Genomic DNA, 57671 nt, shown 5'->3' with positions numbered 1-57671 from the left:
AGATTAGATAAGAAAGAAAAGCAAGAATTAGATGATAATGCCAAGCAAATCGGCTTGACGGCTGCTACGGCAGTTAAAATGCTTATCTCTCAGTTTAACCATGATAAAGGATTTAGTTATCCTGTAAATCGTAAAGAAACTGATACATCAGATACAAATTTACCTTCCGAAGTTGAAAAGGCTATGGTAATAGTTAAAGCTGAAGAGTTAGGATTGATTAAGGATAGTAGTAATAAAGTAGATAATCTAGATGATTGGAAAAAGCGGTGGACAGAAAATTAAAATATGAAGTGTGTTTTGAAAAATCTTTTGTAAAAAGAATGGATAATTTACAAAGTATTTTTAATCAATCTACTGTTGATACAATAGATGCAAGGATGAGAACTAGGTAGGTTTTTGAAATCCTAGCTATTGAAAAAATATACTGTTCATAAAGTTTTGAAAAAACTCTGGAGTGAATACCACGAATTTCATGTTCTTAATGATTTACTAGTAATTTATTATCAGGTGGATGCCAAAAAGCGTTTAAGGATGGTAACTATCACCAATCATAAGGAACTTTCTACTGGTAAGTTATGAAGTAAGATTAAAAATAGCGTCTTTTAAGAAAATAACACCAAATGAACAAAAGCGAAACATTATATTACCTTGAACAATTCGGAATTAAATATGAAATAGTGGAGCATTAAGCTGCCTACAATATGGCAGAAATGGTAAAAATTGCTCTGCCACACCCTGAAGCAGATGCAAAAAATCTGTTTGTGAGGGATGACAAGAAACGTAACTACTATCTTTTGACTATTAAGGGCGATAAAAGAGTCAACTTACAGCAATTTCGTGAGGAAAATGGCACACGCAGACTTAGTTTTGCCTCGCCGCAGATTTAAAAGAAAAATTGGATTTGGCACCAGGCTCCGTCACACCTTTAGGGTTGTTAAATGACTCTCACCACGAAATCCCCTTTTACTTAGATTCATATTTTAGTGACCAGCCTAGAATCGCTATTCATCCCAACGATAATACATCTACTATTTGGCTAGATCCGCAAGATTTGCTTAAAGTCATAAAGGACTTGGGCAATCTAGTCAAAGTAGTGAAAAAGTCGTCCAACCAATAACTGTGAATATTAAGACGCAAATTAGCAATTTGCGTCTTTTTTATATTAAAGACATACGAGTTATTTGTTTGTATATATTTATCAAATAAATACCATTAAATTATTAACAAAAGGTAAATATTTTTATTTGTGAATTTAATTGGTTAAATTATTTACTCTTTCATTGTAAAATCTTTTTCGTTGCCGTTAATCTCTGATCAGGACTATGATATTGCTTTAAATGCACAAAGAATTAAAGACCTGAACGCAGCTAATGATGGTAACAAAACTGATGTTAAAAAAGTAGTTATACGTTTAACTGTGATAATGATTCAAAATATGTAACTTTATCTTGTATTATTTATAGTATCTTTCTTTCTTGTGTATAAACCTAAATTCTCAAAAAACTGTTGTTTAAGTTGGAATATAAAGTATTTATTTAGTCAATGACTTTTAATATAGATTTTAGGTCATTTCTAGATAAATCTGCTAATATCTCATCACCGTTGAAATAAAATAGCGATTGATTATAGCAAAAAGTTGAGGCTATATTTTACCCCCCTTTCAGGAAAAAGGATTGTTAGTCGGTCACTCGGGAAAAAGCTGGTTAGGAACTAATTTTATAAAAAACGCATATGAGTAGGGATAGATTAATTATTAGCATTCTGACTGAACATTTAACGGGGTTATTAATAACTAATTTTAAAATCGTATTTGGAGGTGCGGACAGTAAAGGAGTTATTAATTACTTAGCAATAAACTAAATAAAAGCAATATCATCATGTTAAACGAGACTATGATTTTAAAAGCATCAGTAAAGCATGACTAAAACGAAAAGTCGTTTTAGCGAATAATTTTTACTGCTTTTTAGTAAAGTTATTTATGCTATACCCCCGGAAGAGTACTGCCTAATCTTTATTTTTCTTTTATGGAGTTGACATAATTAAGAAAAAATGATAGATTAAAAGTCAATTAAATAGCAAACATCTTGCAAAGCAGAGTAACTATTTTATTACTAATAAAGAGAGCTGATATTTGGGTGAAAGTCAGCTAGCGATATGTAGTGAACATGGGCTTCTAATTGATGTCTATTGGTGATAATCAGCCAATAGCGGAGTTGCATCCGTTATTTTTGCAAGCTATTGTTTGATAGTTAATGAGGTTTATTACGTGAGTAATAAATGAATAAAAGGTGGTAACGCGAGCACTCGTCCTTAAGTAGAAAAGGATGAGTGCTTTTTTTATACAAAAATATGGAGGTTTTTAGATGACTAAAACTGCTTATACTAACGTTAATTTATTTAACGGAATTGATGATAAAATTCAATCTAATACCACGTTGGTAGTTGATGATGAAAGCGGCAAGATTGCCAAAATAGGTGAGGGTATAGCACCTGAAGTTGATCAGACGGTAGATTTACACAATAAATATGTGATTCCTGGTCTAATCAATTGCCATACACATATTATTATGGATCCTTTGACCCCCGATGGTGGTAGTGAAAGTGATGTAGTTTCTTCAACTGTGCGTGCAGTAAAACATTTGCATGATTTATTAAAATCCGGTGTTACCTATATTCGTGAATGTGGCAGCACGTACAATATTGATATTGCTCTTAATAATTTAATTAAAAAAAATAAGTTAACCAAGGTGCCAGAAATCGTGCCAGCAGGACACCCGTTTTCTATGACTGGAGGACACGGCGATTTGCCTAATTTTGGTGTGCTGGTCGATTCACCAGATGAAATGCGCAAAGCAGTTCGTCAGGGAATTAAAGCCGGCGCCAAAGCAATTAAAGTGATGGCCACAGGTGGCGTCATGACGGAAAACGATTCTCTTGATGATCCTCAATTAAGTGAAGCTGAAATGCACGTTGCAGTCGAAGAAGCTCACCACAAGGGTTTAACTGTGGCCGCACATGCGGAAGGCAATCCGGGAATTTTGAATGCGATTAAGGCCGGCGTTGACAGCATTGAGCACGGCTTCTACGTTAATGATGAAGAAATTAAGCTGATGATTGAAAAAGGAACATACTTAACCCCAACAATAGTTGGAGCTTGGGCATTCATCGAATATGCTCCAGGTAAAATCCCAGACTGGGAAATGAATAAAATTGCGGCTGCTTGGAAAGATTTGCGCGGCAACATTACTAAGGCCAAAAATGCTGGTGTCAAAATTACTTTGGGCACTGATGCCGGTACACCATTTAATGACTTCACGATGACTCCGCAAGAACTGCCTTTACTAGTAGAACAAGGCTTTACTAATTTTGAAGCTTTGGAAACCAGTTATAATTCTGCTAAGCTACTAAAAATAGATAAAGAATATGGTTCTTTAGAAGAGGGCAAATACGCAGACTTTTTGGTACTTGATGAAAACCCACTTGAAAAAATTAGTGCGGTTGTCCAAAAGGATAAGGCAGTTTATAAAAAGGGTAAGAGAGCTTACTAAATATAAGCATATAATTTTGTGATTTCGAACAAACGTTCCATAATAAAAGAAGCTACTAAAAAGCAGCTTCTTTTAATTTTTGGGAGGAGAAAAAATGAATCAAAAATTTTTAGATGTCATGAATGATGAAGGACCTGTTACCATTGTTACTATTAATGCTAATCCTGCCAGTGTAGTGAACACTTGGATGTCCTACGTGAAAGTCGATGAGGAAAAAATACTGGATATATATTCCAGCTTATTTTTAAATAAAAATTATTAATTGCTCTTTTTTAAAATTTATCTTTAATTTTATCCTAATTTTAGATACAATAAGAGATATAATTTTTATCCAAAAGGAGGATTAATAATGAAAGCTTTACTTTACAATATGACCCCGGAGCAGAAGGTCTATGTAGATAAGTGGAACCAAAATCATCCCGAAGATGATTTAGTAACAACTGATGACAAGCTTGATGCTAAGACTGTGGAGATGGCGCAAGGTTATGATGTTGTCAGCGTTTTGCAGGTCTTTGATATAGATGAGGAAGAGGTCTATCGTAAATTGAGCTCTTATGGTATCAAACAGATTGCCTTAAGGTCTGTGGGTTATAATATTATCAATTTTGACTTTGTTCATAAATATCATATGATCGTTACTAATACACCCGCATATTCTCCACGTGCAGTGGCTGAGAACACTCTGACATCTGCAATGTACTTGTTAAGAAAATGGGGTCCTATTTTAAACAATGAAAAGGAACACCTTAACTTTGTTCGTGAAGAGAATTTAATGAGTGACGAGATCTATAATCAGACTGTAGGTATCATTGGTGTTGGTCGTATCGGTTCTTGTGTGGCAGAAATGTTTCATGCTTTAGGAGCTAAAGTGATTGGCTATGACTTGGTTGAAAATCCTGCTAATGAGGCATTTTTGGAATATACCGATTTTGATACTGTGGTTAAAAATGCTGATATCTTGACCCTGCACACGCCTTTAGAACCTTCAATTGCAGATATGATTAGTGCCAAGCAATTTAAGGAAATGAAGGATACTGCATATTTGATTAATGCGGCTAGAGGGCCTTTGGTTAACACACAGGATCTAATTGCAGCACTCAAGAATAAAGAGATTGCTGGAGCTTCATTGGATGTGATGACTGGTGAAGAAGCAATTGTGATGAAGAAATTCAATGATATTTCCGAATTGCCTGCAGATTACCAGGAATTAGCCAAAATGCCTAACGTAGTCTTTACGCCTCACTCCGCATACTACACGAAGACTTCCGTCAAAAACATGATTGAACACAGTATGACAGACGTTAAACGAGTATTAAATGGTCAAAAACCAGTTTACTTGGTTGAAGAATAGCTCATAGTTTATTTTTAGTTTAAAAGTTGACCGACCGTAAAGCCGGTCACTTTTTTATTGTTAAGATTGTAGTTGGCAAGTATAGCAAAAAAATTGCTATAATGTACAGGTGTAGAAAAATTATCGGAGAAAAAGATGAAAAGGTTTCATCATAAGTTTACGTTACCCGCGATTTTAATTTTGCTCATCGTTGCAATCGTCCTTCTTCTCACGGGTATAGCGAATATGCGCAATCAAACTACGCTGCCGCCAAATGGTAATGCGAGTGCAATCGGTGTGGAATTAAATCAGGATTATGGCTATATTGATTTACATGAGTTGCAAGCCAACGGCATTTCATTTGTCTATTTGAGAAGCACACAGGGGCGGTCATACTTTGATGACGATTTTTTATTATATCGGGATCAAGTATTAGGAACAAAATTAGCTTTTGGGACAGTGATTGCCTACAGTAATGAATCTACACCCATGCAACATTACCAATATTTTTTGAAAAAAGTAGGCACTGATACCGGTAGTTTGCCGATCTGGATTGAACCTGCAATTGATGACTATGATATCGCTTATATCAAACAAATGGCGCAATTTACCGGTATGCTTTTAAGATTGAATAAACGGGTCATAGTAGATGTTGCTGTAAAGTACAAAAAGTATTTTCCGCATGATGTGCAATTTATTACTGGTGGCAGAAAAGCACCGGATAAGATGCAGTATGCTTTTTGGCGCTATACCAATGACGGACGGGTAAAATCAGTTAAGAACTTAGAAGATGGGGTAGTTATGTTAACATACAATGGTACGGTTACTCAATATAAAGAAAAATACGGACAGTTAACACAATAATGAAAAAAGAAATTCAAGCAGTTTTAACCAGATTAAAAATGACTGAACCAACTTTGATTCAGCAAGAAACAAGCACCCCTATTTTAAATGGTGCAAGTTGTATAGCTCTTGCTAAGACGGGTACGGGAAAGACCTTGGCTTATGCATTGCCAGCATTAGAAAAGCTGGAAAAAGGCAATCCAAATAGTTTAGTGATTATTGCTCCCACAACAGAGCTGGCTGTGCAAATTCGGCACGCTATTAATCCGTTTATTAACGCCCTTGGCTTAACAGGCATAACGCTTGTAGGGGCTGGTAATCGCAAGCGGCAGGAAGACAACTTGAAGAAAAAACACCCTGAAGTAGTAGTTGCCACACCAGGACGTTTTTTCGATTTCTTTTCTGCTAATCGCATTAAAGTTAATCAAATAAAGACTTTAGTTATCGACGAAGCTGACGATGTTTTAGAGTTTAATAAAATGGAATTATTAAGTTCTTTAGGACAAAACTTGGCCGCAGATGCGCAAATCTTGCTTTTTGGGGCTACAGAATCTGAAATAACCAAGCAAGCAGAAGATATTTTTGCCCGTAAGTTTATTACAATTGATGTCAGACCGGAGCAGAAATCAACTGTAGCAAATTATTTTTTGCAAATAGACAATGCTCATAAAATTGATTTTATTCAGCGTTTAATGCGTCTTGATGGTTTTAAAGGAATTTTGTTTTTTGATTCCAACCAAACTATGATGCGCTTTGCAGGCATTTTAGCACACACTAAAACTAAATTTGGTATCTTGGCTAATGATTTTGGCAAGCAAAACAGAGCAGCAACTCTGAATGATTTTAAAATCGGAAAAATCAAGTTGCTGTTAGCAACGGATTTAGCGGCTCGTGGTTTAGATATTCCTGGTGTTACTTATGTGGTTAATTACGATATTCCTAGTGAATTTAACACTTATATGCACCGGGCCGGTCGAACTGGTCGCATGGGCGCAAAGGGATTCGTTGTAAGCATAGGTGACGACCACGATTTTCGTGATCTGAAGAAGTTACTCGCTCGAAGTGTTAAAATTGAACGGGTATATTTTGCCGGCTTTCATTTGTCTACTAAAATGCCACGTAAAAAGGAAAATAAAAAGCGGGACTTAAATGAAGAAAAGCAAAATGCAGCTCTAAAAGAAAAACATAAAAAGCGTAAAAATAAAAATAAGGGGTATCATCCTCATTATTTAAAAAGAAAGGGGTAAAAATGAGTCGATTAGTTGCTTGGCTGGAAGACTATATTTTGCCTTTAGCAAATAAATTAGGGCAAACTCACTGGCTGGTAGCATTAAGAGATGCTTTTGTTTCCGTGATGCCGATCACTATTGCTGGTTCAGTGGCCGTCCTGATTAAGAGCTTGATTGCTGCTGCCAAAACCGAATTAGGCTGGAAAACTTTTGCGTGGGTAATGCAGCCTCTTTCTTTAGTCTGCAACGTTGTCTGGCGGGGGACATTTGCCTTATTTGCACTCTTTTTGTCGATGTCTTTAGGTTATCACTTAGCAAAAAGCATGGAGGTCGACCCAGTTGCTGGAGCAATTGTTTCATTATCATCCTTAGCAATGAGTATCGCCAATTTAACCAAACTTAAAGTTAACGGCAAAATTATCCCTGTTCACAAAGCTTTTAATATCTCTCAATTTTCAACTACGGGAATTTTTACCGCCATTTTATTTGGAACAATTGGCGTGACAATTTTTGCAATTTGCTTTAGGGCGCGAATTAAGCTTCACCTGTCAGCCAATTTACCTTATGCGGAACAGATGGCTTTTGATTCACTTGTTCCAGCTATCATTGCCATTTTCTGCGTTGGCATGATTAACTTTGTTTTTCAGACAATTACGGGCACTTTCTTTGGCAATTGGCTCCTTAATTCAATTCAAACTCCACTGGTAAAATTGGGCCAAGGCTTTGGCATGGTAATGCTTGTAACCTTATTAGTGCAAATTTTCAGCTTCTTTGGTTTCAATGGCCTAAGCGTTTGGGCACCGATTTTAGACTCAATCTGGCTGACTGCACAGAATGTCAATGTTACCGCTGCTCGCGCGGGAAAAGAAGCGCCTTTTATTTGGGTTCGGGGATCATTTGATGCCTTTGCCTGGTTCGGTGGAGCAGGTGGCACGTTGATGTTGATTGTAGCTATTCTGCTTTTTTCAAAACGCAGTGATTATCGTACGATTGCCAAAGTTGCATTGGCTCCAGGAATTTTTAATATTAACGAACCCATAATTTTTGGTTTACCCGTTGTGCTCAATCCTGTGTACTTTATCCCGTTTGTGCTTGCACCGCTAGTTAACGTAGCGTTTGCCTATGGTGTAAGTATGATGAACTTAGTTAATCCTGTGCAAGTGGCGGTACCGACAGTGGTACCACCAATTATTGGGCCATTTTTAGCATGCAATTATGATTGGCGTGCAATTGTACTATCTATTATTAACATGTTAATAGCTTTGGCAATTTGGACGCCATTTGTTTTTGCGGCTGATAAAATCGCTGATTCTAACACGCCACAACCATATTTTACCCGTCAATATTAATTACTAAAAAAATTGGCTTTTAGCGCTCAAATTTGGTAAAGTTAATTTATTGCGACCCTGTAGTTTATCTGGATAGAACAATGGTCTCCTAAACCGTAGAGGTGAGTTCGAATCTCACCGGGGTCATTAAAAAAGTCCGTAAGTACTAATCTTACGGACTTTTTATTTATTATTCAAATGTCTAGCCTTTTTTATAATTTTAAAACAAGAATAAATCAATGAAGTGAGTTTCTCAATTTAAATTTATTAAGAATTACTATTATGATAAAAGCAGGATCAAATTTAGGTCTATAAAATTTGTAAAATTAAGAAATATCCATTCTGAATTAAGATAACAATATTAGATAAATCAGTTTCCAAATAAATCTGAAATATATTAATAGAGAGACTTAATATTTCAATTTTAAAAATCGTTTCAATAGCACACCTCTTAAGCAATCTATTTATTAATACCGGGTTTATCATAAAACCAATAAAATGCCTTTAATAGTTTATTGTTTATTTAGTAAATTGTTATTAAAGGATTTTTATTTATCTGTATTAATAAAATATTCTGGGAACTTAGCTATAACTGTTTTTTTCTCTTTAAGGGCTAAGTTTAAATGCCGTTTTGTACAGTTTTGGACACGAGAAGTGTCATGATCTAAAACTGCTTTTAATATATCTTGATGATCATCTATTAACCTTATCCAAGAAAACTGTTCAACATTTAAGCTTAAAAATCTATATCTGTCAAATTGAACGTTTATTGTTTGAATCCAATTCCAAATTTCAGAATGATTAGTCAAACTGTAAAAAGTATGGTGAAACTCGTTATCTAAATCTAAGAATAAATTGAAATCTTTTATAACCATTGACTTATATTGATTTTGTAAATTAATTTCGAATAATAATTTTTGTGAATCTGAGATTTTTTTGGTAGCAGCTTCTTTCATAATTTGCTGTTCAATACTGGTTCTAACAAATCTGGCATCTAAAACCGACTTTAAATCAATTTTAGAAATATAAGTTCCAGACTGCGGAATTACTTCTATTAATTGTTCTTGCTTCAAACGTAATAGTGCTTCTCTAATTGGTGTTCTACCAATTTTTAGATCAGATTCAATTGCTTTTTCAGATATTTTGCTCCCAGGTTTATAAATTGTTTTGATTATTTTTTGTGAGATGCGATCATAAGCCTGATCTGTTAAGTTGCTTTGCGATTTTATCATCTGAAAAAATTAATATCCTTTCTTAAATTAATTTTAAAAATATGGTATTGCTTAGAATAATAGTATATCACTATTAAAAAATGGAATATAGCAAACGAAATTAGATGAATGCTTAAAAAAATATATTTATTTCTTCAAGCGCTTGCAATAATCTATATAAAATACTAAGATACTAATATATTAGTTTTGACGAAAGGATAAGACAAATGGTTAAATTATCTGATGATTATCGAGTAGCCGACAACAAATTTGGTCGGTTGGGCATTAAGGTACCTCATTTTGATCAAGAAAAAATGAAATTAGCGACCAGAAAACGGCCAATTTGGGTACATTTTGGCGGAGGAAACTTATTCCGTGCTTTTCATGCAGTGATTGCACAAAAATTACTTAATAAAAATGAAATGGAAAGCGGTATTATTGTTGCAGAAACCTATGATGAAGAAGTTATCCAGAAAGTTTATAAAAGAGATAATGATCGACATTTAAGTGTAGTTATGAAAGCAGATAATACATTTGATAAAGAATTAATTGCGAGTGTAGGAGAGTCGGTTTACTATAATAAAGATAATAAAAATGGTTGGGAAAAGCTAGCTATAATTTTTGAACAACCTTCTTTACAACTAGTTACTTTTTCTTTTACTGAAAAGGGTTATAAGCTCGATGACGGTAAAGGAAACCTTACAAAAGCGGCTAGATTTGATATGGCAAATGATCCAGATAAGGCCACGACAAATATAGGCGCAATCACACGCTTACTTTATAAAAGGTACTTAGCAGGACAATTCCCAATTGCTATGGTTTCAACAGATAACTTTTCTCAAAATGGATTAGAACTTCAAAAAGAAGTTATGAAAATTGCTAACGGTTGGGTGACAAATAATATAGTTGAATCCGGCTTTCTTGATTATCTTTCAAATAAACATAAGGTTTCTTTTCCTTGGACAATGATTGATCGTATCACACCTAATCCGTCATTCACAGTAGCTGGAGAGCTAAAAGAGCAGGGTTTTGAAGATAGCAATATTATTCATACGAAAAAGGGTACGAATATTGCTTCCTTTACTAATACTGAGGAAACGCATTATTTAGTCATTGAAGATGATTTTCCAAACGGACGTCCAAAATTTGAGGATGCTGGTGTAATAATGACTGATCGAGAAACTGTTAATGATACCGATCAAATGAAAGTTACAGCGTGTTTAAATCCTCTGCATACTGCTTTAGCTATCTTGGGCTGCTTATTAGGATATAAATCAATTGCTGCAGAGGTTAAGGATCCAGATCTCAAAAACTTCATTGTGAACTTAGGTTATGGTGAAGACCTTCCAGTAGTTAAAGATCCTAAAATTATTAATCCTCGTCAGTTTATTGATGAATTAATAACTAAACGTTTACCTAATAAAAATATTCCAGATACTCCACAACGTATAGCAAGTGATACTTCACAAAAAATACCGATTAGGTATGGAGTCACAATTCAAAAGTATATAGATTCTGCTAAACTTGATCCTCGAAAGCTGATTTTTATTCCGTTTATTTTGGCATCATGGTGCCGGTATTTAATGGCTATAGATGATAACGGCCAGCCTTTTAATCCTAGTCCCGATCCACTTTATGCCGAACTTCATAAACAAATATCTGCTATTGAATTGGGTCAAGAAAACATGATGAAAGTTCATGAAGTTTTGCAACCAATTTTGAGTAATAAACAAATTTTTGGTAATAATTTATATGATGCAGCAATAGGTTCAATTGTTGAGGAAGAATTTCAAAGGCTAATCAGAGATAAAAAAGCCGTAAGGTCAGAATTGCATAATCTAGTTGAAAATAGGTCTTATGATCTGGGAATTTAAATGGAGGTAGTGTTATGAAAAAAATGGGTTTTCGTTGGTACGGACCTAATGATCCAATTACATTGGATAAAATTCGGCAGATTCCAAATACCAAGCAAGTTGTAGGTGCTTTGTGGGATATTCCTGTTGGACAAGTTTGGCCAGAAACAGAAATTAAAGAAATGAAAGAGCAAATTGAAAATGCAGGATTAAAATTAGAAGTAATTGAGTCGGTCAATGTTCATGATGATATAAAAATAGGCTTACCTTCTCGTGATCTATACATTGAGAATTATATAAAAACAATTCGTAACTTGGCAAAATATGGCATTAAGGTAATTTGTTATAACTTTATGGCAGTATTTGACTGGATGAGGACAGATTTACGTTATCAGTTGCCTGACGGCTCTAAAGCTATGAGATTTCAGCACAAGTATTTTAATGGTAAAACTCCTGAACAAGTTGTTAATGATGTTGAAAGAGCTTCAGATGGCTTTACAATGGCAGGCTGGGAGCCGGAAAGGCTTGCAAAAGTAAAACAGCTGTTTAAAAAATATGAAGGTATTGATGAAAAAAAATTAATTCAAAATCTAAAATATTTTTTAGATGCTATTATTCCAGTTTGTGAAGAATGTGACATTAGGATGGCTATGCATCCTGATGATCCACCATTTTCAATTATGGGCTTACCTCGTATTTATAAAAATGCTGAAGACATGCGAAAGATAATGTCGGTATATGATTCAAAATATAATTCTTTTACTATTTGTGCAGGTAGTCTTGGTGAAGATAGAAATAATGACGTACCAGCAATCATGCGTGAATTTGTGAAGAAAGACCGTGTAGCATTTGTTCATTTGAGAAATATTAAATTCGAAAATGATGAAGGTGATTTCCATGAAACGAATCAAATATCCAGCCAAGGATCATTGGATATGTATGAAATTGTTAAAGCACTTTATGATTGTAATTATGATGGATATGTTCGTCCAGATCATGGCAGGGATATTTGGGGAGAACATGGTGTCCCTGGCTATGGACTCTATGATCGTGCTTTGGGTATTAATTATTTACATGGATTATGGGAAGCAATTGAAAAGGATAATCGCAATTAATTTAAGATATTAATGTTTAAATTTCAAAGAATTTCTAATCTTAATAAAAGAGCTTTGTAACTCATAAAATAAGTAATGATGTAAAATAACTAAAAAAGCTTGAGAAGTAGGCAATCGTTGTTCTTAATAAAAAACATGTAAACCATAATTTTGATATGACCTCTAAATTTAGAACAAATTTGGGGGTGTTTTTATTAATGAGTTTGAGAATGAAGAAAATGACTGGTCGAAATTAATTTTTATAACTGATGATTTTAAAGATGATATTTTTACAGCTCAAGCAGTGAAAGTAGTTCCACTGTATTAAGGACCACTACTTCACTATAATTAACGATATTTAAAAAGTCTGACTATCAAGAAGACAATCAGACTAAAGTTTGAAAAATTTGTTATTTAAGTTAATATAAAAATTTATATTCTTGTTTGAGAAATAAAGATAAATTAAAATGTCAGATATAGATAAAATATGCAAATGATTTAATAAGATAAATGACGATAATAAAATCTAACCTGGAGTGTTGGGATTATCATGACCATAAGAATTTTTTAGATTAATGCGGCCATTTCTTTTTTGACTAATTAGTTCGGTTTTTTCTTTTTTAGCCAAATTTTTAGCATATTCTAAAGCATCAGCCTTGCGCTCAAAGACTTTAGAAACTTTGTCACTCCCGGCAATTTTGACAGCCCATTTATCACCGTGAGTAGTAACCCAAACATTTTTAGTGACTTCTTCTTTACTCATAATTTATTCACCTCTTTTCAAAATAATTATACAGCGAATTAAAGGCAGATGTGAAAGAATACACATTTTAATTTATATTATTTATTAAGTATCATTTTGCTAGTCTAAAATTAGGACATAAAAAGCTGATAAAGTGAAATCATGAATTACATGACTGAACTATCAGCTTTTTTATAACTTTTTTAAAATACCTAAATATTAAATCAACTTAAATTTAAAGCACCTATTTTATCACCATGACTGACATTGGTGTTAGATACTCTGTCTATGCTTTTAAGTTTTTCCATATTGGTAATAACTATTATTATTTCAGTAGACTTTCCAGCTTTAATTATTTGATCAATATCCATTGTTCCTATTTCATCACCGGCAGATATGTGTTCTCCCTCATGCACTAAGATATTGAAAGGAGCACCTTTTAGCTCAACCGTATCAATTCCTAAATGTAAAAGAACCTGAATTCCGTCATCGGTGTTGAATGTGATTGCATGTTTAGTGGGAAAGACAGAAAGTACGGTTCCACTGATAGGGGAATAAAGTTTATTCTCAGTGGGCTTAATAGCAAAACCGTCACCCATTACTTTTGTTGAAAAGACTTCGTCAGGAACAGAAGATAGTGGAATTACCTTACCCGTCACAGGAGCTTGAATATTAATTTTTTTTGTAAATAATTTTTTAAATAAACTTACCATTTTTAAACCTTTACTGATACATTGTTTGCCATACATCAGCCATTCTTGTCATGGCTTCTTCGATAACGGCGTGTGAAGTTCCTAAATTTAATCTCAAAAAGTTGTCTGCATTAGCAACATAATCATCACCAATGCCCACTACAACCCCGGCTTTTTCTGCCATTACTTGCGCAATTGTATGCATATCTATTCCACTTGCGGAAATGTCAACCCAAGGTAAGTACGAAGATTCCATATCCATCATTTTCCAGCCAGGAAAAGAACTGGCAATCGCTTCTTGAGTAATTTTAAGATTTTCCTTGATATAAGCGGTACATTGCTTTAACCACTCATCACACTCTTCATAAGCAGTGACCATAGCCACTTGACCCGGTACATTTGGCGATGTTACTGAATTTCGCGCATATTGTTGCCGAAATTGCTCACGGATCTTAGGATTGGGAATTATGGAATATGACAGTTTTAAACCGCCCAAATGAAATGCTTTATTAGGTGATGTAAACATTACCAAATTATCAAGATACTGCTTGTCTAATTGTAAAGAGCTGGTAAATGGGCCTTTCATTATTTGTTCAGAGTGAACTTCGTCTGAAACTAATAAAACATTATATTTCTGGCAAAGTTGTGCCATATGAGTAATTTCGTCTTTACTCCAGACTCTGCCTGAAGGGTTATGAGGATTACAGAAAAAAGTTAATTTTGGGTGTTTTGCTTTCATTTCATACTCAATTTTTTCCCAATCAAGGTAATATCTGTTATTAATGTTTTTTAAAGGAACACAAATTACCTTTCTATCATTGTGTTCTGCAGCGTAGGCAAAAGGGCCATAGACTGGGGTGTTTAATAAAATGGAATCAGTCGGTTTGAGTAAGGCCTGAACAATAATATGCATATTCGGTACAGTGCCGTAGCCTAAGCTAATCCAATCATGTTCTACATGATTATTATGCTTTTTAAGTTGCCAATTAATTACACTTTGGTACCAGCGTTCTGTAGAGTAGGTATAGCCATAAGCCCCATTATTTGCGACTTTGGCTAAAGATTTTCTTATTTCAGGTGCTGCTTTAAAATCCATGTCTGCAATCCAAAGTGGAATAAAATCATCCCTGACCTTGGGGAACTTGCTATGAACAATTTTATTATCCCATTTTCGTGCATTATCAATAGTTCTGTCTGCTAATGAATCAAAATCATATTTTTCCATTTTTCTCCTCATTAAGCCGTTATACCGTTATTCATTAATTTTTCTACGCCGTCTTTAACACTTTGTACTTGTGCTCCGTAAACTACTTGGACAGATTTTTCTGCCTTCATAACTGCAAGTGCACCAGATTGTTTAAGTTTGTCTTCATCTATTTTAGACGGATCATTTACTTCTAGTCTGAGTCGGGTAACGCAATTATCAAGAGAAACAATATTGCTTTGACCGCCAAGGGCTTCTAAGATGACTTGGGGATCATAAATACCGTTATTTTGTGTCATTACCACGTCACCTTCGCCTTCACGACCTGGAGTTTTAACATTGTATTTTAAAATGTACCAGCGGAAGAAGAAGAAGTATATTGCAAACCAGATTAGTCCAATTGGAATTAAAACCCACCATTTGGAGTTAGGTTGAAGCCAGCCAAACAGAATCCAGTCTAATACACCACCATCAGTGTTACCCATACATGCTCCAGCAATCATCATTACTGAAAGTGATAAGCCTTGTAAAATAGTGTGAAATACATATAGCATTGGTGCTATAAATAGAAACAGGTATTCCGTCGGTTCAGAAATTCCAGAAACAAAGGCTATTAGGGTAGCTGAAAGAAGTAGGCCTTTGATTCTATTGCGATTTTCTGGTTTGGCAGTGACGTAAATTGCCAGACAAATAGCTGGTAAACCAAACATGAATGTTGGCATGAATCCTTGTGAAAGGAAGGCTGTAGCTTTGTGAGAAATTGGTACACCAGCATTTAGTTGTGCATAAAAGATGTTTAATGCCCCTGTTACAACTTTACCTTTAACAATTGCTGTACCGCCGGCATCCGTAAATCTAATCATTGCAAGTAAAATGTGGTGTAAACCCATTAGTTTTAAAATGGAAAGGGCGATACCGTATAGAAATGGACCAAAGACTCCTGCATTTTGAATTAAGTGTCCCAAAGCGACAATTCCACTTTGAAAAGTCGGCCAGATAAAAGGGATGATTAAACCAACGAAAGACTCGACTATTACTGAGATAATTGGTACAAATCTGATTCCGCCGAAGAATGAGAAGGCATCGGGTAATTTGATCTCCTGATATTTTTCAAGTAAGTAATAAGTGATCAAACCAACCAAGATACCACCTAGGACTCCCATTTCCAAACTTTGGATTCCTAAAACGTTAGCTTGGCCCATTGCCTGCATTTTGCTAGCTGGAGCAAGTTTATGTTGCTGCCCCAGCATAAAATTAATTCCCATGTTCATGGAAATGTATCCAGCTAGAGCTGCTATGGCACCGACCCCTTTATTTCTTTTGGCTAAGCCAAAGGGCAAAGCCATAGCAAACATTACTGGAAGATAGGTGAAACCAAAGCTGCCCACAGTATTTATAAAAGTAAAAATGACGTTAACAATATGATTTTGTAAAAACGAAAATCTTGCCATCATTGGCGGAGCCGTAAAGGCACTACCAATTCCCACTAGAATTCCCATTGCAGATAATGTAGCAATTGGGAACATAAACGATTTTCCTAAATCTTGCAAGAAAGCATAAACTCTGGTTTTCATGCTTTCCTTTTTGATAGGTTGTTCCATATAATTTCCTTTCTCAATATTTGATAAAAAAATACCCAACAACTGTACACAAAAATGTACTAGTTATTGGGTATTGCCTATTTAAAGTAACAAGCCCGTATTTAATTAAGAAGTAACATGAATAATATGAATTAGTAAATATAAGCGATCCGAATCAGAAAAGTTGTAATTAAGCTTGTCTTGTAAATAATAAACAACTTCATTTAAACAACTTGCTGCTTTACGATTATGCTGGCAAAGCAATTTCAGTAGATCCGAATCATTCTGGTTTTCATTTTCACTTTTATTATTTTTGCTATTAGTTCTGAGAATCAAGTAGTGTAGATGGTTCATCAAGCGACTAACAGCAATACTATTTTCAGAAAATTTCTGACCAAACTTTGCTTCAATTATATTATTTACCCCATTTGAGATTTCCATAAAATTGGAAAAGTTTTTAATGGAGCTATCTGATTGTTGGATTTTGTATTCAACAAGATGAATAGCAATAAAACCTGCTTCATCATCAGATAAGGAGACACCTGAAACTTGCTCGATTAGACTGACAGCTTGTTTACCAACCTTGTATTCTTGTGAAAAAAACGCTTAATATCGAACAACATGGGATTAGAAAGCTCCAAACCCATATCGTAACGCTTTACTGCAAAGAAGATGTGGTCTGTTAAAGGAATTAAAAGGTGTTCATCAAAATTAGCATCAATTTCTTCCCTAGCAAGCTGAATTATTTTTTCAGTTAGTTCAAAATATTTTCGTGGCACTTCCTCAGAAAGTTTTTTGAAAGAAGCTAACCACTTATCGTCATCAGATATGGCAGAAAAGACTTTATCTTGAGATTTTAATTTGTAATTTTCTCCTGCGTGAGCCTTAAAGCCAATACCGCGACCCCATATTATCTTCTGTTTACCTCCATCTTCCACGAGTATCACATTATTATTCAATACTTGTGAAATTAGCAAAGTAATCTCCTAATTTTAAAATAGCAAATTCGTCAATCCTATATTTTTTTGTAAACGTTTACAAGATGAATTCTAAAAAATAATTATTGGTTTGTCAAGCTCTATTATCATTTTACAATATAATTGTATTTTAAAATTATTTGTTATTTAATATATATTATTTGTTTGTGTGAACTTTGCTTTGATCTCACAAGTAATAAAGCTATTAGCTTGCTACTTACTGATGTTCAAAAAGCATTATAAGATTATTAATTTAATTTCAATCATTGCAAAATATACTTCTTAATCTAGGGGCCAGTTCCAAATTTTGACGACGAGGAATCCGATTATTAAAAAAAGCAGAAGGGATATTCCTAATAGAATTTTTCTGGTTTTAGATTTATTTCTCTTATCAGAACTGAAGACAAAGCAAAAAGTTGCCACAACAATTAGCAGCCCGGTAATTAGTAATAGTTTAAATCCATGTATCATTTTTTCACCAGCCTTAGTTACTTGTTATTTATTAAACCATAATTAACTTGTTTTTATGTAGTTAATATATTAATATAAGATAGAACATGGAGGACTTTATGAAAACAATTAAAGTGATGACTGTTTTTGGTACCAGACCAGAAGCTATAAAGATGGCGCCTTTGGTCCAGAAACTGAAGCAAGATGAGCGATTTGAAGAAGTCACGGTTGTAACGGCGCAGCACCGGGAGATGCTGGATCAGGTGCTTAATATTTTTAAAATTCAGCCCGACTATGACTTTAATATTATGAAGAAAAACCAATCTTTAGAAGGCATAACAGCTAAAGTTTTGGTTGATATGACTAAGGTGTTGAAAGAGGTCAAACCAGATATTGTTTTAGTTCACGGTGATACAACTACTACTTTTGCTGCTAGTTTGGCTAGCTTTTACCTTCAATGTCCTTTGGGCCATGTTGAGGCTGGTCTGAGAACCTGGAATAAGTATTCACCATTTCCAGAAGAAATGAACCGGCAAATGACTGACGATTTGACTGATCTTTATTTTGCCCCAACTAAAGTAAGTAAGCAAAATCTAATTAAAGAGAATCATCATTCAGAAAATATCTTTATTACCGGCAATACTGCCATTGATGCTCTAGCAGAAACAGTGCAGGACGATTATCATCATGAAGTATTGGATTTAATTAAACCGGGTAATAAAATAATTCTGGTAACCATGCACAGACGGGAAAATCAGGGCGAGCCAATGAGACGAGTTTTCAAAGTTATGAAACAAGTTGTTGACAGTCACGATAACGTCGAAATAATCTATCCGGTCCACCTTTCCCCGAGAGTACAAAAAGTGGCCCACGAAATTTTAGGCAATGACCCCAGAATTCATTTAATTGCACCTTTAGACGTGGTTGATTTTCACAATTTAGCTAAATTGAGCTACTTTATTATGACAGACTCCGGTGGGGTGCAAGAAGAAGCACCTGCCTTAAACAAGCCGGTTTTAGTTTTGCGGGATACTACGGAACGGCCCGAAGGTGTCGAGGCGGGAACACTTAAATTAGTAGGAACACAGGTTGACCAGGTCAAAAAAGCAATGCTGGAATTACTTGAAAATAAAGCAGTTTATGAGCAAATGGCCCAGGCAAGAAATCCTTATGGTGATGGTCATGCTTCTGAAAGAATAATGGATGATATTGCTTATTACTTTTCGCAACATAAAGGTGCAAGACCAGCAGACTTTAAATAAGCCAAATAAAAAAGCCAGGAAAATTATTTCTTGGCTTTATTTCTTGCTTTTTTCTTTACGAGCTTTAATTTTCTCTTTAGCTCGCGCAATCATTGTTGTTTCTTGCGCCTGAAAAACCGATCTGGTAGTGAGGTAATTGAAAACACCAACCAAAATTTGGTCAACTATTTTTACTAAGAGGGCATCTAAATGAAGCCAGGACAGTCCTACCAGCATTATTAAGCTGTCTGGAATAAGACTAATGATTCTGTAAGTAAAAAAGACCAGCAATTTTTGCCAGGTTGAATGTTCCACATCAACATTGTTAATAAATACGGCTTTTTGATTAAATACAAATGAAGCCAGGTTTGAAATAATAAAAGCGATCGTATTAGAAACCAAAACTACGCTGTGCCACCACTTATGCAACACCATAAAAACAATAGTATTAATAAGAGCTGCAATAAAGCCGAAAACCATATAAACAAATAAGTTGCGGTGCCTTTTAACCAAGTTTTGTGCTAGATGATGAATTTTGGGGTCAGACATTGAGTCAAATTTTTGCGAATCCATTTTTTTGTTCTTAACCATTTAGTCGATCAGCCATTTCCTTAGCTGCATTATCGATTGCGGCGATAGCATCATCGTCCGGAGCATTTTCAATTGTTACAGGCTTAGTAACTTCTTTAGCACCCACCTGTTTGAATATTTTTTCAAAGTCAAAAACATTTTCACAAAAATGACCAGTATATACTTTGTCGCCGCTTCCCATCACCGCAAAATATTTTCCAGATAAATCTAATTCTTTTAGTTGGTCGTAAAAATCAGCAATTTCGTCGGTCATGGTCCCTTCACCATAAGTATAGGTGATAAAAATACACAAATCAGCCGCCAAATAGTCACTCGCATCGGTAAATTCGGCTTCGCTGGTTTCAACCTCAAAACCATAATCTTGCAGATCTTCTTCCAGTATATCTGCCATATCAGCATCATTACCTGTCATACTTGCATAGACAATTCTAGCCTTCATTTTGCTCAAACCTTTCACACAAAACTGATTTACCAAAACATTATACCTAATTTTGTGCATTTAATGAAATTCTTTAGTAAAGTTTTAAAAAACGCTATAATGTAATCAAATATCATTTTACAGAGGGGAATTTAAATTTGATTACGATTAAATCTGTTAGAGAACTAAAGGGTATGCAAGCTTCAGGTCGACTATTGGCATCAATGTTTGAAGGCTTGCGGGATGTGATTAAACCTGGAATTACTACCTGGGTAATTGAAGAATTTTGTCAGGATTTTGTCAAAAGCCGTGGTGGTCGCTTGTCAGAGCAGGGGTTTGAAGGCTACAAATACGGTACCTGTATTTCCGTTAATGATCAGATTGCCCACGCTACTCCGCGTAAGGACACCATTTTACAAGAGGGCGACCTGGTCAAGGTTGATGTTACCTGCAATTTAAACGGCTTTGAAACAGATTCTTGTACTACTTACCCGGTAGGCAAAATTTATCAAGCAGATCAGGATTTAATGGAAACTACCAAAAAGGCTATGTATTTAGGTATCGACCAAGCAGTCTTAGGAAACAGAATTGGAGATATCGGAGCGGCCATTCAGCATTTTGTAGAAGATGAACATCACTATGGTGACGTTAAAGAATTAGTCGGTCATGGTATTCAACCAAGCATTCACGAGGATCCCGAAGTGCCACATTGGGGTAAGGCCGGTCATGGTTTGCGTCTGCGTGAAGGGATGACTATTACCTGTGAGCCAATGGTCGAAGCCGGTGGAGACTGGCGCATTATTGAAAAAAGTGTCCCAGATCCAAAGGACGATTGGGTATTTTATGCTACTCCTGATGGCTCAAAGTCAGCACAGTTTGAGCATACATTTGCCATTACAAAAGATGGTCCTAAGATTTTGACTTTACAAAAGCCCTATGACGGCTACGAAAAATATTTACCACATTTTGACGAAATGGATGATTAAAGTGCATGGGTAAAAAAGCTGAGGCAATCAGGAAACGCTCTTTTTTATTTTATAAAACTGTCTCTGCTAAATTTTCTCAGGGAGAAGTTTTAACCAGTGCGATAGCGATTGCATACTATATTTTATTTTCCATATTTCCTTTTATAATCATTATCGGAAATATTTTACCTTTATTTCATATTGATACCAATCCCATAGCCAGCTACTTAAAGTTAATTTTTCCGGATAAAATTGCTAAATTTATCATGCCGATAATTAACTCATTGCTAAAAAGCAAATCAACCGGGTACATTTCATTTGGTATTATCTTGGCGTTATGGTCCGTGTCTTCGTTGGTAAACGCTATTAGAATCGGTATGAACCGAATATATGGCGTGCGCGCTGTTGAATTAAGACAAAAATGGCAGATTACCGTCTGGACACGTTCGATTACCATTATGTTAACCAACATAATGATTATTGTTTTTGCGCTACTCAATTTAACGCTTATTTTTGGCCAACAAGTTTTAGAATTTTTACGGCCAATATTTTCTTTTTCTGTTGGTGAAATTGAAAAAATATTCAGTTACCGCTATCCGGTCATCATTATTACCATGATCGGCTCTTTGTATTATCTGAATTCTTTTTTACCCAATATTAGATTGAAGAAAAAGGTTATTTGGCCTGGCGTTTTTACTACCTTATTGGGCTGGATTGTATTGTCTTGGCTTTTTAGCTTTTATCTGCATCATTTTCGTATCAGCTGGGAAAACTACGGTATTATTGGTACTTTTATCATTTTCATGTTGTGGCTGAATATTTCATCAATTCTCTTTTTACTGGGGACTTGTGTGAATGCTGCAATTGCGACCATGAAATACGGAGAGGTGCATTACTCAGTAGGGCACTTAGCAGAATATATTCAAAGAAAGCGCAATCGGTAAAAATTGGCACAATGGGCTTTATTTTGGTATATTAGTTTTATGTTTTATAGAAAGTGTAAAAGGTATGAAAGTTAGAAAAGCAATTATTCCTGCAGCAGGTCTTGGTACGAGGTTTATGCCGGTAACTAAGGCAATGCCTAAGGAAATGTTGCCTATCGTAGACAAACCTACAATCCAATTCATTGTTGAAGAAGCCAAAAAGTCCGGTATTGAGGATATCTTGATTGTCACTGGTAAAAATAAGCGGCCGATTGAAGACCATTTTGATTCAAATCCTGAACTTGAACAGAATTTACAGGAAAAGGGTAAAACGGGCCTGCTCAAAATGTCGCAAGAAATTACTCACCTGGGAATTAACATATACTATACGCGTCAGCCATATCCTGCTGGCTTAGGTGACGCGATTGCTCGTGGCCGCAGTTTTGTGGGTAATGAACCATTTGTGGTAATGCTCGGTGATGACTTGATGATGGATAAAGTGCCCTTAACTAAGCAACTTATTGATCGCTATAATGAAACAAGTGCTTCTACAGTTGCTGTTATGCCAGTGCCTCATAAAGAGGTTTATAAATATGGCATAATAGAGCCTGATACTGAGATCAAGCCTGGCTTGATTAACGTTAAGTCTTTTGTAGAAAAGCCGGCAATTGATCAGGCACCAAGTGATTATGCAATCATTGGCCGCTATCTTTTAACTCCAGAAATTTTTCCGATTCTGGCAGAGCAAAAGCCTGATAAGAGTGGTGAAATACAGTTAACAGATGCTATTAACACAATGAATAAAACTCAGCGAGTTCTTGCCCATGTTTTTAACGGCGATCGCTACGATGTTGGTAATAAGTTAAGTTACCTTGAAACTTCGATTATTTACGGTCTAAAACATCCCGAAACTAAAGACGCTCTGCGTAAATATATTATTAACTTAGGTAAAAAATTGGCAGAACAATCACCAAAATAGCTAATTAACATTTTTAATAATTATAAAAGCCATTAATAAATGGCTTTTTTATATAAAATTTTTCTTAATGTCGGGCTAATCACTGTCTTCGGGTAGAAAATTTTTGTATCATGCTGCTTGGAACTTTTTGCTGGAGGATAGATAAAATGAAAGAGATATATATTGTTGCAGCTAAAAGAACACCTTTTGGTCGTTATCATGGCTTATGGGCGGAAAAAAGTGCTATCGATCTAGGTGAAATTGTATTAAGGAAAACCTTGAAAAGCATTAATTTAAATCCGGAAAATCTTGAAGCACTATTTATGGGCAACGTTTTAGGTGCCAGTTTAGGACAAAACATGGCTCGCCAAGTTGCCTTGAATACTGGTATGAGTCCGCAAAGCAGCAGCGTCACAATTAATGAAGTTTGTGGCTCGAGTTTGAAAGCTCTGCGCTTAGCTCAAGGACAGATGGAAATGGGTGATTTTGGTCTGGTCGCCGTTGGTGGTGCGGAGAGCATGTCTAATGCAATTTACCTGACGGCAAGCAAAGAAAAGCCCAAATTTGAAAGTGAAATGCTGCAGAATGGACTGACAGATGCTTTTTCTGATTCACATATGGGACTTACAGCCGAAAATGTGGCAGAAAAATATGGTGTGACCCGCGCAGAAATGGATGAGTACAGTGTAGCTTCACACCATAAGGCAGCTGAAATTGTCCAACAGGATTTTTTCAAAGATGAAATGATTGACGTTGAAATAAACGGCAAGACTGTTGGCCAAGATGAAAATATTCGTCCCGACACCAACTTAGCAGCGCTTAGTAAACTTAAGCCAGTCTTTAAAAAAGATGGTAATGTTACTGCCGGTAATTCTTCTCCTTTAAGTGACGGTGCCAGCATGGTTATTTTAGCAACAGCAGAAAAAGTAGCAGAGCTGAATTTACAGCCTCTGGCTCGGCTTGGTGCCTTTGCCGAATCAGGAAATGATCCCGCATATATGGGCATAGCACCATACTATGCTGTAGCAAAGCTATTGCAAAAAACCAACAAGACAATTAATGATTATGATGTGGTTGAAGTTAATGAAGCTTTTGCTGCGCCCAGTGTGGTTTTAGCGCAGAAATTACAGATTCCACCAGCAAAGTTAAATATTTTTGGCGGAGCTATTGCCCTAGGTCACCCTCTAGCAGCTACAGGGACTCGCCTGGTCGGCACAGCGATTAATATTATGAATCATATTAATGGCCAAAAAGCGTTGGTTACTCTTTGCATTGGCGGGGGTCAGGCAATTGCATGTGAAATTGAGAGAATCTAAATGAAATTTTATGAATTAACACCTGCAAAAAGAAGGGCCTTATTGCATCAGCGCGGTATTGAATTAGATGAAATTGATGAGCAGGTTTTGCGTGAACTTGATTTATTAAGTGAAAATGTCATAGGGCAATTGCGACTTCCAGTTGGTCTGGTGCAGAATGTGCAGGTTAACGGCCACAAGTATCAAGTGCCACTGGCTACAGAAGAGCCGTCGGTAGTTGCAGCAGCTAATCATGGCGCGAAGATTGTGACGGAAGCTGGCGGTTTTACTGCTGTTAGTCAACGCAATGGCATATGGGGGCAAATCGTTTTACAAGCTGCTGTTGATTTTAAAATAGCTCAATTACAAGCTTTTTTTCCTGAATTAATTAAACGTGCAAATATTGAGTTTGCTAGTTTAGTTAGGCATGACGGTGGAGTAAAAACTATTACCGCAGAACAAGAAAAAGATCTAGTTTTTTTAAAGGTTTTGGTTGATCCAGCCGAGTCAATGGGCGCCAATAGGGTGAATTCTATTTTAGAGTATATGGCTGAGCAGTTAGCTGCTTTTTCGGGTATTAAGCAAAAATTATTTGCTATTTTATCTAACTATCCTAGTCAAATAACTAAGGTAGAAGCAGAAATACCAGTAGAAGTAATTGGCGGAATAGCAACTGCACAAAAAATTGCGTTACTCAGTAGAATTGGTCAAACTGATCCTATGAGGGCTGTCACAAATAACAAAGGTATTATGAACGGCGTTGAGGCAGTATTGCTTGCTAGTGGTAATGATACTCGCGCAGTTGAAGCTGCCTGCAGCGTTTGGGCAGCAAAAAGTGGCTCGTATACCAGTCTTAGTGAATGGTTTGTGCAAGATGAAAAATTGCTGGGAAGGCTGAGTCTTCCTTTACCGCTTGGTGTTGTAGGTGGCTCAATTAAATCCAGAAAAGATGTTACGCAAAACTATCGGATATTAGGAGAAAAAATTACTAGTCAGGAATTAGCGAACATTATTGCTGCGATTGGATTGGCTAACAATCTGGCAGCCTTATTGGCGATTGCTACTTCGGGAATTCAAAAAGGACACATGAAGTTGCAAGCCAGAAATATTGTTGCTAATTTGCAGGCCACTTCTTCTGAAAAGAAAAAAGTATTGCAGATGTTAATTAAAAGCAATCTTTATAGTCAGACAGCGGCACAAGAATTTTTAAAGGAAATTAGAAAGGAAAACAATGCAAGTCGGAATTGATCAAATTGGTTTTTATACGCCTAATAAATATGTTGATATGGTAGATTTAGCCCATGCTCGTAATGAAGATCCGAATAAATTTCTGATTGGAATAGGACAGCAAAAAATGAGTGTAGCTGATCAAACCCAGGATGCGGTGTCAATGGGAATTAACGCGACATTAAGGTATTTAGATCATATTGCAAGGGAAGATGTTGGTTTATTAATAGTGGGAACAGAAAGCGGAGTTGATCAATCCAAATCTGCTTCACTTTTCATCAAAACTGCATTAAACCTACCACCAAATGTGAGAACTTTCGAAGTAAAAGAAGCATGTTTTGGCATGACCGCCGGAATTATGATAGCTCGTGATTATGTGCGCTTGCATCCCAATCACAGCGCAATTGTGATTGGAACTGATATTGCTCGTTATGGTATTAATACCGGTGGGGAAGTAACTCAGGGTGCCGGAAGTATCAGTGTGCTTGTTAAGGCTGACCCGCAAATAATGACTATAAGTGCTGGTCACAGCGCTTATAGCGCAGATATTAATGATTTTTGGCGTCCCAACGATTCTGCAGTTGCCCTGGTAGATGGTAAATATTCTAAAGATGTTTACCTCGACTTTTTCAGGCATACATTTACGGACTATCAGAAGCAAACAGGGTTAAAAGCCAGCGATTTCACTGCTCTTCTTTATCATTTACCATTTGTGAAAATGGGCTTTAAGGTTAACCAATTGGCTATTGAGAAGCAAGATGACGGAACTAAAAAGCGTCTAGCAGATAACTTTGCTGCAAGTGCATGTTATAGTAAAGCAATTGGTAATATTTATACTGCATCTTTATACTTAAGCCTTTTGAGCTTGTTGGAAAATGCTCAGTTGCCCGCGAATGCAAAGGTTGGTTTGTTTTCATATGGTTCAGGAGCTATGGGAGAATTTTATTCTGGTCAAATAGTTAAGAACTACGAAAAAGCGCTAAACCAAACAGCAGATCAAGAACTGATTGCTCGCAGACAAAAGTTAACTATTCCGGAATATGAACATATCTTCAATCAAGCTTTAAAAAACCCACAAGATGGTTTAAAACTTGAAAGTGATGAACAGAGTGGTACTTGGTATTTCGCCGGTACTGAAAATCACATTCGTCAATATCGCAAAAAATAACTAAACAAATAAAAATGCTGATTTTAGCAGCATTTTTTAGGTTAATCTGACTGCATTTAGGTCAGGTAAAATTTGAATACCGTAAACGGCAATTCTTTCTTTTTGATAACTAATATATATTGGAATACTGCGACCATGAATATTTTTTACTAAACTGCTGAATTTGCTTTTGGTTAATGGTTTTTTGCCGGGGAAAAATAGGCAAGCCGTACTGGTAATTTTTACTTTTGCCAATGGAACATTTTTATGAGCAATAGTTAAATAAAAGCTGGTTTGATTGTTTAAGTCATTAGTTAATTGTAAAAAATCTGTCAATCTCATTTTTTTCTTTTTTCCTATACAAATTAAAAATGTTATACTATAAGATATTATTTTTAGTGAAGGTGGCTTAACTAATTGAAAAAATTAAAACATAAAAAGTTGTGGCTTTCATCAATTATTATTATTTTATTAGTATGTTTACTATTTACCGGGGCCGGTTACTATTTCTTTAGAGTGGCTTGTGTTCCTGGCAAAAAGAGTTTTTTAAGTTCTTCAAGTAAGGTTCTCAAAAAGACTGATCCCCTTTACCATGAAAAAAAGTGGTTTAAAGCTGCGGCTAAACAAAAATGGCACATTGAATCAGCTGATGAAAAGTTTAAATTAGAAGCAAACTTTATTCCTTATAAAAATTCGCATAAAACTGCTGTAGTTTTACCAGGATACATGGATACTAAAGAGGACATGGGAGAATATGATGCCTTGTTTCATGAATTAGGCTACAATACTCTGACGCCGGATCCAAGAGCACAGGGACACAGTGAAGGGCATTATATTGGCTATGGCTGGCCGGAAAAAGATGATGTGAAAAAGTGGATTTCATACTTGTTAGAAACCAAAGGTAAGCAGCAGCAGGTGGTAGTTTATGGCTTAAGCATGGGTGCAGCAACTGCCATGATGACTAGTGGGCTGAAATTGCCTCACCAAGTTAAAGCATTTATTGAAGACTGCGGCTATACTAGTGTTAAAGACGAAATCGAGCACGAAGCAGGGGTTTTGTACAACATGCCCGCCTTTCCTCGTTTTCCATTAGTAGAAATTTTGAGTGGCATTAATAAGATCAAAGTTGGTTATTTTATGGGTAGTGCGTCCAGCGTGCAGCAATTACATAAAAATCACAGGCCAATGCTCTTTATTCACGGTAGTCAAGACAATTTTGTTCCAACCAAGATGGTCTACCCTAATTATAAAGCTACCAGAGGGCCAAAAGAAATATGGGTTGCTCCTAAAGCTAAACATGCCCAGTCTTTTTCAAAACATCCCCAAGAATATAAAAGACGGGTGGCAGCATTTTTAGCTAAATATGTCAGGTAGGCCGTGCATTATATTTGCTAGCGCTTACATAAGTCTGATATTATAAAACTGTGGCTAAGGTTGACAAAATTTCTATCTCCATAATATGTTTGTTATTGAATCTTTAAAAACAAGTTTATCGCGAAAAAATTCGATTTTTGTATGTTTATATCTGTGAAATTTTTCATTTAAACTGAAAAGTTTTTAATCTACACCTGACCCACAAAAAATAGTTGTCACAGCAAGTGACAACTATTTTTTACCGTAAAGTTAATTTGACAACGCATTCACATCTTGGCGTTTGCGGTAACATATCTACATTTTCAATTAGTCTGACATTATATGCTTCGCTCAAAAGAACTAAGTCTTGTGCCAGAGTGGAGGGGTTGCAAGAAATGTATACAAAAGTTTTAGGCTTCACGCTTAGGATGGTTTTGATCAAGCTTTTTGCTAGTCCCGTGCGTGGTGGGTCAACAATCAAAGCATCAATTGGCATACCATTTTGAACTAATTCCGGTAAAATTTTTTCTACACTTCCCTGAATGTAATTAGCATTTTTAATATGATTCAGTTCTACGTTATGATTAGCATCTTCGACTGCTTCGGGGATAGTTTCAATGCCAATAACCTGTTTAACCTGATCAGCAGCTAAGATTCCGAGTGTACCCACGCCGCTATATGCATCTATTAGAGTTTCAGTTGGGGTCAAATCTAAAAATTTCAGTGCTTTTGAATATAACGTAATAGTTTGAACTGGGTTTAATTGGAAAAATGCTCGCGGTGACAAGGCAAACTTTTTGCCCAAAATTTCATCAGTTATCTGATTTTTTCCTGCCAATTTAACTGTTTTGTTACCCCATACCTGGGGGTTGCGCCAGTCAGTTTCATTTTGATAGACACTAACTACGTCAGGCAAGCGTAAAACTTGTTCTGCAAGTTGACCTAAATTTTTAATGTTGCGACCAACAGTAATTAAAGTTACTTGTATTTCATGAGTAGCATATGCTTGCCGCACCACAATTGTTTTTAGACCATCAAAATGGCGGTAGGGGTCGGCAATTTTAACGTGCATTTTTTCTACTAAGCTTTTGATTTTGCGTTCAGTATCCTGGGTGGCCTGGCTTTGCGTTGGCATAACTGGTAAATCAAACAATTCATGCGAATTAGGGGCAAAAAGACCCAAACTGATCTGACCATGAGATTGTTCAATTTGGTATTGCGCTTTATTGCGATAATGCCATTCTTCTGGAGCCGGAATGGTTTTCTTAACTTTATACTTACTGTATCCCCGGGGATGAAATTTTTTCAAAGCTTCAAGGACGTTGTCTCGTTTAAATTCAAGTTGCTTAGGGTAAGCTAAATGAGCAAGTTCCAGCCCACCTATTGCCGGATTAACTTTAGCCGGAAATGATACTCTGTTTGGACTTTTTTCTTTAATGCGGACCAGTTCCGCATCAATGTAACGGGGATATTCTTTGATGATCTTGGCAACGACCACTTCTGCGGGCAAGGCACCAGGAATAAAGATTATCTTTTTACGATAATAACCGATTCCTTCGCCATTAATGCCCAGTCTTTTGATTGTAATAATAATATCCTTATCTTTTGGTTTATTTTGATTAAATTTCTTGTACATAGTTTTCTTTCTACAATAAAATAGTAAATGTTAACAATTTATTGTACTCCCTGAAAAAAGTATTTAGCAAGATTAAACAAAATTTGCTAGCATGGAGTTAAGCACTAGAAAGGTGAAAATTGTTATGCCAATTATTACTAAAGTAAGCAGTCAAAAAAGACCTGGACGATTTAATATCTTTTTAGATGGTAAGTATTCTTTTTCTGCTGCTGAGCAAACTGTGGCTGAATTCATGCTTTTAAAAGGGCAAGAACTGACTGAAGAACAAATTACTGAAATTAAGCAATTTGATCAAGACGCCAAGGCTACCAATATTGCATCTAATTATTTAAGTTATGAACCCAGAACTGTTTATGAAGTTTTACAATATCTTAATAAACATGGCATTGATAATGACTCTGCACAAGCCGCTGTCAGTCAACTGACAGAAATGGGCTTTTTGGATGATACTAAGTACGCTCAATTGCTGATTAGACAAAATTTACGGATCGGTACTGATGGACCACTTAGTGTCAGCAATAAGTTGAGACAAAAAGGAATTGATCCTGAAATAATTGCTAATGCGCTAATGGAAATAGCTGATGCTGACTGGCTGAATGCAGGTAAGAGAGTGCTTAAGTCAATGAAAAGTAAAGTGGGCAAATTGGCACGGCGCGAACTGGAACGGAAAATGACCAGTAAATTATTGAGTCATGGCTTTTCCAGCGCGCTTGCCAGTACAATAATTGCTCAAATTGATATACCGCAAAATGATGAAGATCAAATCGCAGCATTAAAAAAGCAAGGGATCAAAGCCTATAAGCGGTTTCGCCGTTTGCCAGAAAATGAAAGACAGCAAAAAATACGCAATTACTTATTTACACACGGATTTGCCAGTAATGAAATTGATGCTTTTCTAGCGGGTGAAATTATTCCTTTAGCTGAATTAGCTGAATATTAGGAGAAATTATGAAAAAACTACAGAAAAAAGTAACTTTTGTTGGTCGTCCTTTTCCCGATCAATTGATGGACGAACAGAAAACCTTTAATGAATCAAACATGGAAATGGAGCAGAATCAGGTTTTTCAGGATTTTATCGCTAAGAATGATTTAACTAATACTCGTAGCAATATGGTTGTTTTTGGACCTGAAAATTTCATGTATTGGTATGGCGTAATTGCACCCAACAAGGTTGAAGTTCCAAAAGGCTTAATGAAATTTGTGCTGCCTGAAGCCCAAGTGGCAATTACAGAAAAAGACAATCAAAATATTTCCTTTTTTAGTCAGCCCTTAAATATAGTAATTTCACAATTTTTAGCTACTGTGGCAGATACAGGAATTAAAATTTATCAAAATCCCGGCGATAGTTTAACTCCTTATATTGTGCAAACTTTAAATTTTGCCACAAAAAAACTGACCCAAGAATTATATCTTGAGGACAGTCATTAAATAATTAATGTTGTTTAGGGTCAATTGATAAGTTGTCGTATTCAACATATGCACCAAGACAAGTTGATAAAAGCATAATCAGCATCACAATTCCAACAGATTTACCCACAATTTGATCAAGGGTTAAAAATTCACGCACCACAAAAGTGGCAGCGAAACAAAGAATAAAATCTAAGATGACATTAGCAATTTGTAAAAAATAGCGTCTTCTAATACTGAAAAAGCGTAATAATTGTTTTAACAAGCCATCGTCTATTTCAACCGCTAATAAATCTACTGGTCTTTGAATTGTAGCTTTGATGGCAGACATAATTAAAGCACCAACTATAGCGCCAATGGTAGTCCGGAAAAGATCAGCTGAATGTAAAACTAATGCATCATAGCCAATACCAATAATGGTCAGACTACACAGATAAGGAATTAACAGTAAGAATGTAAAAACAAGTATGACATGACTTTTTTTCATGGGGTAACCTCATTTCTTACGTGCTATTCTAACATATTGTGTGCGTACATGATATAATGTTGGTATTTAATACGTTATTTTAAGAAAGAGAGCACAAAAATGGCTAGCGACCCCGACAAGGGGAATTTATTTGAGCGTTTCAAAAATAAATTTTCCCCTACAAATGATGAAGAAACAAGAGAGCACTTAATTACAGAAATTGCTAATTTACACGAGCACAAAAAGCTTAGTGACAATGAATTTACAATGTTAAATGCAGTTTTGGATTTTCAGGGACGGATGGTACGTGAGGTAATGGTGCCGCGAATTGATGCTTTCATGGTAGATTGCCAGGAAAGTTTGCAGGACCATCTTAAAGAAATACTGCGTGAACCATATTCCAGAATACCGGTTTATCGACGTGATAAAGACAAAATAGTAGGCATTATTCATATTCGAACTGTCTTGCGTAAGGCGTGGGAAAAGGGCTTTGATAATATTACTTATGATGATGTCATGAATCCGCCACTTTTTGCACCGGAAACAACGGAGCTCAGAGAACTTTTAGTAGAGATGCAACAAACTCAGCAGCAATTGGCTATTTTAACGGATGAATATGGTGGAGTTGTCGGGCTTGCAACCATTGAGGATATAATTGAGGAAATAGTGGGTAATATTGATGATGAGGTGGATCAGACGGAAGTTCTGGTTCACCAAATTGCCCCTAACAAATATGTGATATATGGTAAAATGCCTCTTGATGAATTTAACGAGCAATTCGGCACCGATCTGGAAATGGAAGATGTTGACACTATTGCCGGCTATATGATTACAAAGTTAGGCATAATACCGGCAAAAGGTGAAAAGTTATCTGTCAAACTGGATAATGGCATGGTATTGACTACTAGAAGAATGATGCGTTCCAGATTAATGACGGTTTTGTTGACTGTGCCAGAAGAAAAACCTAAGAAGAAGGAAGAACAAAATACTTAATGAGTAACGAACTGTTGAATAAAGTAAATAAGAGAAGAACATTTGCTATCATATCGCACCCTGATGCCGGGAAAACTACGATTACGGAGCAAATGCTTCTTTTTGGTGGTGTAATTCGCAGCGCGGGGACAGTTAAAGCCCGCAAAAGTGGTCATTATGCTACTAGTGACTGGATGGAAATTGAAAAGCAACGTGGTATCTCGGTTACCAGCTCCGTCATGCAATTTGAATATCAGGGAAAAAGAATAAACATTCTTGATACCCCGGGACACGAAGATTTTTCGGAAGATACCTATCGCACTTTAATGGCGGTTGACTCAGCGGTCATGGTGATCGATTCAGCTAAAGGTATTGAACCGCAAACCAAAAAATTATTTAAGGTCGTAAAGCAAAGAGGCATTCCTATCTTTACCTTTATGAATAAATTGGACCGTGATGGTAGACCGCCACTTGATTTGATTGCTGAACTGGAAGACTTACTTGGCATCGAAGGTGTGGCTATGAATTGGCCAATTGGTTCAGGTCAAACTTTACAGGGATTATATGATATTGCTCATAATCAGGTTGAAATGTATCGCAAGGATGGACCTGACCGCTTTTTGCCTCTAGATAAAGACGGTAAACTGCCGGCTAGTGAACCATTTAGTCAGAATCCCCAATTTCAAGATACATTAGGAGAAATTGACTTAATTAAAGAAGCTGGAAATCAATTTGACTTACAAAAAATTGCTCAAGGCGATCAGACACCAGTATTCTTTGGCTCCGCTTTAACTAATTTTGGGGTTGAAACTTTTTTGCAGAGTTTTGTTAAAATGGCTCCTGCACCAGCTGGTCATAAAGTTAACGACACTGAAGACTTAGCTCCTGATAATGAAGAATTTTCCGGTTTTGTGTTTAAAATTCAAGCTAATATGAATCCACACCACCGTGATCGGATTGCCTTTGTGCGTATTGGCAGCGGCGAGTTTAAAAAGGGACTGGATGTAACTTTGGCTCGCACTGGTAAACCAATTCGTCTCAATAATGCTACTGAATTTATGTCTAGTGAGAGAATGCAGGTTTCAGATGCGGTAGCAGGAGATATTGTTGGTTTGTATGATACTGGCAATTTCCAAATAGGTGACAGTATTTATGCTGGCAAACATAAAGTGGTTTATCCGCCACTGCCAGAATTTACTCCTGAACTCTTTGTGCGAGTTACTGCTAAGAACGTAATGAAACAGAAATCATTTCATAAAGGTATGGTTCAATTAGTTCAAGAAGGTGCAATTCAGTTATACCAGAATTATCAGACTGATGAGTATATCTTGGGTGCTGTTGGGCAACTGCAATTTGAGGTCTTTAAATTCAGAATGAAAAATGAATATAATTCTGATGTTGAAATGACTAATATTGGTCACAGAGTAGCACGCTGGATTGACCCTGAGCAGCTAGATCCGGCTATGGCTAACAGTCGAAATTTACTAGTAAAAGACCGTTACGGCCAACCGCTATTCTTGTTTGAAAATCAATTTGCAGAGCGTTTTTTCAAGGATAAATATCCAGATGTTAAACTGACTGAAAAACTGTAAACAAAAAACTGGCTTTAAGCCAGTTTTTTTATTTGTCAATATGGATTTCAATTACATGCTGACTTTTATCAAATGTCAACATATATGAAGGATTTTTTTCTTTAACAAGTCGCTTAATAACAAAGTCCGTTTCATCTTTACGAACACGACGATTGTGATTTTCCAAGACAATTCCGATTGCTTTATCACTTTCGGTGTAGATAACGGAGGTATTGCCTAGAGAGTAAACTTTGACATAATTTACGTTGGTCGTATTTAGTTGACTGTGAACTAGGTCCTTATAACTATTGGTTACATCTATTAAATGCATGGATTTCACCCGTTTCTTCTAGTAGTTCTTTTTTTAATTTAAGTATACAACTAAACTAAACTTTTTTCTTTAATAAAAAGCATGATTATTATATTTTGCAATAATCATGCTTAAAAATGACGTCTTTAAATATTAGTTGTGTCAGTTGCAGAATTAATAGTGTTCTCATCTTCACTGATAACAATCTTATCTTCAGAAACACTTGCCAGCAAATTCTTTACTGCAGGATGATCAAGTTTATAGTCAGCAACTTTATCTTCAATTTCTTCCTGAATGGTTCTACGCAATGGTCTTGCGCCCATATCTGGACTATATCCTTCATCAACTAATTTCTTTTTAGCATCCTCGGTAACGTTAATTTGCATTCCTTGGTTTTTAACCATGCTGTTTACATCGTCAAGCATTAAATTAACAATTTTTATTAAGTCATCCTTAGTCAGTTCGTTGAATTCAATCACATCATCCAACCGGTTTAAAAACTCTGGCTTAAAGAATTGACTCATTGAACTTCTGGCGGAATCTGGTTGATCTGCAGAATTTTCAGCAGTGAAACCAACACTGGTGTTCTTAATGCCTTGACCAGCATTAGAGGTCATGATGATAATCGTATCCTTGAATGATACAGTTCTACCTTGAGAATCAGTTAAGCGGCCATCATCTAAAATCTGTAAGAAAAGATTCATAACAGCTGGATCAGCTTTTTCAATTTCGTCAAGTAAAATCAAACTGTATGGATGACGTCTTACTCGTTCTGTTAGTTGTCCGGCTTCTTCATAACCGACGTAACCAGGTGCTGAACCAATTAACTTGGAAACAGAATATGATTCCATATATTCTGACATATCGAAGCGAATTAAGGCATTTTCTGAACCAAACATTTGCCGAGCCAATTGCTTAGCTAATTCAGTTTTACCTACACCGGTCGGTCCTACAAAGAGGAAGGAGCCGATAGGTCTGCCGGATTTATTAAAGCCAATACGGTTACGCCGAATTGCACGAGCCAATTTATCGACTGCTTTATCTTGACCAATAACGTGTGCCTTAAGATTTGGTGCCAAGTTTTGCAACTGGTTTTCTTCTTGCTTTTGTAAATCACCAACAGGGATGCCAGTTTTTTCTTCAACAATCTTGTTCATGATCTTGCTGGTAATAATAGGAGATTTGTCCGGATCAACCTTTTGATCCTTCATCTTGTTATATTTTTCGATTTGGTCACGGTAGTATGCAGCTTTTTCATAATCTTCATTCTTGAGGGATTCTTGTTTTAATTTCTGAGCCGCATCAATTCGTTCCTTCATTTTTTCCTTGTCGACGTAAGGAATTGTCAGGTTCATTCTTGAACCTGCTTCATCTAACAAGTCAATGGCTTTATCAGGTAAAAAGCGGTCTTGAATGTAGCGCTCAGATAATTCTGCTGCTGCCTTGATAGCATCATCAGTATAATGAACATGGTGATAATCTTCGTAGCGCTTTTGAATACCCTTTAAAATACGGATTGTTTCTGCAACAGAAGGTTCTTTAACATCAACGGGCTGGAATCTTCTTGCCAGAGCAGAGTCTTTTTCAATTTCCCGGTATTCTTTTAATGTGGTAGCACCAACGAGTTGCAGGTCACCACGAGCAAGAGCGGGTTTAATAATGTTGCCTGCATCCATTCCACCTTCGGCATTGCCTGCACCAACGATTTCGTGAATTTCATCGATAAAGAGGATGATATCATCATGGCCTTGTACTTCTTTAAGTAATTGCTGCATTCGTTGTTCAAATTGACCCCGAATGCCTGTACCTTGAACTAAAGAAACTACGTTTAGTGATATTATTCTTTTATCTTGCAGCTTGGCCGGGACCGAACCGTCGACAATTTGCTGGGCTAAGCCCTCAACTACAGCAGTCTTACCGACACCGGCTTCACCGATTAGGACAGGATTGTTCTTTGTTCTGCGATTCAAGATTTCAATGACACGAGCAATTTCTTTATCGCGTCCAATAACTGGGTCGATTTTACCTTTTCTTGCTAGAGCAGTAAGATCGGTTCCATACTGATCAAGCAGTGAGCGTCCACCCCCGGCACCATTGTTGCCGTTATTGACGTTTCCTGGATTCCCATTGCCCATTCTGGGGTCCCCTGGATTTCCCGCATTGCCGTTGTAATTAAACAGGTCGCTGAAATCACCAAAGAAGTCGTTATTATCATTGTTCATATTAATATTTCCTTGTTGTTTAAGTTGTTGATAACATTGTCCACATAAATTAATTTCACGACTTTGTCCGTTAACCTTCGCAAAAAGATGAATGGAAGCTGGTCGTTTTTGACAGTTTTGACAAAGCAATTGTATTACCGCCTTTCATATCAGTTTACTAAATTATATAATTAGCACTCGCAATAATCAAGTGCTAAAACCTGAATCTTATTATTTGTAAGTAACGCTTATATGATAAAATATGGGTGCAAGATCAGATGATTGCATAAACAAGATTGACTAAAAAGTGGTGATAATTTTGGATTTTCAAAAAATTCTGGTGCAATTAGCGAATGGCGAACTCGATCACTATGAAGTTGAGCCAAAAAATGCTTTTGAATTTCAAGCAGCATTGAGGTCTTTTGAAAAAAGGCAAAATATTACAGGGAAAGCATTGCGAGGTGGTAAAATAATTTACTCAAAATCAAAATCTGAAGTTTAATGATGTAAACTGTTACATTTATGTTGTCTAATTCACAAAAAAATGATAGTCTAAGTAGGCGAATAGGTATTTATTACCGGTTTGATTTTTTGAATTCAAAGGAGATATATATAATGGAAAAACGCGATTTTCATGTTGTTGCAGAAACAGGTATTCATGCTCGTCCAGCTACATTGCTAGTACAAGCTGCTTCTAAATTTGGTTCAGATATCAATTTGGAATACAATGGTAAGTCAGTTAATTTAAAGTCAATTATGGGTGTTATGTCACTTGGTGTTGGCAAAAATGCTGATGTTACTATCAGTGCTAGTGGCGACGACGAAAAAGATGCAATTAACGCTATTTCAGAGACTATGAAAAAAGAGGGCTTAGCTGAATAATGACCAAGACATTAAAAGGAATTGCTGCTAGTGATGGTATTGCTGTAGCACCAGCTTATCTCTTGGTTGAACCTGATCTTTCATTTTCAAAATCTACAGTTAGCGACGTTGAAAGTGAGTTAGCACGCTATAAGAAGGCAATTTCAGTATCAACTGCTGAAGTTGAAAAAATTCGTGATAGTGCAAAGAAGAGTTTAGGTGAAGACGAAGCTCAAGTCTTTGAAGCTCACCTTATGATCTTGAACGATCCTGAATTTACTGGTGCCATTGAAAACGAAATCAAGGAACAAAAAGTTAACAGTGAAGCTGCTCTTGACGAAACTGCACAAAAGTTTATCAGTATTTTTGAAGGAATGACTGATAACACATATATGCAGCAACGTGCAGCCGATGTGCGTGATGTTTCTAAGAGAATTATGGCTCACTTGCTGGGTAAGGAATTACCAAACCCAGCTACCATTGATCACGAAGTTATTGTGGTTGCTCATGATTTAACTCCTAGTGATACTGCCCAACTTAATAAAAAATTTGTTAAGGGCTTTGTTACTGATATTGGCGGAAGAACAGCACACTCTGCTATCATGGCACGTTCACTTGAATTGCCAGCAGTTGTAGGTACTGATTCAATTACCAAGGACGTTGAAAACGGCGACACGATTGCTGTTGACGGTCTAAGCGGTGATGTAGTAGTTAAGCCTACTGACAGTCAAGTTGCTGAATATCAACAAAAGAGTTCTGACTTTTTGCAGCAAAAAGCTGAATGGGAAAAATTAAAGAACGAGCCTTCAGTTACTGCAGACGGTAAAAAGTTTACAATTGCTGCTAATATTGGTACACCAAATGACATGAAGGGTGTAAACGATAATGGTGCTGAAGCTGTTGGTCTTTACAGAACCGAATTCTTATATATGGATTCAAAGGACTTCCCAACTGAGGATGAGCAATTTGAAGCCTATAAGAAAGTCATTGAAGGTATGCATGGTAAGCAGGTAATTATCAGAACCATGGATATTGGTGGTGACAAGCACCTTGATTATTGGGATTTACCAGAAGAAATGAACCCATTCTTAGGTGTGCGTGCCATTAGACTCTCACTGCAAAATGAACAGATTTTCCGGACACAGCTTCGTGCTTTATTGCGTGCATCAGCTTATGGCAAGTTAGGCATTATGTTCCCAATGATTGGTACTCTGAATGAGTTGCGCAAGGCTAAAGCAATTTTGGGTGAAGAAAAAGACAAGTTAGTTACAAAAGGCGTTAAGATTGGTTCGAACTTAGAAGTGGGAATGATGATTGAAGTTCCAGCTGCTGCAGTTTTAGCTGATCAATTTGCCAAAGAAGTTGATTTCTTCTCAATTGGTACTAATGACTTAATTCAGTATACAATGGCCGCTGATAGGGGCAATGATAATGTTTCTTACCTTTATCAACCGGCAAACCCATCTGTTTTGCGTTTAATTAAGCACACGATTGATGCAGCACATGAAAACAACATTTGGTGTGGCATGTGTGGCGAAGCTGCCGGAGACAGTACCATGTTTCCAATTTTGCTTTCAATGGGCTTAGACGAGTACTCAATGAGTGCTACTTCAATTTTGCGTATTAGAAGCTTAATGAAGAAGCTCAATACTGCAGATATTAAGGAATTAGCCAATAAAGCTTGTTATGTTTCAGAAACTGCTGAAGAAAATGAGAAACTGGTTAGTGACTTAATGAAGAAAGTAAATAACTAATAATAATAAAAAAAGGATACATTAGCAAAAAATTATGTATTCTTTTTTATTTCTTTATTTTTTCTTGATAAAAAGTTCACAGAATATTCACGTTTAAAAGATACTATAATAATAAAATTAGTTGAAAAAACTACTTACAAAAAGGAAGTAGTATGATATAATTATATAGATACTAATTAAGGGAGCGTGAAATATATGGTAAATTTATATATCTCTCCAAGCTGTACATCTTGTCGTAAAGCGAAGGCCTGGTTAAAGAAGCACGACATTCCTTTTAAGGAAAGAAATATTTTTTCTGAACCGTTAACAAAAGATGAATTGTTGCAAATTTTGCGCATGACTGAAAATGGTACCGAAGAAATTATTTCAACTCGTTCAAGAGCATTTCAGCAACTTAAAGTTAATCTGGATGACATGTCAATTGATCAATTGCTTGATCTGGTAGAAAAGAATCCAAGTTTGTTGAGACGTCCCATTATTATGGATGACCGTCGTTTACAGGTTGGATATAATGAAGATGAGATTAGGCGCTTTTTACCTAGAAAGGTACGCCGTCTCGAACTTGAAGAAATGCAAAAGATAGCTGACTTATAAATCAGGTAAGTTTAAAATAAAAGCGTTGGTTTTTTAAACTAACGCTTTTATTTTATGAGTAAAGTACGCTACAATAGAACAAAGCATCTGATGGAGGTGAGAACTCATGCAAGTAGATCATATAAACAAAAATACGATTCGCGTGAGAATAGGTAAACAAGAATTAGCAAATCGTGGTCTTAAAGTTTTGGATTTACTGGGTGATAAAAATAAAATCCAGCATTTCTTTTATTCAATTTTAGATGAAATTGATACGGATCATTCTTTTAGTCAAGATGCACCTGTTACTTTTCAAGTAATGCCTAATAATGGTGGGCTTGATTTACTCATCACTAAAGTTACGGCCAAAGATCAGAATAACCTGGCCCAGTTATTTGATAATGGTTTTACTGACAATAATAAAAAGACGAATGATGTTCGCAAGTCTTTTCTCGACTTAGAGCCTGAGGAAGATGAAAACGATAAAGACGAATCAACTGGTTCTGCAATTTCTGGTCACCCCAAGGTGAAGAAAGAGTTTTGGAAACTGCAAAAAAAGCAGGCATATAGTTTTAATGACCTCAATCAGGTAGTTGAACTGGCTGATAGTCTTCAAGCAGACGATTTGGCTTCCAGTCTTTATTTTGAACGCGGTAAATTTTACTTAGAGTTAATCTTTACTGATCAAGATTACTTGGAAATAAGGCCAGCTGATGCATGGGCAATTGCAAATGAATATGGTATTAAAGTTAAAGCTAGTGAAATGGCTCGTGTGCGCATTAATGGCAAATGTTTGATAGCGCATGAAGCTTTAGAGAAGCTGCAAGATTATTTTAGTGATATTAATTAAAATGCCAGATAGCAAAATAAAAGGGGGCAGGTAAAATCCTGCCCCTTTTGCGTACTTATTATTAGGTGATGATTATGTACGCGGCATTGTTGAATAATGTTTTAGTTTTAGCTGTAGCAGAAGCTCGGATAAGTGAAAATGAAAAGAATATAAAAAGGCAATATTTTTGTCCTCAGTGTTATCGAGAAGTCCAGCTGATAAATAATAGTAAAACACCTTATTTTAAGCATATACCAAGTGAAGTTAATTTAAGTGGAGAAAATAAAGAGCATGCACAAAGTAAAAGCTTATTGACCACAGCTTTAAGAGCAGCCCATTTTAACGCACAGATGGAAGTTCAATTAGCTAATGGTCAATTACGCGCTGATATCTTAGCAAGCCCAAATTTAGCATTTGAAATTCAATGTGCTCCGCTCAACAAATCTGAATTTCGTCATCGTCATCTTTTATATCGGCAAATAGGCGTGAAAGATATCTGGATAGTGGGAAAGAGACATTTTTTAGGACAATACATCAAAAAATCGCAACTTATCTTTTTTCGAAGGAATAAACCTTGGCATGATTATTATTTGGAAATTAATCCTGATAAGCTAGTTATCAGTTTGAAATATAACGTTTTGCTTGAGCCGCTGACTAATAAAATTCATTGGCAGAAACAGAATTTTACTATAAATGCCAAGGGACTAAAAAAACTGTGGCACTTTAGGCCAGCTTTACGGAAATACCATATTGATTCGGCCAAGCAAAAACAATATCTAAAAATGCAGCTTATGCAAAAAAGTCTTAATGGCATGAAGATTGCAAATAACTTATATAAAAGACGGCAAACCATTGATGATTTGCCGCCTTGGGTATTTAGCAATTTTCGTAAAATTAATTCGCCAGATAATGCAAGTAAGTTTTTAGATCAGGCGTAAGTGCCTAGCAGGATAATAATCTTTGTCTTCCCTGGTAATACAACCAGTATTTTTAAAAAGTCGAATCAACTTATCATGAGCCAAAATTCCTTCAAGCATTACGCCACTGTAATTGCCGCTTTCATTAAAAATAATAGTTGTAGGAATGTTACAGACATTAAACTGATGGGCAAGTTCCTTATCTTGGCGAATGGAATTATCTACATAAGGAGCAATCCTGCGATCGGTAATACGATCAAAATTTAAATTTAAATCTTGAGCAATTTTTCGCGGTAATTGTTCAGAATATTTATTAAAATCACCGCTGATAGCTTGTTGTAAAGCAACTAGATAGGCTCGAGCCTTTTTGTTGCCATATTCGAACTTAATTGCATGGTAATTGCGTAAAGCTTGAAATGAAGCGATTGTGTACTGCGGGATATCTAGTATTCTTTGGCCGCTCTTTTTTCTTCTGATAATATCTTCTTTTATAACTTTTGTATTTATGATAGGAACGAAGTTAAAAGAAGAGTTGATATTAAGCTCAGCGATTGCATCTTGAATTAAAACTTCTGTGTTATAGCAGTAAATGCCAACGGGATTGACAAAGAGAAAAATTTCGAACATGATCAGACTCCTCCAATACTGATTATTTGTAAATCTAATTATCTATCCTTTTTAGAAATTTACTCATTAGACTATATTTTATCACGATGCTTGTAAGCGCGTGCAATTTTTGCTTGATTTGTATTAGCAGAATTTTGCGTAAAATGATATTTCTTTTTTAAGTCTAACAGAACTTGGGCAATTAATTGGGGATGAGGATTTTCAATCTCTATTTCAAAGTCCTCATAGTTGTCAGGATAGGTACTATCATCAAATGTTAATTCACAATTTTCAGGACCATTTGCTAAAATGCGCTTAGTTTTACTAAAAGTTTGCAAGTTTAGTATTAGGTGGTCTGAAAAGCGCTTGTTCAGATAGTCTCCTACGCTATATTTAAAAGAAATTGGCAAATTTTTGCTGCCATTTTTAACCATTGCTTTAGCTTCAGCTAGTTTTAGTTCGTCATTAATTTCTATTGCTTCATGAAACTGTTGCTGCACGGGATCATTATTGGGAACTTTGAGTGTTTGCTCTGCATGATCAGCAAAAAGACGAATGCGACAACTGATATGATTTTGCTTTAGCAAACCATCTTTGGTATCAAAATAATAATTTTCCTGTTTAAAACAGCTTTTTGCAGCAAAATCCTGGCAAAGTTTGTGATAGATTGTCTTTGGCAGGATAATTTTTGCTTCAATTTCATTATTCTTCGACATAATAATTCCCCATCCAATTTCAGTGATAGAATTTACTTTTTATTCCATGCTACTAATTAAGAAAGTATAGTTTTTTTATTGACATATTGTCAAAATTGCTGTTTCTGCTTAAATATAAAATAGAAAACAAAACTATCAAAGTATAGGCTATACTGAAATTAATAAATTTATCATAATCTTAAAAGCTTTAATATGCAAGAAAAAACTGTATCAAATAAGGGATTATATATGCTGTATAGAAAAAAACGGCTTCTTTTATTAAAGCTATTAGCCATATGAAATTGCTATCATATAATTTATGTTAAAATGGATATGCTGTTTGAGAAAGGGTTATTTCTATGAATAATGATTGGGATAATTTTTTATGGCCTTATGAAGAGGCCGTCCGAGAATTGAAAGTGAAATTTCGTTCTTTAAGACAAAGTTTTTTAACGAAAGGGGAACATTCCCCGATAGAATTTGTAGTTGGCAGGGTTAAAACTGTCGACTCAATTAAAGAAAAAATGCAAAGGCGTGTAATCAGTTTTGATGTAATTGAAACCGATATGCAGGACATTGCAGGTATTAGGATAGTATGTCAATTTGTCGATGATATTTATAAGGTGGTAGACTTAATACATACACGTGATGATATGGAAGTCATTGAAGAACGTGATTATGTTAAAAACGCCAAACCTTCAGGCTATCGCTCCTATCATATGGTTATTTCTTACACTGTTTATTTGCCAAATGGTCCCAAAAAGTTGCTGGCTGAAATTCAAATCAGAACTTTAGCTATGAACTTTTGGGCTACTGTTGAACACACTCTTAATTATAAATATCAAGGTTCTTATCCAAAAGATATTTCCCAAAGACTAAAATCCACTGCAGAAACAGCATATAAACTTGATGAAGAAATGTCTTTAATAAAAGATGAAGTGCAGGAAGCTCAAAAGGTTTTTACCAAAAACAAGGGTAAGGAAAAATAATGAGAATTACAATTGCCCATAACACCAATCCCGAAACGCTAAAAGTTGTGGCGCACTTGCGAAAACTGTTGGAAGCTAAAGCAGGCGTTGTTTTTGATGCTAAATACCCCGATGTTGTCATTACTGTCGGAGGCGATGGTACTTTAATCAATGCTTTTCACCGTTATGAAAACCAGATCAGTTCTATTCGCTTTATTGGTATCCACACTGGGCACTTAGGTTTTTACACTGATTGGCGTGGTCCAGAAGTTGATAAAATGGTAGATGCATTACTTTTAAGAGAGCCAGAATCTGCCAATTATCCGCTTTTAGAAGTAGAACTTTTAACCGAAGCGAATGAAAAGAAACATTTTTTGGCCTTAAATGAATCTGCAGTCAAACGGGTATCGCATACATTAGAAGCAAAAGTCTATATTGATGATCAATTGTTTGAAAATTTTCGGGGAGATGGCTTATGTATATCAACTCCTACTGGTTCAACCGGTTATAATAAATCACTTGGTGGTGCAGTGATTCACCCAAGACTTAAAGCCTTGCAAATGGCAGAAATTGCCTCAATTAATAACCGAATTTTCAGATCACTATCTTCGCCAATAGTGCTGGCACCAGAGCAATGGATTACTATCATACCAAATGCTGATCACTGCGTTTTGACTGTTGATGGTCACCGCATTAATGTCCGCAATGCTAAACAAATTGAGTATCGTATTTCTAGTAAGGAAATTCATTTTGATCGCTTTGGGCATACTCATTTTTGGTCTCGTGTTCAGAGCGCCTTTATTGGAGATAAAGATGACACTATTTAAAGTAATTGTACAAGACAAAGTTCCCAAGAAATTAGGAGCTTTTTTACTGCGAAGCGGTTTTTCAAAAAGAGCAGTGAATAATGCTAAAAATTCCGGTGGGATGCTTTTAGTAAATCATAGAAGGCGTTTCACCAACTACCTGTTGCATCAAGGGGATGAAGTAATCTTTATTCCGGGAAAAGAGAAGACCAATCCCTGGCTAGTCCCCTCAAAGAAGCCGCTAGCAGTCATACGGGAAACTGAAAATTATTTGGTGGTGAATAAACCAGCTGGCATTTTGTCAATTCCATCTCGTTATGATGACGATGCTTTAGTTAACCAAGTTTTAGGTTATTTTAACAGTAAAGAAGAAGTTGACGTTAAACCGCACATAGTGACGCGACTCGATCGCGATACTTCCGGATTGGTTCTGGTTGGGAAAAATGCTATTGCTCATGCTCGTTTTAGTCAGATCGATAAAACTCAATTTATTAAAAAATATCATGCAATAGTTCATGGCAATTTTGCTCCTGAAGAATTGATAGGAGTGATAGATCAGCCTATTGGCCGCAAAGGGACCTCAATTGTGCGCAGCATTGATTCCACTGGCAAGAATGCTAAAACTGCTTATAAAGTGATTGCTCAAAAAAGCGGAGCCAGTTTAGTAGAACTGCGCCTATATACAGGTCGAACTCACCAGATTCGCATACATATGCAATATTTGGGTCATCCTTTATTTGGTGATCCTCTATATGGCATTAATGATGAGTTTAAGCGCCAGGCACTCAATTGCTTTTATTTGGGTTTTCCCGATCCATTTACTAAAGACCAGCATACTAGTATTGAAATACCTGATGCACCGGATATGCAAAAATTATGGCATAGCCTTTAATAGATCTGTAGAGAAATAAAAGAGTTGTCTTGCGTTAGACAACTCTTTTATTTGTTTTACAAAATTTATTCACTAAAAAGTACGCGAGTACCTTCGGGAACAAAAATATTTTTTTGAACTGGTGTCAAACAACCATTTTCAGCATCTCGTGTATATAAAGTGGCATTATCTGAATTTTGGTTGGTTGCTACCACATATTTTTCATCTTTGTCCCAGTTAAAATCACGAGGAAATTCACCAAAAGTTGAAATTCTTTGACGTAGTTGCAAGGTATGATCATCATTAACTGCAAAAACAGTGATGGTATCATGACCGCGATTGGAAGTGTAAATAAATTTACCATCATGGCTAATTTTTATGGCAGCTGCGCCGTTGTGGTCAGAAAAATCATCAGGAATGGTTGAATAAGTAGCAATATTTTTAAAATTCCAGTGGGCTTCATCTAACTTAACTAAGTTAATTTTACTTGAAAGCTCACCGACAACATAAAAATAATTACCATCAGGACTAAATACAATATGGCGTGTTCCAAAACCTGGCTCGTTTTGATATTTAGCCAGGTGCTTCAGCTTATTATTTTTGAAGCTGTAAAAATCAACACTGTCGTTACCCAGATCACAACTCACTAAATTGCCTTGTGGTGTTTGATCGAAAAAGTGGGGATGAGGGCCATCAGCTTGTTCTGGACAGGGACCAAGAGTATCTGCCGTGTGAGTTACGGAATCTAAAAAGGTCAGTTTACCCTCATCATCATACGAAAATACACTGAGTACAGCTGTATGATAATTTGCAGTGTATAATAGTTTTTTTTCGCGGTTAATTCCAATATAGGCTGGCGAAGAACCTGGGGTTAAATAAGAGTCCTTTTCTGAATATTTGCCATTAACTAACTCGAAAGAACTGATTCCACCTTTTTCTCCAGCATTGTTAATTGTAAAAATGAGGTTGCCATCTTGAACAAAATAAGTAGGTCCACCAACTTGGATTACTTCTTTTGCTGGTCCCATTTGCATTTCTACGCCATTAGCAGCCGGAGTAAGCGGCAGCTCATAAATTCCCGTTGACTTTTTTTTGGTGTATCCGCCAATTAATAATTTCATGCTTGAAAAGCCTCCAATTTCATTTATAATTGTCTCAATAATTAGTATAGCATGACACGCAATTGTAAAAATATTGAGTGACTTTATCATTTTAAAAAGTGGTAAAGTATGGTGTCGGTTTTATTAGTATAAAAACAAAAAATTTAAACAAGAGGTATGTTGGAAATGGAAGAAAATAAAATTCGAGAGCTTTACGCTAAGAATGATATTTCTGAAGTTTATACTAATCTTCACTCATCTTCGGCAGGTTTAACTTCTGCAGAAGCAACCGCAAGATTGGCAAAATATGGTCGTAACGAAATTAAAAAATCTGAGGAAGAATCCGAGTGGAAAACTTTCTTCAAAAATTTCATTAGTATGATGGCAATTTTATTGTGGATCTCAGGTGCCGTAGCCATGTTTAGTGGGACGCTTGAATTAGGAATTGCTATTTGGCTGGTCAATATCATTAACGGATTGTTCAGTTTTTGGCAGGAAAGAGCTGCCAAAAGAGCGACAGATGCTTTGAATAATATGTTGCCTACTTATGTTCAAGCAATCCGTGATGGTAAAAAAACACAGATTGATGCCAAAGAACTGGTTCCGGGAGATGTTTTTATTCTTCAGGCCGGCAATGCCATTCCAGCTGATGCCAGGCTGATTACTGCCAGTTCTATGCAGGTTGATCAAAGTGCGTTAAATGGTGAATCTGTGCCAGAATCAAAAACTACAGAATACGCTCCAGGTGAAGGCAGTTATGCGGAAGCAGACTTGGTTTATTCTGGAACAACAGTTGGATCTGGTACTGCTCGTGCTATCGCTTTTGCCACAGGGATGAATACTGAATTTGGTAAAATTGCGCAACTGACACAAAAGCAAAATAAGGTTGATAGCCCATTGACTCAAGAATTAGATCGGCTGACGAAACAATTATCAATAATTGCAGTTTCAATTGGTGTTTTGTTCTTAATTGCGGCAATCTTTTTCGTCAAATATCCTTTTGCCAAGGCCTTTATCTTTGCGTTAGGTATGATTGTTGCCTTTATTCCTGAAGGATTGCTTCCAACTGTTACTTTAAGCTTAGCTCAAGGAGTTAAGCGCATGGCTAAAAAGCATGCCTTAGTTAAAGAATTGAATTCGGTAGAAACTTTAGGCGAAACCACAGTTATTTGTTCAGATAAAACTGGTACTTTAACTCAGAATCAGATGACTATTCATTACATTTGGACGCCGCAAAATGAATATACGGTTACGGGTAATGGCTATGTTAATAATGGTCAAATTGAACTGTATAATAAGCAGTTATGGTACGAAGAAAATCCTGACTTGCATAAGCTGGTGCAGATAGCTTCTTTAGATAATGATACTGCGGTTCAACCCAGCAAAGTCAAAGGGGGTAAACCCAAAATTTTGGGAACCCCAACTGAAGCTTGTTTAATTATTATGGCTGAAAAAGCAGGCTTTGATCGTCAGAAAGTTCTGGTTAAATATCCTCGTTTACGTGAATTGCCTTTTGACTCTAATCGTAAACGCATGTCAACTATTCATCGCTGGAATGACAGTCAGTATATTATTTTTACTAAGGGGTCTTTCAGTGACGTAATTAAGCAATGTGATCAGATTCAAGTTGACGGTAAGGTTCGCTCTATGACTGAAGATGATAAAAAGCGTGCTGAAAAATACAATGCTGAATATGCTGCCAAGGGTTTCCGCAGTATGGCAATGGCTTACCGCATTGTTGAAAAAGAAAATACTGACGTTACTAAGTTAACGATCGAAACGGCTGAACAGCACTTGATATTCGTCGGCTTGACTACGATGAGCGATCCTCCTCGTCCTGAAATTTATAATGCTGTTAAACGGTGTCATCAAGCCAAGATTAAGATTATTATGGTTACCGGTGACTCTAAGCTAACGGCTAAGTCAGTGGCTGTCCAAATTGGTTTGACCTCAGACAAGGCGCGGGTCATATCTGGTGATGAGCTCGAGGATATGAGTGATGCAGATTTGCGAGAAGCGCTAAAAGGAGAAGTGATTTTCGCCCGGGTAGCTCCTGAGCAAAAATATAAGGTTGTTAAGACCTTGCAGGAAAACGGTGAAATTGTTGCCTCTACCGGTGATGGAGTTAATGATGCCCCTGCACTGAAACAAGCTGATATCGGTATCGCAATGGGTCTCACTGGCACAGACGTGGCAAAGGATGCTGCAAATATTATATTGACCGATGATAATTTTGCTTCAATTGTAGCTGCAATTGAAGAAGGACGGGCAGTATATAGCAATATTCGTAAGTTTTTGACTTATATCCTAACTTCAAATGTACCGGAAGCCTTTCCTTCAATTTTATTCCTGTTTTCAGGAGGGATGATTCCTTTGCCAATGACGGTTATGCAGATTTTGACAGTCGATTTGGGAACGGATATGTTGCCAGCATTAGGACTTGGTGGAGAAGCAGTTGATCCGGATGTTATGAAACAGGCACCACGTAAACGCAATGAGCACTTGCTTAATAGAAGTGTAATTATCAAAGCATTTTTATGGTACGGCCTCATTTCCAGTGCTATTTCGATTGCAGCATACTTCTTCGTTAATTTCCAAAATGGTTGGCCTCACGTACCTTTAGCTGCTAACGGCCCGGTATACATGCGTGCAACCACAATGGTCTTGGGAGCAATCATTTTTACTCAGATTGCAAATGTTTTGAATTGTAGAACAAACAAAGTTTCGTTATTCAAGAAAGGCATCTTTAGTAACCGCAATATCTGGTATGGCATTATCTTTGAAATACTGCTATTTTTGGCTTTAACTGTAACTCCAGGATTGCAACAATTATTTAATACGACGAGATTATTGCCAGTTGACTGGTTATTCCTGTTCTGCTTGCCGATCCCATTAGTGATAATTGATGAAATTAAAAAATGGCTCCTTTACCATCAGAAATAAAGAAGTAACAAATAAAACCGCTTATATATTAGTTAAGCGGTTTTTGTTATGCTAAAATTAAAGCTTAAGGAGAACAAATTATGAAGTGGACAGCAACTATTACAAAAATTGGTAAACAAGCTATAGAGCCTAAGAGCAATATGGTAATTTTATTTGGTGAAAATGTTACAGCTGAACTGGTAGAAGTTTCAATTATTCAAAAATTTGACCCTGATTCGCCGCTTACTGGTTTTACTTTGAAAAAAGGGGACACAATTACAATTGATGGTCAAACATATGTAGCTGATTACGTTGGCGCCATGGTTGTCAGTGATATGAGGGCATTAGGACATGCCACACTTTTCTTTAATCAGCAAAAGTCTAAAAATCCCTTGGCAAATGCTGTATATCTTACATTAGGTGACAAGCAAACTCTGCCTGAATTTAACGTTGGCGATGATATAATTTACGAACATATTTGATTAGGATGATTTGATGGAAGTAGAGAAAAAACATAAAAAAAGAACCATTTTTCAAAAATGGTTTTTGAATAACCGCTTTAGTATTGCATTACTAAACATTTTGTTGTTCTTCCTTGTAATCTGGTTGTTCAACAAAATTTCGTTTGTCTTAAATCCTGCTAAAGTGTTTGTAAGTGCAATCTTGCCACCACTAATGCTTGCTTTAATTCAATTTTATATCATGAATCCGCTGGTAGACATTTTAGAGCGGAAATTCAAAGTGCCAAGACTGGTTACGATCTTGGGACTATTTCTTCTTGTGGCAATTTTACTGGTGTGGATTGTTAATACTTTATTGCCAATTGTTCAAAGTCAAATTAATTCATTAATTGCACATTGGCCGCATATCTGGAAGGATGCAAGTAGTGCTGTGCAAGAAGCACTGAGCAAGCCGCAGTTTCACAGTGTAAAAGGCAATATTAACGATGCTATTAATCGCGCGCAGGATATGCTTTTTAAATCAGGTCATGAAGCCATAAATGCCGCTCTGAGCAACATTTCTTCGGCGATCAGTGTAGTAACTATTATTGTTATGACTTTACTTACGGCACCGTTTATTCTCTTCTTTATGTTAAAAGATGCCCATAATTTGCGGCCCTATTTAACCCAATTTGCGCCTAAGCGCTGGCAAAAGAGTTTTGGTGAACTGCTCTATGATATTAACACCGCTTTAGCTTCGTATATCAGGGGTCAAATCACAGTTGCCTTTTGGGTAGGAATTATGTTTGCCATTGGTTATAGTATAGTAGGCTTACCGTATGGCATTGCACTTGCTGTTTTAAGTGGTTTACTTAACCTGATCCCATATTTTGGTACGTTTATTTCCTTTATTCCTGCAATTGTAATTGCGATCATGCTTTCAGTTCCAATGGTCATTAAAGTTCTGATTGTGTTTGCAATCGAGCAAACAATTGAATCAAGAATTATCAGTCCTCTCGTAATGGGTAATAAGATGGAAATGCATCCGGTAACTACAATCTTATTGTTAATTGGTTCTAGTGCAGTTTGGGGACTTTGGGGTGTCATTTTTGGTATTCCTATTTATGCAATCTTAAAAATTATCATTTTACGTGTTTATAATTATTACCGTAATGTTTCCCAAGTTTTTAGAGAAGATGAAGGCGAAGAAACTACTCAAATTGCTGCGCAAAATGGCGAAAATGCTGATTTAAAAAATAAGGAATAAGATTAGTTTGTTTAGAAGTTTGATGTTGAAGGAGAAAAAAGATTGACAAATCATGTAGTGTTATACGAACCATTAATGCCAGCAAACACGGGAAATATTGCTCGCACTTGTGCTGGTACTAATACAGTTCTTGACTTAATTGAGCCCTTAGGTTTTCAAATTGATAATAAAAAAATGAAACGAGCTGGGCTTGATTATTGGGATAAAGTTGATGTGCGGCTTCATGATGATCTTAATGCCTTTTTGAAGCAGTTGGGACCACAGGATGAGCTTTATCTTATTTCTAAGTTTTCTTCCAAAAATTATGCTGAGGTAGATTACACGGATTCTTCTAAAAATTACTACTTCGTATTTGGTAAGGAAACTACTGGCTTACCTGAAACTTTTATGCGAGAATATTACGAACGTAATTTGCGCATACCTATGTCAAATAATATTCGTTGTTACAATTTAGCTAATTCAGTGGCAATAGTTTTGCTTGAAGCATTACGTCAACAAGGTTTTCCTATGCTGGAAACTTCTCATCATTACGAAAATGACAAGTTAAAAGATAACTACAATCGTCCTGAACGCTATGAAAGAAATTTGGGAGGAAATTAAAATGGATTTTGAAAAAGAAACACCGGTGATAGTAAAAAATTTTCACTATGATGTTAATGAAGAACCTGAAACTAAAGATCAAGTTAATTTTGGCCTTAAAAAAGTTGAAAAACAAAATGATGATGGCACAACAGATGCAGGGGTAGATGGTAATTATTTTGACATCACCATCATTTTTGACGTGGCACCTGCTCCCGGAGAATTCTCAGTAAGTGGGATGATTAGCCAAATCGTTCAGATCAAAAATTATTTTGGTGATGGCAGTGATCTTAGTAAGGCTGATTACAAATTGCTTAGTAGACCTTTAGTTGAGTATATTGAAACATTAACTTATCAAGTTACTCAAATTACACTGGATAAACCAGTCAACTTGAACTTCCAAGCTAATTTTTAGTTGTTAATTAGGTAGTATCATGCCAAAAAAGAAAAGGAGAAAAACCACAAAGGCTCGAAAGAAGAATCAGAATACTGGAATTACATGGGCAATTGTCGGACTTTTACAAATTGTTATCTCTGCTTTAGCATTTGCCAAATTTGGAATCCTGGGTAAACAAGTAGCAAATACTTTTCGCCTGGTCTTTGGAGATTCCTATTTGCTCGCAGCTGGTATTTGCATAGTTTTCGGCTTGGTTATGTTGATTTATAATAAGCCGATGCACTTTAACTTCAAACGCAGTTGTGGACTATTTTTTGCTATTTTGGGAATTTTATTAATTCAAAGCAGTATTTATTTTGAACGGGAATTCGTTAATAATGCTTTTATGAATGTCTTTTGGCATGAAATTTCAGCTGAATTCGGTCGCATGGCTGTTACCAAAAATATCGGTGGTGGCGTCATAGGCGCCTTATGCTATCAGATTTTTTACCCCTTACTTGGTCATATAGGACTGCGGGTAATTGCAATTTTATTGATACCGAGTGGTATTTTGATGTTTTTTGATGTTAAATTTTCAACAATTATCAAAAAATTTCAGTCTGTTAGTCAGCTTTTTATTAATAAAAACAAAGCAGCTGGTAGCAAAATCAAAGATAAATACGGCTCTTTCAAAGAGCAACGTGAGCAGAGAAAAAACCAGTTGCATAATCAGGAAGATTCCAATTCAGTGGGTACAAAAGCTCCAGTTTTTCCAGACGTGGATGATTTTACTGTGGATGATAACTCTTCTGAAAGTAACATAGATCAAAACGAAGTAACTGATTTTCCATCTGAAAAAGCAGAATACGGTGATATTCCGGAACACGCTCCTGTTGAGCCGCAAATTCAAGTTGCAAGTCAAAACAATAACGCTAAAGCGCAGCAAAACGATTCTTCTGTTTCATCATTACCTAAATCACATTCTTTTGTTGAAGAAGATAAAAAGATTAAGGAAGAATTAGGAGCAGTAGATCACGGGGAATTAAAATCAAATCAAAAAGTTAGTCCGGATTATCAAAAACCGCCCTTAACATTACTTGATAATATTAAAAATATTGACCAAAGTACTGATAAAGCTCTTATTCGCAAAAATACTCAGACGTTACAATCTACTTTCAAGAGTTTTGGCGTTAACGTTATTATCAAAAAGGCGATACTGGGTCCAACTATTACGCGCTATGAGGTTCAACCGGCTGTTGGTGTTAAAGTCAGTCGCATTGTTAATCTCGCTGACGATTTAGCTCTTGCTCTGGCTGCAAAGGATATTAGAATAGAAGCACCAATCCCAGGGAAACCATATATTGGAATAGAGGTGCCTAATAAGAACACTTCAGTAGTTGCTTTTAAAGATGTAATGCAAAATCAAGATATCAGAGCCAAAAAAGATCCTATGCAGGTTCCTTTGGGTAAGGACGTCAGTGGACAAACTATTTCGGCTAATTTGACTAAAATGCCTCATCTTTTGATTGCTGGATCAACCGGTTCGGGTAAATCTGTAGCCATTAATACAATTTTAACCAGTATTTTAATGAAAGCATTGCCGGATCAGGTCAAGTTAATCTTGATAGACCCAAAGATGGTGGAGCTTTCTGTTTATAATGGTGTGCCTCATTTGTTGATACCGGTAGTTACTGATGCAAAATTGGCTGCAAATGCTTTGAGTAAAGCCGTTAAAGAAATGGAACGCCGCTATAAACTGTTCGCTGCAAGTGGAGCCCGTAACATGAGTGAATTTAACGAAAAGGTGCGGCTGAATAACCAAGATAAATCAAAACCGGCAATGAAGCCGTTACCATATATCTTAGTGGTAGTTGATGAACTTAGTGACTTAATGATGGTTGGCGGACGTGATGTTGAAGGAGCAATTGTCCGTTTGGGCCAGATGGCTCGGGCAGCTGGTATTCACATGATTTTGGCCACTCAAAGACCAAGTGTTGATGTTATAACCGGCCTGATTAAAGCAAATGTTCCTTCACGAATTTCTTTTGCTGTTTCGAGTGGTATTGATTCACGGACTATTTTAGATCAAACTGGAGCCGAAAAATTACTTGGCCGCGGCGATATGCTATATATGCCTGTTGGTGCTTCAAAGCCTGAACGTATTCAGGGTGCCTATGTTTCGTCACATGAGGTTGAAAATATCATTTCCTGGGTAAAAAAACAGCAGAAACCCGAATATGATAAAGGTATGATTCCACAAAAAGGCCAAGAGAATTCTGAAAATAAAGATGATGAGCCAAAAGATGAATTCTATGATCAAGCAGTGGATTTAGTAAGGCAACAACAAACGGCCAGTGTATCACTCTTACAAAGAAGATTTCGTATTGGTTATAATCGTGCAGCTAGGATTGTTGATGAAATGGAAGAAAAAGGTATTGTGGGCCCATCTGAAGGTTCAAAGCCTCGCCAAGTTTTATTACCGCCTAAAAAAGAGGGAGATAAGAGCTAATTTTTAAGAAAGTTTATCATGTCGTTTTATTAGTTCAAATTTGTGAAAAAATAATGGTAAAATAAAATTGAATGTGAATACATAACTGAGCTATTCTCAAGAAGATTAGTTCAGTTATTAAAGATCATTTTCAATATTTAAAGAAAAAATAGAATAAAAGGAATGTTTTAATTGCAGCGAGCTCTTGTATTTGGTGCTACAGGTGGCATTGGTCAAGCTATTTGTGTTGAGTTGGCTAATGCTGGTTGGTCTCTTTACATTCATTGCAGTCAAAATTGGCGAAAAGCTTATTCTTTGGCTCAAGGAATGAGTCAAAAATATCCTCAGCAGGATTTTATTCCCATCAAATTAGATTTTCTGGCTGAAAATAATGATTTAAAAGAATTTGTTAATAATTTACTGCCAGTTAACGCTGTGGTATTTGCCCAGGGAATTACCGATTATAATTTTGTTAGTAGTCAAGATACGGCCAAAATTGATGAGATTATGCGCATAAACTTGGTTACCCCAATTAAGTTGACAGGACTATTTGAACCTCATTTGATAAAAAATGATTATAGTCGTATTGTTTATTTAGGATCTGTTTACGGTGGCTCAGGTAGTGCTATGGAAGCGGCATACAGTTCTTCCAAATCAGGTCTTGAAGGGTTTGCACAAGCATATGCCCGCGAAGTTGCTTCAGCTAATCTGACGGTTAATGTTGTTGCACCCGGTGCTGTCAATACAGCAATGAATTCCGTGCTTGGCCCTGAAACGATGGAAGAAGTTAAGGGTGAAATACCTGTTGGTCGTTTAGCAGAGGGTAAGGACATTTCTTATTGGGTTAAAACTTTACTTGACGTTCAGTCAGGGTATCTAACTGGTCAGACCATTTATGTTAGTGGCGGCTGGCTTATTTAAATGTAATAATTATATGTAGTATATGTTATACTCAAAGAGTAAATTTAGAATTTGAAGAGGTAACTATGGCAGATATCGGAGATAAATTACGCAGTGCCAGAGAGGCTAAGGGACTTTCAATTGAAGACATTGAAAAAACAACCAAGATTCAAGGTAGATATCTGACTGCAATCGAGCAAAACGATTTTGATAAACTTCCTGGTGATTTTTACGTTAGAGCCTTTATTAGACAATATGCACAGATAGTTGGTTTAGATGGCAAAAAGTTGCTAAGTGAATACCACGAAGACATACCTAAAGCCGAACCTGAAGAATTTGTCGAAGACTCGATTGACAATAAAAGTGAGGAAGTACGTAAAACCACCAGTAATAAGAAAAAGATTTGGCAGGATTACCTGCCACGAATCATTGTCGGTTTGGGGATAGTTGCAGTAATTTTGGTATGCTACGTTGTATTTGCTCATTTTTCTTCTAGTCGCAATGAAAATAACAACGAAGCAAATGATGTTTCTGTTTCTTCGGATAGTGGTAAACGACACCGCAAAGTTAAGAAAATTAAAAAGAAGAGCGTTAAGATTAAGGAATTGGCTGCGAATCAGTTTCAGATTATCGGCCTTAAAAATAACCGCAATTTAGTTGTTAGAGCCGGTGATCAAGCAACTACAGTTTCGATTGCAATGAATGGCGTAACTCAAAGTGGTCAGACTTTAACAGCTGGTCAAAAACACACTTTAAGAATTCCAGAAACTGCTCAATCTGTAGTCGTTACATTTAGCAACGCTCTAGGAACATCAGTAACAATTGGTGGCAGAAAAGTACCATATACAGCTCAAAATTCGAGTCTTTCTTTAACCTTTTATATTGGCAAACGGCGGAATAGTCAAAATAGTCAAAACAATCAACCACATCAAGGTCAAAATAATTCCGGAACTACGAATAATAATTCAGGACATAGTAATTCGAACCAGCAAAATCAACAGCATAGTCAAACTGATAATTCTAATGGTAATAATGGTGCAAGTTCGAATACAAATAATGGTCAACAAAATACTCAAAATAATCAAAGTTCCCAGAATAATGGTCAATCGAATCATGATAACAATCAATCAAATAACACTGAGCACAGTAATGATTCTGGCCATTCTGGAGGTACTTCCTCTAGTGGAAATGATGATAAAAAATAGTAATTATTTTTGGAGGAAAAGTTAAGAATGAATTTGCCTAATAAGTTAACGGTTTTTAGAATATTATTGATTCCGGTTTTCATGCTAATTGTTATTTTTGGTGGTGATGCCAGTTTTAAAGTTGCTGGCACTACTGTATATTGGAGATTGGTAATAGCTGCGATTGTGTTTGCAGTTGCTTCTGCAACCGATTGGTTTGATGGTCATATTGCTAGGTCACGCAACTTGGTTACAAATTTTGGAAAATTTGCGGATCCTTTGGCTGACAAAATGCTTACTATGACTGCATTTATAATGTTAATTTCTTTAAAACTTGCTCCGGCCTGGGTTGTAGCAATAATTGTTTGCCGTGAATTGGCAGTAACAGGATTGCGTTTGATTTTGGCAGAGAATAAGGGACAAGTTATGGCTGCCGCTATGCCTGGTAAAATCAAAACGACATGTCAAATGCTTTCAATTATCTTTTTGCTAATTGGAGACTTTTATCATATAGGCACTATCTTACTTTATATTGCACTGATTTTTACTATCTATTCTGGCTGGGACTATTTCCACAGTTCATGGGATGTCTTTGAAGGTTCAATGTAATTAAAGAAAAATTTAGTTTTATTAAAAAGCACTGCAAGTGAAGTTAACCCCTAGAATTGGACGTTAACATTATTTCATATTCGCTAAGGCCGTATTCCGATATTCAATCGGGGTGCGGCCTTTTAGCGTGTGCCTAATTCTAGCTTGATTGTAGTATTTGATCC

Annotated in this window: 57 protein-coding genes, 1 tRNA gene, 2 pseudogenes and 1 other annotated feature (1 of these 61 running past the window's edge); of the genes and pseudogenes, 42 read left to right on the top strand and 18 right to left on the bottom strand. The window is 36.2% G+C overall.

Annotated elements, in window-relative coordinates; all coding sequences use genetic code 11:
- The 10 genes and pseudogenes from GYV61_RS07110 to GYV61_RS07065 form a co-directional block, all read left to right on the top strand.
- Positions 1-282, top strand: the 3' portion of a protein-coding gene (locus tag GYV61_RS07110) for a hypothetical protein (protein ID WP_174795301.1). It extends 24 nt beyond the left edge of the window; the window shows 282 of its 306 coding nt (coding positions 25-306); its start codon lies beyond the left edge, outside the window; the stop codon is at positions 280-282.
- Positions 283-411: 129 nt separating this feature from the next.
- On the top strand, positions 412-579 hold the full coding sequence (locus tag GYV61_RS07105; protein WP_174795300.1) for a type II toxin-antitoxin system YafQ family toxin: 168 nt from the start codon (positions 412-414) through the stop codon (positions 577-579).
- A gap of 122 nt (positions 580-701) precedes the next feature.
- Positions 702-1117: pseudogene (locus tag GYV61_RS09900) on the top strand (YbaK/EbsC family protein).
- A gap of 958 nt (positions 1118-2075) precedes the next feature.
- Positions 2076-2315, top strand: a binding site (T-box leader).
- Between the two features lie 48 nt (positions 2316-2363).
- On the top strand, positions 2364-3548 hold the full coding sequence (locus GYV61_RS07095; RefSeq protein WP_174795299.1) for a metal-dependent hydrolase family protein: 1185 nt from the start codon (positions 2364-2366) through the stop codon (positions 3546-3548).
- 94 nt (positions 3549-3642) lie between these two features.
- Positions 3643-3771, top strand: a pseudogene (locus tag GYV61_RS07090) (pyridoxamine 5'-phosphate oxidase family protein); the annotation flags it as partial.
- A 126-nt stretch (positions 3772-3897) separates the two neighbouring features.
- On the top strand, positions 3898-4899 hold the full coding sequence (locus GYV61_RS07085) for a D-2-hydroxyacid dehydrogenase (RefSeq protein WP_194240827.1): 1002 nt from the start codon (positions 3898-3900) through the stop codon (positions 4897-4899).
- 135 nt (positions 4900-5034) lie between these two features.
- Positions 5035-5742 carry a GH25 family lysozyme gene (locus GYV61_RS07080; protein ID WP_174795298.1) on the top strand — a complete coding sequence of 236 codons (708 nt, stop codon included), beginning with the start codon at positions 5035-5037 and terminating at the stop codon, positions 5740-5742.
- A complete protein-coding gene (locus GYV61_RS07075) occupies positions 5739-6968 on the top strand; it encodes a DEAD/DEAH box helicase (protein WP_174795336.1) in 1230 nt (409 codons plus the stop codon). Before GYV61_RS07080 ends, GYV61_RS07075 begins: the two co-directional genes overlap by 4 nt.
- Before the next feature lie 2 nt (positions 6969-6970).
- Positions 6971-8299 carry a PTS sugar transporter subunit IIC gene (locus GYV61_RS07070; RefSeq protein WP_110445818.1) on the top strand — a complete coding sequence of 443 codons (1329 nt, stop codon included), beginning with the start codon at positions 6971-6973 and terminating at the stop codon, positions 8297-8299.
- Between the two features lie 53 nt (positions 8300-8352).
- A tRNA-Arg gene (locus GYV61_RS07065) sits at positions 8353-8425 on the top strand.
- A gap of 401 nt (positions 8426-8826) precedes the next feature.
- Here GYV61_RS07065 and GYV61_RS07060 read toward each other — a convergent pair.
- Entirely contained in the window at positions 8827-9510 is a 684-nt protein-coding gene (locus tag GYV61_RS07060) for a GntR family transcriptional regulator (RefSeq protein WP_174795297.1), read from the bottom strand.
- Positions 9511-9716: 206 nt separating this feature from the next.
- Here GYV61_RS07060 and GYV61_RS07055 point away from each other — a divergent pair, with 206 nt between their 5' ends.
- Together GYV61_RS07055 and uxuA are read left to right on the top strand one after the other, a co-directional pair.
- Entirely contained in the window at positions 9717-11363 is a 1647-nt protein-coding gene (locus GYV61_RS07055; protein ID WP_174795296.1) for a mannitol dehydrogenase family protein, read from the top strand.
- Positions 11364-11377: 14 nt separating this feature from the next.
- Entirely contained in the window at positions 11378-12457 is a 1080-nt protein-coding gene (uxuA, locus tag GYV61_RS07050) for a mannonate dehydratase (protein ID WP_174795295.1), read from the top strand.
- Positions 12458-12962: 505 nt separating this feature from the next.
- Here the strand turns inward: uxuA and GYV61_RS07045 are convergent.
- The 6 genes from GYV61_RS07045 to GYV61_RS09760 all read right to left on the bottom strand — a co-directional run bounded on the left by GYV61_RS07045 (position 12963) and on the right by GYV61_RS09760 (position 17631).
- Positions 12963-13199 (bottom strand): DUF2188 domain-containing protein, encoded by a 237-nt coding sequence (locus tag GYV61_RS07045; RefSeq protein WP_046324549.1) that lies wholly within the window; start codon positions 13197-13199, stop codon positions 12963-12965.
- Positions 13200-13402: 203 nt separating this feature from the next.
- Positions 13403-13891 (bottom strand): PTS sugar transporter subunit IIA, encoded by a 489-nt coding sequence (locus GYV61_RS07040; RefSeq protein ID WP_046325185.1) that lies wholly within the window; start codon positions 13889-13891, stop codon positions 13403-13405.
- Positions 13892-13901: 10 nt separating this feature from the next.
- Positions 13902-15095, bottom strand: a complete 1194-nt coding sequence (locus GYV61_RS07035) for a MalY/PatB family protein (RefSeq protein WP_174795294.1) — start codon at positions 15093-15095, stop codon at positions 13902-13904.
- Positions 15096-15106: 11 nt separating this feature from the next.
- Positions 15107-16675, bottom strand: a complete 1569-nt coding sequence (locus GYV61_RS07030) for a PTS transporter subunit EIIC (RefSeq protein WP_174795293.1) — start codon at positions 16673-16675, stop codon at positions 15107-15109.
- A gap of 105 nt (positions 16676-16780) precedes the next feature.
- Complete coding sequence (locus GYV61_RS09765) at positions 16781-17095, bottom strand: PRD domain-containing protein (protein ID WP_238786765.1); 315 nt, start codon at positions 17093-17095, stop codon at positions 16781-16783.
- 116 nt (positions 17096-17211) lie between these two features.
- Positions 17212-17631: a CAT RNA binding domain-containing protein gene (locus GYV61_RS09760; RefSeq protein WP_338084993.1), complete on the bottom strand. Its 420-nt coding sequence runs from the start codon at positions 17629-17631 to the stop codon at positions 17212-17214.
- 569 nt (positions 17632-18200) lie between these two features.
- Between GYV61_RS09760 and wecB the strand changes: the two genes are divergently transcribed.
- The gene (gene wecB / locus GYV61_RS07020) at positions 18201-19343 is read left to right on the top strand and encodes a non-hydrolyzing UDP-N-acetylglucosamine 2-epimerase (protein ID WP_110445821.1); all 1143 of its coding nucleotides are present in this window, start codon (positions 18201-18203) and stop codon (positions 19341-19343) included.
- Positions 19344-19379: 36 nt separating this feature from the next.
- Here the strand turns inward: wecB and GYV61_RS07015 are convergent, their stop codons facing one another.
- Together GYV61_RS07015 and GYV61_RS07010 are read right to left on the bottom strand one after the other, a co-directional pair.
- Positions 19380-19913 (bottom strand): GtrA family protein, encoded by a 534-nt coding sequence (locus GYV61_RS07015; protein WP_174795292.1) that lies wholly within the window; start codon positions 19911-19913, stop codon positions 19380-19382.
- A complete protein-coding gene (locus tag GYV61_RS07010) occupies positions 19906-20352 on the bottom strand; it encodes a flavodoxin (protein WP_174795291.1) in 447 nt (148 codons plus the stop codon). Before GYV61_RS07010 ends, GYV61_RS07015 begins: the two co-directional genes overlap by 8 nt.
- A gap of 137 nt (positions 20353-20489) precedes the next feature.
- Here GYV61_RS07010 and map point away from each other — a divergent pair, with 137 nt between their 5' ends.
- The 6 genes from map (at position 20490) to GYV61_RS06980 (ending at position 26867) form a co-directional block, all read left to right on the top strand.
- Positions 20490-21317, top strand: coding sequence for a type I methionyl aminopeptidase (gene map, locus GYV61_RS07005; protein ID WP_174795290.1), 828 nt, complete (start codon positions 20490-20492; stop codon positions 21315-21317).
- 5 nt (positions 21318-21322) lie between these two features.
- Positions 21323-22240: a YihY/virulence factor BrkB family protein gene (locus tag GYV61_RS07000; protein ID WP_174795289.1), complete on the top strand. Its 918-nt coding sequence runs from the start codon at positions 21323-21325 to the stop codon at positions 22238-22240.
- A gap of 64 nt (positions 22241-22304) precedes the next feature.
- Complete coding sequence (galU, locus tag GYV61_RS06995; protein WP_174795288.1) at positions 22305-23198, top strand: UTP--glucose-1-phosphate uridylyltransferase GalU; 894 nt, start codon at positions 22305-22307, stop codon at positions 23196-23198.
- A gap of 146 nt (positions 23199-23344) precedes the next feature.
- Entirely contained in the window at positions 23345-24493 is a 1149-nt protein-coding gene (locus GYV61_RS06990) for a thiolase family protein (RefSeq protein ID WP_174795287.1), read from the top strand.
- On the top strand, positions 24494-25720 hold the full coding sequence (locus GYV61_RS06985; RefSeq protein ID WP_174795286.1) for a hydroxymethylglutaryl-CoA reductase, degradative: 1227 nt from the start codon (positions 24494-24496) through the stop codon (positions 25718-25720).
- On the top strand, positions 25704-26867 hold the full coding sequence (locus tag GYV61_RS06980) for a hydroxymethylglutaryl-CoA synthase (protein WP_174795285.1): 1164 nt from the start codon (positions 25704-25706) through the stop codon (positions 26865-26867). Before GYV61_RS06985 ends, GYV61_RS06980 begins: the two co-directional genes overlap by 17 nt.
- Before the next feature lie 36 nt (positions 26868-26903).
- Here the strand turns inward: GYV61_RS06980 and GYV61_RS06975 are convergent, their stop codons facing one another.
- A complete protein-coding gene (locus GYV61_RS06975) occupies positions 26904-27188 on the bottom strand; it encodes a hypothetical protein (RefSeq protein WP_110445826.1) in 285 nt (94 codons plus the stop codon).
- 75 nt (positions 27189-27263) lie between these two features.
- Here GYV61_RS06975 and GYV61_RS06970 point away from each other — a divergent pair, with 75 nt between their 5' ends.
- Positions 27264-28220 (top strand): alpha/beta hydrolase, encoded by a 957-nt coding sequence (locus GYV61_RS06970; protein ID WP_174795284.1) that lies wholly within the window; start codon positions 27264-27266, stop codon positions 28218-28220.
- A 238-nt stretch (positions 28221-28458) separates the two neighbouring features.
- Here the strand turns inward: GYV61_RS06970 and rlmD are convergent, their stop codons facing one another.
- Complete coding sequence (gene rlmD / locus GYV61_RS06965) at positions 28459-29835, bottom strand: 23S rRNA (uracil(1939)-C(5))-methyltransferase RlmD (protein WP_122037385.1); 1377 nt, start codon at positions 29833-29835, stop codon at positions 28459-28461.
- 124 nt (positions 29836-29959) lie between these two features.
- On the opposite strand from rlmD, the gene recX reads away from it, so the two are divergent.
- Together recX and GYV61_RS06955 are read left to right on the top strand one after the other, a co-directional pair.
- On the top strand, positions 29960-30775 hold the full coding sequence (gene recX, locus GYV61_RS06960; RefSeq protein ID WP_174795283.1) for a recombination regulator RecX: 816 nt from the start codon (positions 29960-29962) through the stop codon (positions 30773-30775).
- Positions 30776-30783: 8 nt separating this feature from the next.
- Entirely contained in the window at positions 30784-31263 is a 480-nt protein-coding gene (locus GYV61_RS06955) for a hypothetical protein (protein WP_174795282.1), read from the top strand.
- Between the two features lie 4 nt (positions 31264-31267).
- Here GYV61_RS06955 and GYV61_RS06950 read toward each other — a convergent pair whose 3' ends face one another.
- Positions 31268-31729 carry a hypothetical protein gene (locus tag GYV61_RS06950; RefSeq protein ID WP_046324567.1) on the bottom strand — a complete coding sequence of 154 codons (462 nt, stop codon included), beginning with the start codon at positions 31727-31729 and terminating at the stop codon, positions 31268-31270.
- Between the two features lie 99 nt (positions 31730-31828).
- On the opposite strand from GYV61_RS06950, the gene GYV61_RS06945 reads away from it, so the two are divergent.
- The gene (locus tag GYV61_RS06945; protein WP_122037388.1) at positions 31829-32701 is read left to right on the top strand and encodes a hemolysin family protein; all 873 of its coding nucleotides are present in this window, start codon (positions 31829-31831) and stop codon (positions 32699-32701) included.
- Positions 32701-34272 (top strand): peptide chain release factor 3, encoded by a 1572-nt coding sequence (locus GYV61_RS06940; protein ID WP_046324569.1) that lies wholly within the window; start codon positions 32701-32703, stop codon positions 34270-34272. The genes GYV61_RS06945 and GYV61_RS06940 overlap by 1 nt, the downstream gene beginning before the upstream one ends.
- Before the next feature lie 28 nt (positions 34273-34300).
- On the opposite strand, the gene GYV61_RS06935 is transcribed toward GYV61_RS06940, so the two are convergent.
- Positions 34301-34582, bottom strand: coding sequence for a DUF1827 family protein (locus tag GYV61_RS06935; RefSeq protein WP_110445832.1), 282 nt, complete (start codon positions 34580-34582; stop codon positions 34301-34303).
- Positions 34583-34707: 125 nt separating this feature from the next.
- Positions 34708-36912 carry an ATP-dependent Clp protease ATP-binding subunit gene (locus GYV61_RS06930; RefSeq protein ID WP_122025825.1) on the bottom strand — a complete coding sequence of 735 codons (2205 nt, stop codon included), beginning with the start codon at positions 36910-36912 and terminating at the stop codon, positions 34708-34710.
- 169 nt (positions 36913-37081) lie between these two features.
- On the opposite strand from GYV61_RS06930, the gene GYV61_RS06925 reads away from it, so the two are divergent.
- From GYV61_RS06925 to GYV61_RS06900, 6 genes are all read left to right on the top strand, one after another.
- On the top strand, positions 37082-37264 hold the full coding sequence (locus GYV61_RS06925) for a hypothetical protein (RefSeq protein ID WP_046324572.1): 183 nt from the start codon (positions 37082-37084) through the stop codon (positions 37262-37264).
- 113 nt (positions 37265-37377) lie between these two features.
- A complete protein-coding gene (locus GYV61_RS06920; RefSeq protein ID WP_046324573.1) occupies positions 37378-37644 on the top strand; it encodes a phosphocarrier protein HPr in 267 nt (88 codons plus the stop codon).
- The gene (gene ptsP / locus GYV61_RS06915) at positions 37644-39377 is read left to right on the top strand and encodes a phosphoenolpyruvate--protein phosphotransferase (protein WP_174795281.1); all 1734 of its coding nucleotides are present in this window, start codon (positions 37644-37646) and stop codon (positions 39375-39377) included. The genes GYV61_RS06920 and ptsP overlap by 1 nt, the downstream gene beginning before the upstream one ends.
- 195 nt (positions 39378-39572) lie before the next feature.
- Positions 39573-39971 carry a transcriptional regulator SpxA gene (spxA, locus tag GYV61_RS06910; RefSeq protein ID WP_046324575.1) on the top strand — a complete coding sequence of 133 codons (399 nt, stop codon included), beginning with the start codon at positions 39573-39575 and terminating at the stop codon, positions 39969-39971.
- Positions 39972-40077: 106 nt separating this feature from the next.
- A complete protein-coding gene (locus tag GYV61_RS06905) occupies positions 40078-40800 on the top strand; it encodes an adaptor protein MecA (RefSeq protein ID WP_174795280.1) in 723 nt (240 codons plus the stop codon).
- A gap of 74 nt (positions 40801-40874) precedes the next feature.
- The gene (locus GYV61_RS06900) at positions 40875-41717 is read left to right on the top strand and encodes a competence protein CoiA (RefSeq protein WP_110445838.1); all 843 of its coding nucleotides are present in this window, start codon (positions 40875-40877) and stop codon (positions 41715-41717) included.
- Here the strand turns inward: GYV61_RS06900 and GYV61_RS06895 are convergent.
- Complete coding sequence (locus tag GYV61_RS06895; protein ID WP_174795279.1) at positions 41703-42323, bottom strand: DsbA family protein; 621 nt, start codon at positions 42321-42323, stop codon at positions 41703-41705. The two genes, GYV61_RS06900 and GYV61_RS06895, sit on opposite strands and share 15 nt — an antisense overlap.
- 71 nt (positions 42324-42394) lie before the next feature.
- Positions 42395-43018, bottom strand: a complete 624-nt coding sequence (locus GYV61_RS06890) for a CYTH domain-containing protein (protein ID WP_174795278.1) — start codon at positions 43016-43018, stop codon at positions 42395-42397.
- Between the two features lie 338 nt (positions 43019-43356).
- Here GYV61_RS06890 and yjbM point away from each other — a divergent pair, with 338 nt between their 5' ends.
- The 3 genes from yjbM to GYV61_RS06875 are packed head-to-tail and all read left to right on the top strand — an operon-like array spanning position 43357 to position 45663.
- Complete coding sequence (yjbM, locus tag GYV61_RS06885; protein WP_046324580.1) at positions 43357-43986, top strand: GTP diphosphokinase; 630 nt, start codon at positions 43357-43359, stop codon at positions 43984-43986.
- A complete protein-coding gene (locus GYV61_RS06880) occupies positions 43986-44792 on the top strand; it encodes an NAD kinase (protein WP_174795277.1) in 807 nt (268 codons plus the stop codon). The genes yjbM and GYV61_RS06880 overlap by 1 nt, the downstream gene beginning before the upstream one ends.
- Positions 44779-45663, top strand: a complete 885-nt coding sequence (locus GYV61_RS06875) for an RluA family pseudouridine synthase (protein ID WP_174795276.1) — start codon at positions 44779-44781, stop codon at positions 45661-45663. Before GYV61_RS06880 ends, GYV61_RS06875 begins: the two co-directional genes overlap by 14 nt.
- A gap of 65 nt (positions 45664-45728) precedes the next feature.
- Here the strand turns inward: GYV61_RS06875 and GYV61_RS06870 are convergent, their stop codons facing one another.
- On the bottom strand, positions 45729-46763 hold the full coding sequence (locus GYV61_RS06870) for a lactonase family protein (RefSeq protein WP_174795275.1): 1035 nt from the start codon (positions 46761-46763) through the stop codon (positions 45729-45731).
- Positions 46764-46928: 165 nt separating this feature from the next.
- Between GYV61_RS06870 and GYV61_RS06865 the strand changes: the two genes are divergently transcribed.
- The 9 genes from GYV61_RS06865 to pgsA all read left to right on the top strand — a co-directional run bounded on the left by GYV61_RS06865 (position 46929) and on the right by pgsA (position 57507).
- Complete coding sequence (locus GYV61_RS06865) at positions 46929-49685, top strand: cation-translocating P-type ATPase (RefSeq protein WP_174795274.1); 2757 nt, start codon at positions 46929-46931, stop codon at positions 49683-49685.
- A gap of 80 nt (positions 49686-49765) precedes the next feature.
- Positions 49766-50146 carry a PTS glucitol/sorbitol transporter subunit IIA gene (locus GYV61_RS06860; protein ID WP_046324585.1) on the top strand — a complete coding sequence of 127 codons (381 nt, stop codon included), beginning with the start codon at positions 49766-49768 and terminating at the stop codon, positions 50144-50146.
- A gap of 13 nt (positions 50147-50159) precedes the next feature.
- Positions 50160-51371 carry an AI-2E family transporter gene (locus GYV61_RS06855; protein ID WP_174795273.1) on the top strand — a complete coding sequence of 404 codons (1212 nt, stop codon included), beginning with the start codon at positions 50160-50162 and terminating at the stop codon, positions 51369-51371.
- Between the two features lie 42 nt (positions 51372-51413).
- A complete protein-coding gene (locus GYV61_RS06850; RefSeq protein ID WP_046324587.1) occupies positions 51414-51971 on the top strand; it encodes a tRNA (cytidine(34)-2'-O)-methyltransferase in 558 nt (185 codons plus the stop codon).
- Between the two features lies 1 nt (position 51972).
- Positions 51973-52365 carry a DUF1149 family protein gene (locus tag GYV61_RS06845; protein WP_046324588.1) on the top strand — a complete coding sequence of 131 codons (393 nt, stop codon included), beginning with the start codon at positions 51973-51975 and terminating at the stop codon, positions 52363-52365.
- 19 nt (positions 52366-52384) lie between these two features.
- Positions 52385-54835, top strand: a complete 2451-nt coding sequence (locus tag GYV61_RS06840; protein WP_174795272.1) for a DNA translocase FtsK — start codon at positions 52385-52387, stop codon at positions 54833-54835.
- A 171-nt stretch (positions 54836-55006) separates the two neighbouring features.
- Entirely contained in the window at positions 55007-55735 is a 729-nt protein-coding gene (ymfI, locus tag GYV61_RS06835) for an elongation factor P 5-aminopentanone reductase (protein WP_174795271.1), read from the top strand.
- Positions 55736-55800: 65 nt separating this feature from the next.
- Entirely contained in the window at positions 55801-56919 is a 1119-nt protein-coding gene (locus GYV61_RS06830) for a helix-turn-helix domain-containing protein (RefSeq protein ID WP_174795270.1), read from the top strand.
- A 27-nt stretch (positions 56920-56946) separates the two neighbouring features.
- The gene (pgsA, locus tag GYV61_RS06825; RefSeq protein WP_046324592.1) at positions 56947-57507 is read left to right on the top strand and encodes a CDP-diacylglycerol--glycerol-3-phosphate 3-phosphatidyltransferase; all 561 of its coding nucleotides are present in this window, start codon (positions 56947-56949) and stop codon (positions 57505-57507) included.
- 69 nt (positions 57508-57576) lie between these two features.
- On the opposite strand, the gene GYV61_RS09895 is transcribed toward pgsA, so the two are convergent.
- On the bottom strand, positions 57577-57669 hold the full coding sequence (locus tag GYV61_RS09895; protein WP_420870818.1) for an IS3 family transposase: 93 nt from the start codon (positions 57667-57669) through the stop codon (positions 57577-57579).
- Positions 57670-57671 lie beyond the last annotated feature (2 nt).

The organism is Lactobacillus melliventris, from assembly GCF_013346935.1.
GTDB lineage: Bacteria > Bacillota > Bacilli > Lactobacillales > Lactobacillaceae > Lactobacillus.
Note: the sequence above shows the minus strand (reverse complement) of the source record. Positions and strands in the feature narration are given on the sequence as shown.

Bases quoted from the DNA above. Each gene is read 5' to 3' on its own strand.
- GYV61_RS07095 (WP_174795299.1), top strand. From the start codon at position 2,364: ATGACTAAAACTGCTTATACTAACGTTAATTTATTTAACGGAATTGAT.
- GYV61_RS07085 (WP_194240827.1), top strand. From the start codon at position 3,898: ATGAAAGCTTTACTTTACAATATGACCCCGGAGCAGAAGGTCTATGTA.
- GYV61_RS07080 (WP_174795298.1), top strand. From the start codon at position 5,035: ATGAAAAGGTTTCATCATAAGTTTACGTTACCCGCGATTTTAATTTTG.
- GYV61_RS07070 (WP_110445818.1), top strand. From the start codon at position 6,971: ATGAGTCGATTAGTTGCTTGGCTGGAAGACTATATTTTGCCTTTAGCA.
- GYV61_RS07060 (WP_174795297.1), bottom strand. From the start codon at position 9,510: ATGATAAAATCGCAAAGCAACTTAACAGATCAGGCTTATGATCGCATC.
- GYV61_RS07055 (WP_174795296.1), top strand. From the start codon at position 9,717: ATGGTTAAATTATCTGATGATTATCGAGTAGCCGACAACAAATTTGGT.
- uxuA (WP_174795295.1), top strand. From the start codon at position 11,378: ATGAAAAAAATGGGTTTTCGTTGGTACGGACCTAATGATCCAATTACA.
- GYV61_RS07045 (WP_046324549.1), bottom strand. From the start codon at position 13,199: ATGAGTAAAGAAGAAGTCACTAAAAATGTTTGGGTTACTACTCACGGT.
- GYV61_RS07040 (WP_046325185.1), bottom strand. From the start codon at position 13,891: ATGGTAAGTTTATTTAAAAAATTATTTACAAAAAAAATTAATATTCAA.
- GYV61_RS07035 (WP_174795294.1), bottom strand. From the start codon at position 15,095: ATGGAAAAATATGATTTTGATTCATTAGCAGACAGAACTATTGATAAT.
- GYV61_RS07030 (WP_174795293.1), bottom strand. From the start codon at position 16,675: ATGGAACAACCTATCAAAAAGGAAAGCATGAAAACCAGAGTTTATGCT.
- GYV61_RS09765 (WP_238786765.1), bottom strand. From the start codon at position 17,095: ATGGAAATCTCAAATGGGGTAAATAATATAATTGAAGCAAAGTTTGGT.
- wecB (WP_110445821.1), top strand. From the start codon at position 18,201: ATGAAAACAATTAAAGTGATGACTGTTTTTGGTACCAGACCAGAAGCT.
- GYV61_RS07015 (WP_174795292.1), bottom strand. From the start codon at position 19,913: ATGGTTAAGAACAAAAAAATGGATTCGCAAAAATTTGACTCAATGTCT.
- GYV61_RS07010 (WP_174795291.1), bottom strand. From the start codon at position 20,352: ATGAAGGCTAGAATTGTCTATGCAAGTATGACAGGTAATGATGCTGAT.
- GYV61_RS07000 (WP_174795289.1), top strand. From the start codon at position 21,323: ATGGGTAAAAAAGCTGAGGCAATCAGGAAACGCTCTTTTTTATTTTAT.
- galU (WP_174795288.1), top strand. From the start codon at position 22,305: ATGAAAGTTAGAAAAGCAATTATTCCTGCAGCAGGTCTTGGTACGAGG.
- GYV61_RS06990 (WP_174795287.1), top strand. From the start codon at position 23,345: ATGAAAGAGATATATATTGTTGCAGCTAAAAGAACACCTTTTGGTCGT.
- GYV61_RS06985 (WP_174795286.1), top strand. From the start codon at position 24,494: ATGAAATTTTATGAATTAACACCTGCAAAAAGAAGGGCCTTATTGCAT.
- GYV61_RS06980 (WP_174795285.1), top strand. From the start codon at position 25,704: ATGCAAGTCGGAATTGATCAAATTGGTTTTTATACGCCTAATAAATAT.
- GYV61_RS06975 (WP_110445826.1), bottom strand. From the start codon at position 27,188: ATGAGATTGACAGATTTTTTACAATTAACTAATGACTTAAACAATCAA.
- rlmD (WP_122037385.1), bottom strand. From the start codon at position 29,835: ATGTACAAGAAATTTAATCAAAATAAACCAAAAGATAAGGATATTATT.
- recX (WP_174795283.1), top strand. From the start codon at position 29,960: ATGCCAATTATTACTAAAGTAAGCAGTCAAAAAAGACCTGGACGATTT.
- GYV61_RS06955 (WP_174795282.1), top strand. From the start codon at position 30,784: ATGAAAAAACTACAGAAAAAAGTAACTTTTGTTGGTCGTCCTTTTCCC.
- GYV61_RS06950 (WP_046324567.1), bottom strand. From the start codon at position 31,729: ATGAAAAAAAGTCATGTCATACTTGTTTTTACATTCTTACTGTTAATT.
- GYV61_RS06945 (WP_122037388.1), top strand. From the start codon at position 31,829: ATGGCTAGCGACCCCGACAAGGGGAATTTATTTGAGCGTTTCAAAAAT.
- GYV61_RS06940 (WP_046324569.1), top strand. From the start codon at position 32,701: ATGAGTAACGAACTGTTGAATAAAGTAAATAAGAGAAGAACATTTGCT.
- GYV61_RS06935 (WP_110445832.1), bottom strand. From the start codon at position 34,582: ATGCATTTAATAGATGTAACCAATAGTTATAAGGACCTAGTTCACAGT.
- GYV61_RS06920 (WP_046324573.1), top strand. From the start codon at position 37,378: ATGGAAAAACGCGATTTTCATGTTGTTGCAGAAACAGGTATTCATGCT.
- ptsP (WP_174795281.1), top strand. From the start codon at position 37,644: ATGACCAAGACATTAAAAGGAATTGCTGCTAGTGATGGTATTGCTGTA.
- spxA (WP_046324575.1), top strand. From the start codon at position 39,573: ATGGTAAATTTATATATCTCTCCAAGCTGTACATCTTGTCGTAAAGCG.
- GYV61_RS06905 (WP_174795280.1), top strand. From the start codon at position 40,078: ATGCAAGTAGATCATATAAACAAAAATACGATTCGCGTGAGAATAGGT.
- GYV61_RS06900 (WP_110445838.1), top strand. From the start codon at position 40,875: ATGTACGCGGCATTGTTGAATAATGTTTTAGTTTTAGCTGTAGCAGAA.
- GYV61_RS06895 (WP_174795279.1), bottom strand. From the start codon at position 42,323: ATGTTCGAAATTTTTCTCTTTGTCAATCCCGTTGGCATTTACTGCTAT.
- GYV61_RS06890 (WP_174795278.1), bottom strand. From the start codon at position 43,018: ATGTCGAAGAATAATGAAATTGAAGCAAAAATTATCCTGCCAAAGACA.
- yjbM (WP_046324580.1), top strand. From the start codon at position 43,357: ATGAATAATGATTGGGATAATTTTTTATGGCCTTATGAAGAGGCCGTC.
- GYV61_RS06880 (WP_174795277.1), top strand. From the start codon at position 43,986: ATGAGAATTACAATTGCCCATAACACCAATCCCGAAACGCTAAAAGTT.
- GYV61_RS06875 (WP_174795276.1), top strand. From the start codon at position 44,779: ATGACACTATTTAAAGTAATTGTACAAGACAAAGTTCCCAAGAAATTA.
- GYV61_RS06870 (WP_174795275.1), bottom strand. From the start codon at position 46,763: ATGAAATTATTAATTGGCGGATACACCAAAAAAAAGTCAACGGGAATT.
- GYV61_RS06865 (WP_174795274.1), top strand. From the start codon at position 46,929: ATGGAAGAAAATAAAATTCGAGAGCTTTACGCTAAGAATGATATTTCT.
- GYV61_RS06860 (WP_046324585.1), top strand. From the start codon at position 49,766: ATGAAGTGGACAGCAACTATTACAAAAATTGGTAAACAAGCTATAGAG.
- GYV61_RS06855 (WP_174795273.1), top strand. From the start codon at position 50,160: ATGGAAGTAGAGAAAAAACATAAAAAAAGAACCATTTTTCAAAAATGG.
- GYV61_RS06845 (WP_046324588.1), top strand. From the start codon at position 51,973: ATGGATTTTGAAAAAGAAACACCGGTGATAGTAAAAAATTTTCACTAT.
- GYV61_RS06840 (WP_174795272.1), top strand. From the start codon at position 52,385: ATGCCAAAAAAGAAAAGGAGAAAAACCACAAAGGCTCGAAAGAAGAAT.
- GYV61_RS06830 (WP_174795270.1), top strand. From the start codon at position 55,801: ATGGCAGATATCGGAGATAAATTACGCAGTGCCAGAGAGGCTAAGGGA.
- pgsA (WP_046324592.1), top strand. From the start codon at position 56,947: ATGAATTTGCCTAATAAGTTAACGGTTTTTAGAATATTATTGATTCCG.